We start from the raw sequence: 49,568 nt of genomic DNA, 5'->3' as shown, positions 1-49,568 counted from the left end.
TCGCGGCCACCGCCGCGGCGGCTTCGTCGGCCGATTCGATCATGGCGACGATCACGGCGTCGGCGCCGGCGTCCAGCACCCGCCCGATCGGCGCGGGGTCGGCGTTGGGCAGGCGCACCACGGTGGCGATCGGCACGTGTTCCAGTCGCCTTATCGCCGAGGCGATGTCGGCGTCGCCGAGGTAGCCGTGCTGGGCGTCGAAGCCGACGTAGTCGTATCCGGCCCGGGTGAACTCCTCCGGGCCGAGCAGCGTGTGGCCGGTGATCCAGCCGCCCCATGCCGGGGACGGCTTGCTCAGCGCCCGCCGCAGCCGGCTTTCCGGGGCGGTCATAGCGCGATCGCGATCTTGACGCGGTCGGGATCGGGGCGGCAGGCCAGCTCGAAGGCGGCCTGCGGCTCGTCGACCCCGAAGGTGTGGGTGAGGTAGGTGCCCAGCAGCCGGGGGTGTTCGGCGGCGAATTTCCCCGCGAGTTCGAGCATCCGCCGGCGGTCTTGCGTCACACCGGATTTCAGCGTGAGGTTCTTGCGCAGCATGCTGCGCATGTCGATCGGGTAGGCCTCGTCGTCGGCGACGCCGAAATAGAAGACGGTGCCGCCCGGGGCCGCCGCGGCGATGGCGTGGCCCAGCGTCGCCACCTGGTGCCCGACCGCCTCGATGACGACGTCGGCGCGGTCGGCGGGCGCCAATTGGCTCACCCACCGGTCGCTGGTGGCGCGCACCGGGTCGTCGATCCCGAATTCCGTTGCGACAGTGTGGCGGTCGACCGGGTCGATCCCGGTCACGCGGCGGGCGCCGGCGGCCTTGGCGACATAGGAGAACAGCAGCCCGATCGAGCCCTGCCCGATGATCGCGACGTGCCTGCCGGCCAGGTCGGGCAATTGCTCGCAGGCGTAGAGAACGCAGGCCAGGGGTTGCAGGCCGACCGCCTGGGCCGGGGTCAGCGCCGGGTCGTGGGGCGCCAGGCCGTCGCCGTCGCTGACGACGCGTTCCATCAGGCCGTCGAACCCCGACGCCCAGCCCACCACGCGGTCTCCCGGGCGGTGGTCGGGATGCCGGCTGGCGATCACCTCGCCGGCCACCTCGTGGATCGGGAACCCGTCCTTCTCGGCGGCGCTCGGCCCGTCGTCGCCGGGGATCCTGCCCCGGGCGCCGCGGAAGGCGGGCAGGTCGCTGCCGCAGACGCCGGCGGCCAGGAACCGCAGCAGCACGTGACCGTCGGTCAGGTCCTCGGGTGTCTTGTCGGGAATCGAGCGGCGCTCAAAGAGATACGGCGCGACGATCCGGTGCGACCACACGTCACACCTCCACCGGTATCGTGTTCCATCCCCACTGGAAGCTGGACGGCAGCCGGGTGGCATCCTCGTCACGGATCGCGTAGTCGGGCACCCGACGCAGCCATTCTTGCAGCAGGACAGCGATTTCCAGCCTCGCCAGATGGTAGCCGATGCAGAAGTGCTGCCCGCGCCCGAACGCCAGCGAGCGCCGGATGGGCCGGTCCCAGACGAACTCGTCGGGCTGAGGGTATTCGCGTTCGTCGCGGTTGGCCGAGGCGAGCAGGGTGATGACGCGCTGGCCCGGCCGGATGGTCTGGCCGTGGATGGTGAAGGGCTTACGCGCCGTGCGGGCGAACCACTGCGCCGGGGCGCAGTACCGGATCATCTCCTCCCGGGCCACCGGCGCGGTGTGCCCGGGATCGGCCCGCACCGCGGACAGCTGCTCGGGCCGGCGGCTGAGTTCCCACAGCCCGTGGGCGACGATCTTGGGCACCGTCTCCGTCCCGCCGATGAAGATGCACAGCATCTGCGTCGCGACCTCGACATCGTCCGGCGCGCTGCCGTCGGGCAGGCGGTAGCCGAGCAGGCCGTCCACAACGGGGAGGCCGCCGAGCGGCGCACCGGACGGGTCGGCGCGGCGGCGCTGCACCACCGGCGTCAGGTACTGCAGGTAGTTCGGCCGGGCCTGCGCGGTGTCGACGCCCTCACCCGGCTGGGCGAGGCTGCCCGCGTTGACGGCGGCCAACACCTGCGGCGCGAGATCCGATGAAATGCCGAGCAATTCGCACACGACCAAGGCCGCCACGATGCCGCCGTAGTCCTGGGTGAGGTCGAACGAGCCGCGGGGCAGCAACGCGTCGAGCCGTTCGTTGGCCAGAGCCCTGATCCGGGCTTCCAGCCCGGAGACCGCCCGGGGCCGCAGCGGTGACGAGTGGGCGCTGCGGATCTGGTTGTAGAGGCCGGCGTCGAACACCGCGTAAAACGGCAACGGGTGCAGCGGCGGGTCGTCGACCGGTCCGGCGTTGTGCCGGGCGAGCACCGACGCCGGCGGCAAGGTTCCCTCCGAGGCGACGAAGGTTCCGTCGTTGACCTCCAGCACGCTCCAGATGTCGTCGAAGCGAGAGAGCGCGTAGGTGTCCCATCGCGGCAGGTAGTACACGGGATATCGGTCGCGCAGAATCCGGTAGTACGGCAACGGGTTTGCCATCACGTCGGCGTCGAAGGGGTCGTAGGCGAAGTCCCCGTGTTCGGCGCTCACCGCAGTGGCGACGGCGGTAGGGCCTGCAGGATCGAGTCCTCCCATCCGTCGCGCAGCGCCGGCGCCACGCTCATCCATGTGACGATCTCGGCCGGCGGGCTCTCCTTCCACGACGGGTAGTGGTTGGCGAAGCACTCCCAGCCGCCGTCCAGCGCCCAGTAGTGGATGACCTCGTTGTAGCGGAACGTGGTGATGAACGAACCGAGCCAGCGCTTGCCCGTGCGTTCCGACCACGGCACGTAGAGGCGTTCCAGTTCGCGGATGTAGTCGTCCTGGCGGCCGGGCTTGGTCTGCATGATCTCCTGAATCACCAGTGGGGCAGTGAAATTCGCTTCCCGCAACTGCGCCAGGGTCTTGTTGTAGGAGCCGGCGTACATGATGCGCCCCTCCCCGCTGGCGCCGACGCCGGCCAGGTATTCCGCCCACTCGGCCGCCGCCCGGTGCTGGCTGCCGCCGCGGGTTTGGGCGGCGCCGATCCGCGAGTAGTCGGCGAACCCGTCGATCTCCCAGATGATGGTCGCCTGCGGCCAGTGCCCGTTGTAGGCCGTGCATTCCCAGATGGCGAAGAGGCGGGCGCCGAGCGCCTCCATCATCGGTTGATAGGTGGTGGTGAAAGCCTCGGTGAAGCCGACGCTGCGCGCGGAGCCCAACGAGATCGTCTCGTGCAGGTAGAGCAGGGTGTGGCGGTGGTACTTCTTCATCAGCCGCTCCGCGAGTTCATCAGCCGATCCGCGAGTGGGCGTCGCGGAGCAGCGTCTCGGTCGGAGCAATCAGCGCGTCGGGGATCCCGGCCGCCGCGAGCGCGTGGCGCTTGAACCGGCGCGCCGCGGCGCTGAGCAGGTGCTGCGCCTCGGCCGTCGCGCGATGGACGCCCAGCGGCCAGCCGTCACCCCACAGGGCGACCTCGGTCAGCCGGTCCTCCAGGCAGGCCAGCACGCGCCGGCGGACCTCCTCGTCGGCGGTGAACGCCTCGGCGCTGACGGCCAGGCTCTGGCTCGCCGCGCTCGCCTCGCCGAGCCCGGAGCGTTGGTCGCAGACCGTCACCCCGAGTATGCGCAGCGGCCGGGTGTCCGCGCCGGGCGGGAGCAGTGCGGTCACCTCCCAGCCGGCCATCACCCGGTCGTACAGCCATCCCCCGGCGGATTCCACGATGTCCGCGGCGCCGGCCGCGACGACCTGCAGTCGGTAGCGCAGGCGTTCGCCGCTGGGCCGGCTGCTGTGCGCCGCGGCAACCCGGTTGCCTGCGCTGACATCGAACGTTGGAGCGACCATCGATCCATTCCTCACCGCCACCCGCCGGCCGCGCGTCGGCGGGTCCGGCGGGGCTGCCACGGGTTTGTCTTGGGCTTGTCAGGGCAAGGGACAGCGTGACACTTTGAGGTTAATTTGTAAAGTTCCGGTCTCGGGGTCAGGGCGTGCGGCGCGCCTCGAGTTCGGCCAGCACCTCGTCGGTGTGCTGACCGAGTTCCGGTGCCGCAGAACGCGGCGCCCAGGGCGTGCCGTGAAAATCCGCCGGTGTGGCCACCATCGACACGCTGGACGCGCCGTCCGGAACTTCGACGATGCCGCCCGCCGCGTGGAACTGCTCGTCGGCCACCACGTCCTCGAGCGTGTTGACCGGTGACCAGAAGAAGTCGGGTTCGCCGGCGAAGACGTCGGCCCACTCGTCGAGCGGGCGGGTGGCGAAGATTTCGTCGAGTTCCGCGATGAGCTGCACCGCGTTGGCCGCGCGGGCGCGCGCGCTGTCGAAGCGGGGATCGGTCAGCCATTCCGGGCGGTCCACCGCTCGGCACAACGCGGGCCAGTGCCGCTCGGCCTCCAGGCCGACGATCCAGAACCGCCGGCCGTCACCGGCGGCGTAGTTGTTCATGCACGGGTTCCCCATCGATTCGCGCTGCCCCACCGCGATCGGCTGGCCGGTCAGCAGATAGGTGTTGAGGTCGAAGCTGACGGTGTAGGCGCCCTGGCGGTAGAGCGAGGTAGTCACCAGCTGGCCGGCGCCGGTGCGCTGCCGGGCGATCAGCGCGGCACAGACGGCGGCGGCCAGGCTCATGCCGGCCGAGTGGTCACCCATGCCGCCGCGCTGGAACGGCGGCGTGTCGCCGGGCCGCGTCAGCAGGTGCGCAACCCCGGCGCGCGACCAGAACGCCGCGACGTCGTAGGCGGCCCGGTCGGCGTCCGGGCCGGTCTCGCCGTACCCGGTGATCAGCCCGTAGACGAGGCGAGGGTTGCGCCCCGACACCGACTCGAAGTCCAGGCCGAGGCGCCGCAACGCGCCCGGACGCACGTTCGTGACGAAAATGTCTGCCTCGTCGAGCAATTGGAACGCGATGTCGCGGCCCGACTCTTCGGACAGGTCCAGCACCACGCTGCGCTTGGAGCGGTTGTCCATTTCGAACGGCGGGTTGACGCCGAGATCGCATCCCAGCATCCGGCCGAACAGGCGGCCCGGATCGCCCGACGGCGGCTCGATCTTGACAACGTCGGCGCCCCAGTCGGCCATGATGCCGCCCGTGGCCGGCCCGGCCACCCACACCCCGAGCTCCACGACTTTGATGCCTTCCAGCGGTCCAGCCATGACTGGCACACTAACCAGCCGCTAGAAGGGCGGATCGTCGGGCAAGGGATCGGGCGCCGGATCGTCCGGCCGCCAATCGTCGGGCAACTCCTCCGGCTCGCGCGGATCGTTCACCCAGCGGCAGAACGGGCTCGTGCTCGGCGCCCCCTTGAAGAGAAACAGCATGCTCCGCATGTGGTTTCGGAACTCGCGCGCCTCGATCTCTCGTTTTCTGGCTTCCTGCAGCCGGATCCGGGCCTCGTTGACGGGCCGCTGCTCCCGGTTGTGCTTGCGCGCGCGAGCCACCCGGTTGGCGCGCCGCCGTGATCTGGTTTGCCTGTTCGGCTCGGGCCGCCCGCAGGCCGGACGGCCCGTCTGCGGGAACAGGTCGGCACCCGCGGGTGAGGTCCGGTAGGTGCGCCCGGCGGGCGACGTCCAGACGATCGTCCCGTCGGCCAACTGGGTGTCCCGCCATCCACCGAACGTTTTCAGCCTATGGTGTTGGCGGCAAAGGCATTTCAGGTTCTGGTACACCGTCAGCCCGCCGGCTTCCGGATTCTGATGGTTGAACGGAACCGTGTGGTCCAGGTCGCAGGCGGCGGCCGGTCGGCTGCACCCCGGGAAGCGGCAGGTCAAGTCCCGGCAGCGCACCGCGCGCTCCAGGGAGGCCGTCGGCTGATAGCGCAAGGCGTCCACCGGGCTCGTGACCGGGTCGACGACGTGCAGCCGCGGCGGCCAGCAGCTCGCGGACCTCGTCGGCGTCGATCAGCCCGTGCCCCTCCAGATACCCCGGCGCGGCGCCATCCCCGTGCACGGTGTCGTCGGCGGCCACCACGTTGATCACGACGCGCGTCGCGCCCGCAGCCCGCGCGGGCTCGTCGCCGGTTCTCGCGGGGCAGTCGGCTCGCCCGCAGCCGCACGCCAGGGCGATCCCCTGACTCAGCGCGGTCAACGCGTCGGCGCGGCGCTGGTCCATCGTTCGCGGATCCGCCGGGCACACCTGGTTGGCGAGCTGGGAAAGCCGGCCGTCAAACGCCTTGGCGGCCGTCGCCGCGACCGCGCCGTGCACCTCGGCCATCCCGTTGTTCCCAGCGGTGACCGCGATGTAGCGGTCTTTGTCCGCGGCTTCCCGTCGCTCGCGGGCGGCATCGGGGTCGACGGCGCGCACCGCGGCGTCCACGGCGTTGACAATCCGCTGCCGCGACCAGTTGGACCAGTTCCCGATGCGTGCGGCCAGCGAGGCATCGAGCTCGGCCATCGGACGCTCGTCGGTGATCAGGTCGGTCCGGCTGATGATCAGGCGCACCGTGCGCCAGTCGGTCTTGCCCTCGGCAAGCAGGGCCGCCATCTTCGGCAGCCTGGTGTCCAACGCCTGCGCATACGACACGACGTAGCCGGCCGCCGACGCCGACAGGTTCATGGCCGCGGCCACCTCCGCGGCGGTCCGCTCGAACGCGTCGATCGCCGCGTACTCCGGGCACTCCCCGGAACGCTCGGCCGCGGCGGCCCGATGCCTCAGCAGCGCCGCAACCGCCGCCAACCGCCGGGCCACCAGCCTCGACTCCTGGCGCTGCATCGACTCGACCGCCTCCACCAGGGCGGCCGGGCCCAGTTGACGCAATTCTTCGAACATGTGTGCGAGTATGCCACCGGGGTACGACGGATCAAGCCGTCAATCGCGGCCTGTGGATAGCCCGGTCTGGAAGGGTTGACGGCATGACTCTGGTTGCCGGCCGCGGTCCGCTCAGCGGCGATCCGGCGGGGCGGTTCTGCCCTCCCCTGCCCGCCGACATCGGGACCTACATCGAACCGCACCCGCGGCGCGTCCAGGCCGTCAAGGACGGGCGCCTCGTCATCGACACGGAAAGCGCGCTGATGGTGCACCGGCGCGGCCACCCGCTCGGCTACGCCTTCCCCGCTGACGATGTCGGCGACCTTCCGGCAGAACCCGAGCCCGAGGCGCCCGGCTTCGTCCGGGTGCGCTGGGACGCGGTCGACAGCTGGCTGGAGGAGGGCCGCCGGCTCGTCCACTACCCGCCGAACCCCTATCACCGCGTCGACTGCCGCCCGACGCGACGACTCCTGCGGGTCACGGTCGGCGGCACGACGCTGGTCGACACGCACGACACGGTGATCCTCTTCGAAACCGCGCTCGAGCCAAGGCTTTACGTCGATCCCGCCCATGTGCGCACGGAACTACTGCAACGCTCGGACACCGAAAGCTACTGCAACTACAAGGGCTACGCCACCTACTGGTCGGCCGCCATCGACGGCAGCGTCGTCGACGACATCGCCTGGAGCTACGCGGATCCGCCCCCGGAAAGCCTTCCGATCAAAGGGTTTCTGAGCTTCGACCCGGCCTGCGCCGACGTCGTGGCCGAACTTCCTCAGCCGTAACTGGGGCGGCCGAGCCCGAGCTCGTGCTGGGCGATCATGTTGCGGAAGACCTCCAGCGTGCCGCCGTAGATCCCCATCGGGACGGCCAGCCGGAAAAGGTATTCCGCGGCCCCGCCGTCGGCGCGGTCGGCCGAACCGCGGGTGTCGGTCGGCAGCGCCGACGCGGCGCCCTGCAGGTCCATCAGGTCCGGCGAGATGTCGCGCATCGTCTGTGCCAGCGCGACGCGCCCGTACATGCCGGGCGTCGACAGCGCCGCCTCCATCCGCGCGACGTCGCGCCCGAGGCGGTAGTTGACCGACTCGTCGCCGGTTTCGCCGACGACGGCCGCCACCTTGTCCACCGCCTCGGCCATCAACGCGGCATGGCCGGACATCGTCGAAATATTCTGCAGGCCATGGTCTTCGGGGTCGACGATGCCGTGCTCGGCGTCCAGGGCGAACCGCATGACCGTCCAGCCGCCGTTGACCTCGCCGATCCGGTAGCAGTCGTCGACCCGCACGTCGCTGTAGTAGACGATGTTGGTGCGGTCGCCGTCCACCGTGCGGATGCCCTGAATCTCGACGCCGGGCGAGTCGAGCGGAACGAGGAACATCGTCAGGTTCCTGTGCTTGGCGCCCTGCGGGTCGGTGTTGGTGAGCAGGAAGACGTACCTGGCGTTCTGCGCGTTCGAGGTGAACATCTTGGCGCCGTTGATGACCCAGCTGGATCCGTCGCCGTCGCGCACCGCGCGCGTCTTGCAGGTGGCGACGTCTGAGCCGCCCTCGGGTTCGGTATAGCCCAGGCAGAGCCGGATCTCGCCGGACAGCACACCGGGCAGCACCCGCTCGGTGAGTTCGGGCGCACCGAACTGCGCCACCAGTCGGGCGACGGCCGACGTGGTGCCCCAGTGGTACCACGGCGTGTGCGCCCGCGCGATCTCCAGTTCGAAGATGCGCCGCCGCAGCGCGTTGAACCCGCCCTCGGACTCGAGCTTCCAGTCCGCGGCCAGGTATCCGGCCTCGCCCAGCGCCAGATGCACGCCCTCGTCGAAGTTTTCGCCGAACTCCCGGTCGCGCCGCAGCACGTCCTCGGTGACGTGCTCGGCGAGGAAGGCCCGGGTCCGGTCCCGAAACGCAGCGTCGTCGGCGGAGAGCGCGACCCGTGAGAAGTCCATTCAGGCCGCGCCGATGACGAGTTTTCCGAAGCGGTCGATGATTTCCACCGCGTGGCCGAGGCTGTCGCCGGGCAGACCCACCTGAACCCAGGTGACCCCAAGCGCCGCAAGCTTTTCCAGACCGGCCAGGTACGCGTCGGCGTCGAACCCGTCGTCGGCGGGGCTGCCGCCGGCGAAGTTGGTGAACGTGATGTCGACCGTCGAGGGGTCCCTGCCCGCCTCCTCGCAGCGGCGCCGAAGATCGTCGATCGCGGCCGCGAGCCGGTCCTCGGATTCGAGCGACGCGGTGCCCGCCGTCTTCGCCAGCATCGCGGGCGCGGGGAACGGGCACCAGCCGTCGCCGTACTGCGCCACCCGCCGGCGCGCCGACGTCGTGTTTCCGCCGATCCAGATCGGCGGGTGGGGGGGGCTGACCGGCCGCGGGTGCGCGGTGATGCCGCGGGCACTGAAGTGCTTGCCCTCGAACGAAATATCGTCGGTGGTCCAGATTGCCCGAATCACCTGCAGGGCTTCCTCGAACAGCTCGAGCCGCTCGTCGTAGTCGACCCCGAGCGCCGCGAATTCCCGCTTGAGATAACCGACGCCGACCGCCAGCGTGAACCGTCCGCCGGAAAGCAGGTCGAGCGTCGCACCGGACTTGGCCACCACGAACGGGTTTCGGTACGGCAGCACCACGATGTTGGGGATCAGCCGCAGCGTCGTCGTCCGCGCCGCCGCAAACCCCAGGGCGACAAAGGGATCCAGCGCGTCGTGGCCGCCGGCTTCCAGCCACCGCTGCGACGGCGCCGGGTGGTCGGTGAAACCGAACCCGTCGAAGCCGGCCGCCTCGGCCGCCGCCGCGATCGTCGCGATGCCCTCGCCCGCCGCCAACTCCGGGTTGTAGGGATGGCTGTGCATGGGGTGGGTGATCGCGAAACGCATGCGCGCCAGGCCTTAGAAACGCGACCGGGCGTCGATGCTGGTGTCGCTGGTGCGCAGCGGCCGGATCAGCGCCTCCTGCCCGAAGGAGGCCAGCAACTCCCCCTCCTCGGAGTGCACCGCGCCCCGCACGTAGGACATTCCCGACCCCACCTGAGTGCTCTCGTGGGTGTAGAGCAGCCAGCCGTCCCAGCGCACCGGCTCGTGGAAGGCGACCGAGATGCTCATCGGGGCGGTGGACACGGTCAGGTGAGCCTGGCTGGTCCCGATGCCCGGGTGGGCGCGCATGGTGGTGGAGATCCCCAGATGGCCGGTGAAGTAGGCGATGAGGGCCTTGGCGAGGTCGTCGCGCGCCGGGATCGGCTCGTAGTACACCCAGGCGTAGAGCTCGGGCGGGCCCACCTCGTCGGGGCTGTTGACGTCCACGACGTCGACGATGCGCACTTCGCGCCCCGCCATCGGCATCTCGCACGGGTTGGCGTCGGCGGGCGCCACCACGTCCGGCCGCGGCAGGTGGTGGCGGATGACGTCGTCGGTCGGGACGTCGGCCAGCACCGTCACGCTCAGGCAGCGCCGGCCGTTCTGGTGCACCGCGACGATCGCGGTGGCCGTCGACCGGCCCTCGGATATCACGTCGAGGACCAGCTCCACGGGCGGGCCCACGGCCACCGCGCGGGAGAACACCGCGTGGGCCGAGCGCACCGACTTGTCCGGGAATCGCTTGGCCACAGCCACAATCGCCTGCGCGACCACCTGGGTGCCCTCGACCACGTGCCGGCCGTCCTGGCCGGCGATCCCGGTCTCGGCGACGAACCGGTCGGCGCCGTCGCCCTGCACGTCGAACAGGTCGAGCAGGCTGTCCACCGACCACTGCGTCTGATCAGAATCCGTGGTCAAATCCACCTCGCCTCGGGTAGGAGCAGCTGACGGCTCAGCGTGACATTCTGAGCAAGAATTGTAAAGCGGTTACGTATTGCGCAGAGGGGCAACGCAAGACCCGCTGACCGGCCATCGGCGCACGCCGCGCGACGGTGGGCCCCGAGATTGACACCGGCCGCGGCGGTGCGTGACACTTTGCCGATGCTTTGTAAAGGCGAGAGCGGATGATCCCCAAGCCTCTTGCCAACGGATTCTGCTTCGGCGAGGGACCACGCTGGTTCGAAGGGCTGCTGTGGTTCTCCGACATGCTGGGCGAGGCCGTCCACACCGCGGACATGCGCGGCACGCTGACCACGGTTCCGCTGCCCGGCCACCGCCCCGCCGGCCTGGGGTTCAGCCCCGACGGCTCGCTGCTGATCGCCTCGACCGAAAGCCGGCAGGTCCTGCGGTACGACGGCGACACCGTGACGACCATCGCCGACCTCAGCGACCTGGCCCCCGCCAGCCTCGGCGACATGGTCGTCGATCAGACCGGCCGCGCCTACATCGGCTGCCAGGCCTTCTCCGGCGGCGTGATCATCCGGCTCGATCCCGACGGCAGCGCCCGCATCGTCGCCGACGAACTGGACTTCCCCAACGGCATGGTGATCACGCCCGACGGGCAGCTCATCGTCGCCGAGTCCACCGGCCGGCGGCTCACCGCCTTCACCATCGACGGCGGGCTGACCGACCGCCGGGTGTTCGCCGACGGGCTCGACGGGCCGCCCGACGGCATCGCCCTGGACGCCGAGGGCGGGGTCTGGACTTCGATGACGCTGGCCCACCAGTTCGAGCGCGTCGTCGCGGGCGGCGCGGTGACCGACCGCATCGACATGGGTGACCGGGTGGCCATCGCGTGCGCCCTCGGCGGCCCGCAGCGCCGAACGTTGTTCCTGCTGACAAGTACCGACGCCTACCCCGAGCGCCTGGCCGGCACCCGGGCGTCCCAGCTGGACGCCGTGACCGTTGCCGTCCCCGGCGCCGGACTGCCCTGAGTCGTAAGGCCACCCGTGACGGACTCCTACTACGAGCTGATCGACGCCGACGACCCACTCGGCGAGAAGTTCGCGGCCACCGATCTGGTGCGCAGCACCTGGACCGCGGCGATCCAGCACGCCGCACCGGTGTCCGCTCTGCTGGTGCGGGCGCTCGAGCGGTGCGCCCGGCGCGACGACACCCGGCTCAGCCGGGTCGTCATCGACCTGCTGGGCCCGGTGCCGGCCGAGGGCGACATGTGGGTCCGCGCTTGTGTGCACCGCGGCGGGAAGCAGATCGAGCTGGTCGGCGCCGAGATGCTGGGGCCGGGTCCCGACGGTCAGCCCCGGCCCGTCGCCCGGGCCAGCGGGTGGCGGCTGCAGCAGCTCGACACGTCCTCCCTGGCCCACGCGGCGCCGCCGCCGCCGCGCTCGTTGTCCGAGGGCCGCAGCCGCAACCTGGAGCGGGACTGGGACCGCAACTACGTGCACAGCCTGGATTGGCGGTGGCTGACCGAGCCGCTCAACGAAGGCCCGGGCGAATCCTGGATCAAGCCGACGGTGGACCTGGTCAACGGCGAAACCATGACGCCGCTGGAACGCCTGTTCGCGGTGGCCGACTGCGCAAACGGCATCGGCAGCAAACTGGACATCACCAAGTGGACCTTCCTCAACACCGACCTGGCCGTGCACGTGTTCCGGATCCCGGACGGGGAGTGGACGGGCATTCGCGCGGAGACCAACTACGGGCCGGACGGCATCGGGACGACCGTCGGGACGCTCTTCGACGAGCGGGGCGCGGTCGGCGCCATCCAGCAGTCGGTGCTGGTGCGCAGGCGGCCGACGTGACCGCCGCGGGATACTTCGTAGAGTCTCAGTTATGAGTCAGCCGGCGAACGCGACCGGAGTCGACGCCTCGACCCGTCAGCGCATCCTCGCCGCCACCGCCGAGGTGCTCGGCCGGAACGGCAAGACCAAGCTCAGCTTGTCCGAGGTCGCCGCCCAGGCCGGGGTGTCACGGCCCACGCTCTACCGCTGGTTCGCCTCGAAAGAGGAACTGATGGCGGCGTTTTCGCGTTACGAGCGGCAGGCCTTCGAGAGCGGGCTGGCCGAGGCGACGAAAGGCCTCAAGGGGGTCGACCGGCTCGACGCCGTGCTGCGCTTCATCGTCGAGTACCAGGACTCGTACTCCGGTGTGCGCATGGTCGACGTCGAACCCGAGTACACCATCGCCCAGGTGTCGCGGGTCATCCCCCAGATGCGCGCCGGGCTGGAACGCCACCTGTCGGGGCCCAACGCCGCGGTGAAGGCGGCGACGGTGATCCGAATTGCGATCTCGCACTACATCGTCCGCAGCGACGACGCCGACCAGTTCCTGGCGCAGCTGCGGCACGCGGTCGGGATCAAGGGCGTCGACTAGTCGAATCGCCGACCCGCTTCGCCCGGTCCCCCGCGCTCGCGATCGTCGACTAGTCGAATCGCCGACCCGCTTCGCCCGGTCCCCCGCGCTCGCGATCGTCGACTAGTCGAACAGCACCGCGGCGTTCAGGTATCCGGTCGGGTCGAACGCCGCCTTGACGGTCCGCATCGCGGCGATGTCGGCGGGCTCGCGCGACATGCCGAGGTAGGGGCGCTTGCGGGTGCCGACGCCGTGCTCGGAGCTGACGTTGCCGCCACACCGCGCGATCAGCTCCATCACCGGCGCGTACACCTGCGGCTCCCGGTCGGCCGGGCACCGCAGCACGTTGAGATGCAGGTTGCCCTCGCCGACGTGACCGAACAGCACCGGCACCGCGTCGGGCACCCGTGCTACGATCAAAGCCGTTGCCGCCCTGGCGAACTCGCCGACCGCCGCCAACGGCAGCGAGACGTCGAACTTCAGCGGCGGCCCGTACACGCCGAGCACGTCGGCCAGCGATTCGCGCAGCTGCCACAGCCGCTGCTGCGCCGAAACATCCACGCCCACGGCGGGTTCGCCGCGCAGCCGGGCCCCGGCGAGCAGGGCGGCGAGCGCATCTGTCTGGTCGTGGTCGGCGGCCAGTTCGACCAGCAACAACCAGTCGCCATCGACGGGCGCGCCGACTCCCAGGTGCTCGCGGGTCAGCGCGGCCGCGCGCCCGTCGATCAGTTCCAGCGCCGCGATGCCGTCCACCTCCCGGAACCTCCGGCCGGCCTCCACCAGGGCCTCGAGGTCATCGAAGCCGCAGACCGCGGTCACCCGGTGTGCCGGCGACGGGTGCAGCCGCAGGTCGAGCGACGTGATCACCCCGAGGGTGCCCTCGGCGCCGACGAACAGCGCCGGCAGGTCGTAGCCGGTGTTGTCCCGGCGGACGCGGCTGTGGCGGTGCACCAGGGAGCCGTCGGGCAACGCCACCTGCAAGCCGATCACCTGCTCGCCCATGTTCCCGTAGCGAACGGTGCGCAGGCCGCCGGCGTTCGTCGACGCCATGCCGCCGACGGTCGCCGTGTCCCGCGCGGCCAGGTCCACCCCGAACACCAGGCCTTGTCCATCTCCTTGCTGACGACCGCGGTCGGCGCGTCGTCGGGGAAGGGCTTGGGTGGGTGCTTGGCGGCGGTGGCCGCCCGCTGCACCCGGGCCAGCGTGGCGCCGGCCCCGGCCTCCAGCCGTCGTTCCAGGGTGTCGGCGTCGCCGACGAAGTTCAGCCGCTCGGTGGACAGCAGCACGTCGTCGTGCTCGGGGACCGTGCCGGCCACCAGCGACGTGCGGCCACCCTGCACGGTCACGTGGGTCCCGGCGTCCCGGCACACCCGCAGCACCTCGGCCACCTGCTGGGCCGACGCCGGTCGCACCAGGGCGCCGGCCCGTCCGCGATACCGGCCGGTGTAGTCGACGCTGCGGCCGGCCAGCACGTCCGGGTCGGTGACGACGTGGCTCGATCCCACAATCTTTTTCAGGTCGTCCAGGCCGGGGGGCATGCTCGCGGTTATAGCACCGCCGGATCTTGCCCGGGGCGCAGCCCATGTTGGCGGGCGCGATCAACCGGCGCTGCGGTTACCGCCCGTGCGAAAAAAGTTCGACCACGACACCACCTCGGGGTGCCGCTGGATGAGGGCCCGCCTTTCGCGCTCGGTCATGCCGCCCCACACGCCGTGCGCCACCCTGTTGTCCAGCGCCTCGGCCGCACATTCCTGCATGACCACGCAGTGCCGGCAGATCACCGCGGCCTTGCGCTGCTCCGCGCCGGTCACGAAGAGTCTGTCGGGATCGGTGTCGCGGCACAATGCCCTCGCCGCCCACCCCCCGTCCTCGTCGGCGTCCACGCTGCGGACAACTCCCCACACCCCCACACCATGCGGTCCCTGACCGGCGGGCTTCGACCCTGACATGAGCTGTCCCCTTCTGAAGGCCCGCTTTCCCACCGCGGACGACACCGTGCGGAAATTCCCCGCGTTCGCCACTCCTAAACAACGCAAGTCCAATAGCGGGCCGGGAGGCCTCAGAACTCCTTGTGCGGCACGTCGCAGACCAGCCCGCCGTCCATGACGAACTCGGTGCCGGTCGCGTAGGACGACTCGTCGCTGGCCAGAAACACCACGAACGACGACACCTCGCTCGACTCACCGGGGCGGCCGAGCGGGACGGTGACCATGTCCTCGGGCAGTTTCGCGGTCATCGGGGTGCGGATGAAGCCGGGATGGATCGAGTTGACGCGGATGTTCAACGGCGCCAACTCCAGGGCCGCCGACTTGGCCAGGCCGCGCACCGCCCATTTCGACGCGACGTACGGATGCACCGCCGGGGCGCCACGCAGGCCCTCGATCGACGACACGTTGATGATCGACCCGCCGCCGGCCTCGGTCATGGGATCCACGGCCACCCGCATGCCCAGGAACGTGCCCGTCAGGTTGACGTCGATCACCTTCTGCCACTTGGCGAGGTCGAAATTGCGCAGCTGCCCGAGCGCGACGATGCCGGCGTTGTTGACGAGCACGTTCAACCTGCCGAATTCGCCGGTGGCGGTCGCGACCGCCGCGTCCCACTGGTCGGGCTGCGTGACGTCGAGGTGGACGTAGCGGGCGGACTCGCCGATCTCGTCCGCGAGCGCCTTGCCCTCGTCGTCGAGGACGTCGCCGATCACCACCTTGGCGCCCTCCTCCACGAGGTGGCGGGCGTGGGAGGCCCCCATCCCGCGGGCGCCGCCACTGATGAGCGCGACCTTCCCCGCTACGCGGCCCTCTGTTCGTCCCATTGAGGTTGGGCTCCTTCCGGTTACGTGGACACCAGGTTGCTCGGTGCGTACAGGCCCCTGCCCGTGACCAGGGGCAGGTCCAGCGTGGTGCGGATGCCGGGTGGCGCCGCGACGACCGCGGGGATGGCGTTGACGATGCGCCCGGCGGCGCCGGCGATCGCCGCGTGGTTGTGGTCGCCCTTGCGGCTGCTCGGGACGATGTCGACGGCGTACGACGGCTCACCGGTGATCTCGACGCGGTAGGACCCGCCGCCCGACGCGGGCTGGGGCAGGTCCGGCCGCAGGTCGGGCCGCAGGCGGGTGACGTGCTCGATCACGATCGCCGGGTGGCCGCCCACCATGCCGCGGATCTCGAACTGCAGCACCGCCAGGGTGCCCTTGGCCACCCTGCCGACCGCGATGTCGAAGTCCTCGGGCGCGGGCTCGCGCTGATACGACTCGGTGATCTGGTCGACCTCGATGCCCAGGCCGGCCGCCAGCTGCCGGATCGCCGTCCCCCAGGCGATGCTGAGCACGCCGGGTTGCAGCAGCATCGGGATCTCGTCCAGCGGACGGCCGAACCCCATGTAGTGCATGACCTCCACGCCGTCGTAGCTCGCGTAGTCGTGGATCTCCATGCAGCGGACCTGCTCGATGCGCTGGCACGTTCCCGCGAGGGCGAACGGAATGAGGTCGTTGGCGAAGCCGGGGTCGACGCCGCTGACGAAGATGCTCGAATTGCCTTGGCGGGCCGCGTCTTCGACGCGCGCGATGTATTTGTCGGGCAGCACGCCCCACGGGTATTGCAGCAGCCCGGGTGACGATCCCACCACGTTGACGCCCGCGGCGAGGATGCGCATGACGTCGGCCATGGCGTCGGGCAGGCGGGTGTCGCCCATGGCGCAGTACACGACGCACTCGGGGCCGGTGGCCAGCAGCGCGTCGAGGTCCGACACCGCGGTGACGCCCGTGACGGTCCCGGGGTCCAGTCCCACCCCGCAGAGCGCGCCGGCGTCCTTGCCGACCTTCTCCGGCGACGACACGCACACAGCGGTCAGCTCGAACGCCGGATTCGTGATCAGTTCGGCCAGGGCCAGGCCGCCGACGTTTCCGGTGCCGACGTGCGCGACGCGGATCGCCATGGGTTTCTCCGTCCGTCCGAACCGTTTCGAAACTTTCTAGACAGTAGTCCACCGTCCGCGGTGGGCCTACCGGCCCCGACCGACGCCCCGGCAGAATGGGATCACCGATGACCGAGCGCCAAGACGTCCACTTCACCTCCGGTTCCGACCGGGTCAGCGCGTGGCTCTACCGGCCCGCCGACGACCCCGGCCGACCGGCGCCGCTGCTGGTGATGGCGCACGGCCTCGGGGCGGTGCGCACCATGCGACTCGACGCCTATGCGCAACGATTCAGCGCGGCCGGATACGCCTGCCTGGTGTTCGACTACCGCAACTTCGGCGACAGCGGGGGGCGCCCGCGCCAGGTGCTCGACGTCGGCATGCAGCTGGCGGACTGGGCTGCCGCGGTCGCGTACGCCAGGACGCTGGAGGGCATCGACCGCGGCCGAATCGCATTGTGGGGCACGTCCTTCGGGGGTGGTCACGTGATCGCCACGGCCGCGCGGGTGCCCGGCATCGCCGCGGCCGTCGCCCAATGCCCCTTCACCGACGGCATCGCCTCGGCGCGAACGCTGAACCCGTTGACCACCGCGCGCGTCACCGCGCTGGCGGTGCGCGACATCGCCGCGGCCCGGCTGGGCAAACCGCCGGTGCTGGTGCCGACGGCGGGCAGACCGGGCGAGGTCGCGCTGATGAATGCGCCCGACGCCTATGCGGGCTATCTGCGGCTGGTCCCCGACGGCGTCGAGGTGCCCAACGAGGTGGCGGCGCGGATCGGGGTGAAGATCCTCACCTACCGGCCGGGCCGCCTGGCCGCGAAGGTGCCTTGCCCGATCTTGTTCTGCGTGTGCGAAACGGACTCGGTGGCCCCGCCCCGCCCGACGCTGCGGTACGCGGCCAAGGCGCCGCGCGGCGAGGTCAAGACGTACCCGGAGGGCCACTTCGCGATCTATGTCGACGCCGCGTTCGACCGGGCGGTCGCCGACCAACTCGAATTCCTCGACCGGCACCTCAAGGACGTGCCCACGTAGCCGAGCAAACCCGTCTGAGTTTGCGTGAAATGCCGGATCTGCCGCCGCGATCGCCTTACCCTCCTCAACAGCGGGGTCGCCGTCGAGGGAAGGAGCGGCGATATGTCGTCCATGATCAGCAGGCCCGAGTTACTGGCGACCGCGGCAGCCGACGTGGAGACGATCGGCTCGGCGATCGGCGCGGCGGGCTCGAACGCGGCGGCCCCGACGACCGGCCTGGTGGCCGCGGCCCAGGACGAGGTCTCGGCCGCCATCGCGCGGTTGTTCGGGCTTTACGGTCAGCAATACCAGGCGCTCATCGGCGAGGCGGCGGGCTTTCACAACCAGTTCAGCCAGGCGCTCGCCGCGGCGGCGGGCGCCTACGCGCAGGCCGAAGCCGCGAACGCGGGTGCGCTGTCCGGGCTTTGGAATGCCGCCCGGTTGCCGATGCCGGCGCCGTCCGGCCAGCCGCAGACCGCCGGTGGCGGGCTGGCGGTGGCGTTGCAGTCGGCGCCGGGGGATCCGCTATACGCCCTGATCATGGGCGGCACCGGCAACCCCCTGCCCGACCCGCTGTATGTGAACGGCGTCTACACCGCCTACATCCTGCCCAAATTCCCCTCGGTTGCGTTCCCGCCGATCGGCGTGTTCACGCCCGAGCAGTTCTGGCCGATCACGCCCCAATTCGGCAACATGACGTTCGCCCAGTCGGTGGCCAAGGGCGTCAGCCTGCTCAACGCCCAGATCACGTCGCTGCTGCTCAACCAGACAAACAACCACGCCGTCGTGTTCGGCTACTCGCAGAGCGCGACGATCGCCACCGACGAGATCAACGCCCTGATCGCGGCGGGCTCGCCCTATCCGAATCAGTTGTCGTTCATGCTGATTGGCAATCCCAACAACCCCGTCGGCGGGCTGCTCGAGCGATTCCCCGGGTTCTACATTCCGTTCCTGGACGTGCCGTTCAACGGCGCGACCCCGTCCGGGCCTTACCCCACAACGACGTACACGATCCAATACGACGGGATCGCCGACGCCCCGCAATACCCGCTCAACCTCGTCGCGGACCTCAACGCCTTCATGGGGTACTTCGTGGTGCACAGCACGTATCCGGATTTGACGGCCACCCAGGTTGCCAACGCGGTTCCGTTGCCGACCAACGGCGGCAACAGCGACTACTACATGATCATGACGCAGAACCTGCCGCTGCTCGCGCCGATCCGCGCCATCCCGTACGCCGGCCCGCCGATCGCCGACATCTTCCAGCCCGATCTACGGGTGCTCGTGGACCTGGGGTACGGCGACTTCGGACCCGGCCTCGACTACGCCAACGTCCCCACCCCGGCCGGCTTCTTCGACATCCCCAACCCGTTCACCGTCATCCCGGACCTGGCCTTGGGGGCGGTGCAGGGTCCCTACGGCGCCGCGGTGGAGATCGGGGTGGAATCCGGCCTGCTGTCGCCGTCGTACTTCCCCAGCACCTATCCGTGGGTGCCGTCGGTCGACCCACACCTGAATTTCTTCCTCGGCCAGCCGAGCACCACGCTGATGTCCACGCTGAGCGGCGCCCTCGGGGACGTCCTGCGCGTTATTCCGCCGATCCTGAACTGATTCGCGCCTGCGCGCGGACGTCGCCGGTCTGCGGTCCGAGCGGGCAGTTCTCGCGGACCGACTCGTCGCGGATCAGCCCGCGCAGCAGCGCGGTGCTGAACTCGGCCGCGATCTCCTTGGCCGAGCGTCGTCCGCTCGGGCGCAGCCAGCGGTAGCTGCCCAGCGTCATGCCGATGTAGCCCAGCGCCACCACGTGCGAGTCGCATTCGAAGAACTCGCCGCTGGCGATCCCGCGGTCGATGAGGCCGTGCACATGCTCGTAGACCTGAGCTTCCTTTTCGCGGACCTCGGCGACCTGTTCGGTGGTGAACCACTCGGTGATGTAGGGCTGCTCCTGGAAGTAGACGGCGGCCCGCTCGGGGTTTTCCGCGATCCCGGCGAGCAGCCGGACGGTGTACTGGTAGAGCGCTTCGCGGGCGGTCCAGGACGGGTCGTCGTGCACGGCGGCCAGCGTGCCCTCGGCGGCCTGGCGGTAGATGTCGAACAGGATCAGCGACTTGCTGGCGTAATAGTGGTAGACCGTCGCCTTGTTCAGCCCGATCACGTCGGCGACGTCGTCCATCCGGGTGCCGTGGTAACCGCGGGCAGCGAAGAGCTTGGTGGCGACGGCCAGCAACTCCTCGCGTCGCGTCAACCCGTTGTCGGATGCCATTTCTATCTGGGTGCTCTCTGTCGTTCACCGCCGGCGGGGGTGGCCGGATTCCCGGTAAGGCTAATTGTCAATCAACTGGTTGGCCAGTTTAGGCAGAGTGCGGGTGTCGGGCCGCGCCCGATCGGACTACACTCGCGCCAGAAGCAGGTAGTCGCGACTCGAAGGGGTGGACCATGGATCCAAGTCCGGACTACGACGCGAGCGACGAGATCGAGTTCTTCCTCCGGTACGTGCCCTGGGGCCTTCGCGGCGTCGTCGACGGCAACGGCTACCCGCCGCCCGCGTACCCGCCGGTCTAAGACCTCACCACCGCGCTACAGCGCCTTCAATTCCTCGGCGACCGCCGTCACCGACTTCTTGGCATCGCCGAACAGCATGGTCGTCCCGTCGGCGTAAAACAGCGGGTTGTCGATGCCCGCGAACCCCGAGTTCATCGACCGCTTAAGCACGATCACCGACTTGGCCTTGTCCACGTTGAGGATCGGCATGCCGTAGATGGGGCTTGACGCGTCGTTGCGGGCCGCCGGGTTGGTGACGTCGTTGGCCCCGATGACGATCGCGACGTCGGTGCGGCCGAACTCGTCGTTGATGTCGTCCATGTCCTTCATCGCGTCGTAGTCGACCTCGGCCTCGGCCAGCAGCACGTTCATGTGGCCGGGCATGCGGCCGGCCACCGGGTGGATCGCGTACTTCACCGGAACGCCGCGCTCTTCGAGCATGCGCGCCATGTCCTTGACGGCGTGCTGGGCCTGCGCGACGGCCAGGCCGTAGCCGGGGACGACGATCACCTGGTTGGCGTAGGCCATCTGGATCGCGGCGTCGGCGGCCGACGTGGACCGGGCGGTCTTCTGCGCCCCGCCCTCGGCCGTGGGCGCCACCCCGCCGCCGCCGAAGCCGCCCGCGACGATCGCGGGGATGGAGCGGTTCATGGCCTTGGCCATGAGGTTGGTCAGGATCGAACCCGACGCGCCGACGATCATGCCCGCGACGATCATCGCGGTGTTGTTCAGCGCCAGGCCCGCCGCCGCGGCCGACAGCCCCGTCATCGCGTTCAGCAGCGAGATGACCACCGGCATGTCGGCGCCGCCGATCGGCAGCACGACCATCAGGCCCAGCACCCCGGCCGCGGCCAGCAGGCCGATCATCCACCACAGCGACGCCCCACCTGTGCCGGGATGCGCGTGCACGCCGACGACCAGCGCCGCGGCCACCGCCCCGGCCAGCAACAGCAGGTTGATCGGCTGCTGGGCCTTGCCGAACCCGATCGGCGCCCCGGAGATGATCTCCTGCAGCTTGCCGAACGCGATGATCGATCCCCAGAACGAGATCGACCCGATGATCGCGGCGAACAGGGACGCCACCACGATGTGCACGGTCGGCGACTCGCCGTGCCGGAAGGCTGAAAAGCCGTCCGTCTCAAGGAATTCCGACAGCGCGATGAGCGCGACCGTGCCGCCGCCGACGCCGTTGAAGAACGCGACCAGCTGCGGCATCGCGGTCATCTTCGTCAGCCGCGCCGGCGGGACGCCGAGCACCACACCCACCACCAGGCCGGCGATGATCAGCGGCCACTGGGTGGTGTGCCGGATCGCGATCAGCGTGGCCGTCACCGCGATGGCCATGCCCACCGCGGCGATCAGGTTGCCGCGCACCGCGGTCTTGGGGCCCGTCAGGCCCATCAAGCCGTAGATGAAGAGCGAGAAAGCGATGATGTAGAGGACGGTGACCAAGTAGTTCATTTCGCCGCCAGATCGTCGGTCTTCACGGGAACGGCCGCCTTCTTCTTGCCCTTGAACATGCCCAGCATCCGGTCGGTCACGATGAACCCGCCGATGACGTTCAGCGTGCCGAACACCACCGCGACGAACAGGATGATCTGGATGGCCAGCGACGGGTGCGCGACCTGCCCGAACACCACCAGCGCGCCCAGGACCACGATGCCGTGGATCGCGTTGGTGCCCGACATCAGCGGCGTGTGCAGCGTGTTGGGCACCTTGGAGATCACCGCGAACCCGACGAACCCGGACAGCACCAGGATCGCCAGGTTGGCGAGCAGGTCGTCGTACATCTAGGAGTCCTTACTGTCTTTGTTCTCGCGGGTCACGCAGGACGCCGCGATCACTTCGTCGTCGAAATCGGGGGCCAGCTTGCCGTCCTTGATCAGCAGGTCCAGCAGGGCCGTGATGTTCTTGCTGTAGAGCTCGCTGGCGTGCTCGGGCATGGTCGACGGCAGGTTCAGCGGCGAGGCGATCGTCACGCCGTGCTTGACCACCGTCTGCCCGGGCTCGGTGAGCTCGCAGTTGCCGCCGGTCTCGCCGGCCATGTCCACCACCACGCTGCCGGGCTTCATCGATTCCACGGCCGCGGCGGTCACCAGCCGCGGCGCGGGCCGGCCCGGGACCAGCGCCGTCGTGATCACCACGTCGAAGCCGGCGATCGCCTTTTCCAGGGCCTTCTGTTGCTGGGCCCGCTCGTCCTCGGTGAGCTCGCGGGCGTACCCGCCCTCGCCCGCGGCGTCGATGCCCAAGTCCAGCCACTGCGCCCCGACCGAGCGCACCTGGTCGGCCACCTCGGGGCGCACGTCGTACCCCGACGTCCGCGCGCCCAGCCGCCGGGCGGTGGCCAGCGCCTGCAGCCCGGCCACTCCCACCCCGAGCACCAGCACGCTGGCCGGCTTCACGGTGCCGGCCGCCGTCGTGAGCATCGGGAAGAACCGCGTCGCCTCGGAGGCCGCCAACAGCACGGATTTATAGCCGGCCACGTTGGCCTGCGACGACAGCGCGTCCATCACCTGCGCACGCGAGATGCGGGGGATGGCCTCGAGCGCGAACGCCTGCACGCCGGCCTCGGTCAGCGCGCCGATGGAGTTGTCGGCGTTGCGGGGCGCCAGGAAACCGATCAGCGTCTGCCCCCGGCGCAGCCTGCCGACCTCCGCCGCCGTGGGCGGCGCGACCTTGACGACGACGTCGGCGCCCCACGCGTCGCCGATCGTGGCGCCGGCCTCGGTGTAGAGCGCGTCGGGCAGCAGCGCCCGCTCGCCCGCCCCGGTCTCGACCACCACCGCCACACCGCTGCCGACCAGCGACGCGACCGCCTTCGGCACCAGCGCGACCCGTCGCTCGTCGGTCCCCGACTCCGCGACCACGCCTACGGTCGTCTGCGCATCTGTCATGGCGCGTACATCTGCTTCCCGCACTTTCCTGCCGTTTGGATGTGCTGCCGCTGGCGGGCCGCACGCTTCGCTACCTTAACGCCTGCCGGATTCCGCCCCGGACGTGCGATCGACCGGGGCGGGATCCCCCGGCGCGGCCGACCGACTCCAGTCGATGGTTCGTTACCCCGCCCGCACGCGGTAGGGGGCACCAGGTTGTGGAGTCACACGCCGGGGTTGTGGCCCGGCGCCTACCAGAGGGGGATGTCTCGGCCGTGCTCCGCCTGCGGCCGGGGGCCAAAATACCGCCGCTGCGACTCGTCGATCGGCACGTCGTTGATGCTCGCCTCACGGCGCGCCATCAGCCCCGACGGGCTGAATTCCCACAGCTCGTTGCCGTAGCAGCGATACCACTGGCCGCTGCGATCGCGGCACTCGTACTGGAATCGCACGGCGATGCGGTTGTCGTGGAAGTCCCACAGGCTCTTGCGCAGCGAGTAGTCGAGTTCGGATTGCCACTTGCGGGTGAGGAACGCCACGATCTCGGTCCTGCCGACGATGTATTCGCCGCGGTTGCGCCACCGCGAGTCGGGCGTGTAGGCCAGGCTGACGCGTTCCGGGTCGCGGGTGTTCCAGGCGTCTTCGGCGGCCTGCACCTTCTGCAACGCGCTCTCGCGGGTGAACGGCGGGAGAGGCGGGCGGGATTCGGTCATGGCGTCCATCGTGCGCCTCGGCGATCGCCGCGCTTCGCCCCGTCGCCGTTTCCCCGAGACTGAAGCCACGCACACCCCCGGCGGCGTGTCGTGTGCGTGGTGTCAGTGTCGCGACGGCGGCGGGGCCCGTCAGCAGACGCGCGCCTCACCGCGCCAGCGACGCGTGTCATATCGTGACCGTTATGGATTTCGCGATGTCGGCCAAGGCCAGCGACTACCACGCCCGGCTGTCCGACTTCATGACCGAGTTCGTCTTCCCGGCCGAGGCCGAATACGACAAATACCGCCAGCAAGCCGGACCGGACGACCACACGGTGCCGCCCGTCATCGAGGACCTCAAGGCGAGGGCCAAGGAGCGGGGCCTGTGGAACCTCTTCCTCCCGGCGGAGTCGGGCCTGACCAACCTCGAATACGCCCCGCTGGCCGAGATCACCGGCTGGAGCCTGGAGATCGCTCCCGAGGCGCTCAACTGCGCGGCGCCCGACACCGGCAACATGGAGACCCTGCACCTGTTCGCGACCGAGGAACAGCGCAAGCAGTGGCTGGAGCCGTTGCTCAACGGCGAGATCCGCAGCGCGTTCTCGATGACGGAGCCGGCCGTCGCGAGCAGCGACGCCCGCAACATCGAGACCTCGATCGTGCGCGACGGCGGCGACTACGTGATCAACGGCCGCAAGTGGTGGACCTCGGGGGCTTCGGACCCGCGATGCAAGATCCTGATCGTGATGGGCCGCACCAATCCCGAAGCGGCAAGCCACCAGCAACAGTCGATGGTGCTGGTGCCGGTCGACACCCCCGGCGTGACGATCGTCCGTTCCACCACGGTCTTCGGCTACCAGGACCAGCCCGGGCACTGCGAGATCATCTACGACAACGTCCGGGTGCCGGTCACCAACCTCCTCGGCGAGGAAGGTGGCGGCTTCGCGATCGCCCAGGCCCGGCTGGGCCCCGGCCGCATCCACCACTGCATGCGTGCGCTCGGCGGCGCGGAACGCGCCCTGGCCCTCATGGTGGACCGGGTCCAAAAGCGGGTGGCCTTCGGCCGCCCGCTGGCCGAGCAGGGTGTGGTGCGGGAGGCAATTGCCAAGTCGCGCAACGAGATCGATCAGGCGCGGTTGTTGTGCCACAAGGCGGCGTGGACGATCGACCAGCACGGCAACAAGGCCGCCCACACATTGGTCTCGCAGATCAAGGCGGTGGCGCCGCAGGTGGCCTGCAACGTGATCGACCGCGCCATCCAGGTGCACGGCGCCGCCGGCGTCAGCGAGGACACCGTACTGGCCCGGTCGTACGGCTGGCATCGGGCGATGCGCCTGTTCGACGGCCCCGACGAGGTGCACATGCGGACCATCGCTCGCGCCGAGCTCGGCCGGGAGAAGTCTCCGCTGTCCGCGGCGGTCACCTCGCATGGGTAAGGCCGCCCTCCGGGACCTGCCCGGCGCGTGGAACTTCCGCGACGTCGGGGAGAGCACCGGCGCACTGCCGCCCGGCCGCCTGTTCCGTTCCAGCGAGCTGAGCCGGCTCGACGACGACGGCCGGGCAATTCTGCACCGGCTGGGCATCACCGACGTCGCCGACCTTCGGGCCGCCCGGGAGGTAGCCCGCCGCGGGCCCGGACGCGTTCCCGACGGCGTCGCCGTGCACCTGCTCCCGGTGCCCGATCTCGCCGACGACGAGCCCACCGACGGCGAGGCACCGCACGAGCATGCGTTCACCCAACTGCTGACCAACGGTGAGTCGCAGCAGTCGGCGGACTCCATCAACGAATCAGCCGCCCGCTTCATGACCGACGAATATCGGCAATTCCCAACGCGAAACGGGGCGCAACGAGCCCTGCGCCAGGTCATCGGGCTGCTGGCCGCCGGTCGCCCAGTGCTCACCCACTGCTTCGCGGGCAAGGACCGCACCGGCTTCGTGGTCGCGACGGTGCTGGAGGCCGCGGGTGTCGACCGCGACGCCATCGTCGCCGACTTCCTGCGCAGCAACGACGCCGTGCCGGAGCTGCGCGCCCGCATCTCGGAGATGATCCAGCAGCGGTCGGAGACCGAGCTGACCCCCGAGGTCATGACCTTCACCGAGGCCCGGCTGTCCGACGGCGTCCTCGGCGTCCGCGAGGAGTACCTGGCCGCCGCGCGGCAGACCATCGAGGACGAATTCGGTTCACTGGACGCCTATCTGCGCGACGCGGGTATCACCGAGGCCGATCTCGACGGGCTGCGCCGCGCGCTGCTGGCTTGAACCGGCCTTGACGCACCCGACCGAGCGGTTCGGGTGAACGCCCGACAGGCGGGCGAGTTCCCCCTACGCTTGGTGGGCACCCCGGTCGAGAGGGATGAGCCGATGACGTATGTGATCACCGATCCGCGTGTGGCGGTCCCGGTTGTCTCGCGCCTGACTTCAAATTCCTCGATCACCACGAGGTTTCACGCGAGAACGATCGATGGAAACCGGTGGGGTCACTAGCCGCGGAGCCACAGTCGATGGCTGCGGCGGCCGTGGACGTGGCGGAAATCCGCACGACGATCAGCGACGCCACCGCCGCGGCCGCGGCACAGACGACCGCCCTTGAGGCGGCCGGCGCCGACCAGGTGTCGGTCGCGGCGACCGCAGTGTTCAACGCGTACGCCCGCGCGTATCAAGCGCTCGCCCACCAGGCGGCGACCTTCCACAGCGAGTTCGCCCAGGCGCTGGGCGCCGCGGCCAACGCCTACGCGGAAGCCGAGGCCGCCGCCGCCGCCCTGACCTCGGGGATGTCCGGCACGGCGCCCGCGTACGCAACGACCTCGATGGCCCAGGCCGCCACGCCGCAGAACGTCACGCTGATCATGGGCGGCACCGGCAACCCGACACCTGGGGCAAGTTTCATCACCAGTGTCTTCACCAAGTACGTCGCCCCTGACTTCGCCGGCTTCAGCCTCGCCGATGCGCAAGCCCTGTTCACCCCCGAGGACCTCTATCCGTTTACCGGTGTCAAAACCCTGCCACTGAACCAATCGATCAATCAGGGCGTGGCGAATCTGAATTACGCAGTTCTGCAACAGATCTCCGCGGGAAACAACGTGGTCGTCGTGGGCTACTCACAAAGCGCGGTAATCTCCTCGCTCGAGATGCAGGCGCTGGTGGCCATGCCCAATCCGCCGTCACCCAGCCAGCTGAGCTTCGTGCTTCTCGGTGATCCCATGAATCCCAACGGCGGCATGATGGAGCGCTTCGTCGGACTGAAGTTGGCGAGCCTCGGCGTGGACTTCTACGGCGCGACACCGACCAACACCCCCTACCCGACCCACATCTACACGATCGAATACGACGGTTTTGCCGACTTCCCGCGGTACCCCCTCGATGTCTTGGCCGACCTGAACGCGCTCGCCGGCATTCCCGCGGCGCACGCCCAATACCAGTACGTGCCGGTCGGAAGCGTGGCCACCGCGATCACGCTGCCAACCGATCCGGCTTACGGCACCGCGACCACGTACACGTTGATTCCCACCACCAACCTGCCGCTGCTGGACCCGGTGCGGGCCATTCCGGTGATCGGCAATCCGATCGCGGACCTGCTCCAGCCGGATCTGACCTATCTGGTCAACTGGGGCTACGGTGATCCGGCGTATGGCTATTCGACCGGCCCGGCGAACGTACCCACCCCCTTCGGGCTCTTCCCGCCGCTCAGCGCCACCATCGCCCTGGGTGGGGACCTGGTCACCGGCACGCAGCAGGGAATCGCCGCTTGCGTGCGCGACATCGGCGCGACGAGCCTGCCCACGTTGCCGGATATCGCCCACGCGCTCACGTCGACCCCTGCGCTGACGGTGCATGTCCCTTCGGGACCGAGTCTGTTCAGCGCCCTTACCCAAGCCACCTCGGCGGGTTACGCGACTCTGCTTCCCACCGCGGACATCACCGCGGCCCTCGTGACCTCCGTCCCCGTCTATGACGCCGGCCTCGTCTTCGGCGGGGTCGCGCAAGCCCTGGGCGGCGACCCGGTCGGGCTGCTCAACGCCATCGGCAATCCGATCGCGGCCGACGCCGCGCTGCTGACGCTCGCGGGCTGGCTCGAAACCGTCGCCATCGCGAATTCCGCCCAATCGATCGCGGTGGTCTTGGCCCAGCTCTAGTGGGGCTCGTCGCGCCACCGCCGCGGAGCCGTTCGCCCACGGTTCGGACCGATTAGGCCAATTGTCCCCACATGCAACGCAAATACCTCTACGCTGAGTCCGCTGGGGGCCCTTGTTGACGACGTCGGAAGGACCTCCGATGACCTACCTGGTAAACGAACCGCAGATGCTGGCCGCGGTAGCCGCGGACGTCGACGGGATCGGCTCGGCCATGAGCGCGGCGAATGCGGCTGCGGCAGGCCCGACTTCCGGCTTGCTGGCGCCCGCCGCCGACGAGGTGTCGGCCACCATCTCCGAACTGTTCGGCGCATACGGCCAGGAGTACCGCGCCCTCGTCGCACAGGCGGCCGCTTTCAACACCGAATTCAGCCGGGCGCTGGCCGCTGCCGGCGGGGCATACGCGGCGGCGGAGGCGGCGGCGTCGAACGCGCTCGGCACGCTGCAGACAGACGCGCAGTCCCTGGTTTCCGGTGGCGCCGCAGCCTCGGGCGGAACGCCGTTCGTCGATCCGCCCAACCCACTGACGGCACCGACCGTTGCGTTGGTCATGGGCGGCAGCGGCAACCCGATACCCAACGCGACGTTCGTCAACGGCGTCCTCAATTGGGCCAACCTGACCGGCTATTCGTGGAACTCCGCGCAGGCCATCTTCACGCCGGAGAACCTGTATCCCCTCACCGGCGTCAAGAGCCTGCCGCTCAACATATCCGTGAACGAGGGGGTCCAGATTCTGGACGCCTCGATCAAGTCCACCCTTCAGGGCGGCAACAGCGTTCTGGTCCAGGGCTATTCGCAGAGTTCCATCATCGCCTCGCTGGAGATGCAGAACCTGATGAACCCGGCGCTCAACCCTAACCCGCCCGGCCCCACCCAGCTCGCGTTCAACCTGTTGGGCGATCCGATGAACCCCAACGGCGGCCTCCTGGCGCGGTTCCCCGGCCTGTCCCTGCCGAGCATCGGCCTGGACTTCTACGGCGCCACCCCCCCGAACGCGCCCTGGCACACCGCCATCTATTCGCTCGAGTACGACGGGTTCGCCGACTTCCCGCGGTACCCGATCGATGTCCTGGCCGACCTCAACGCCGTCGCCGGCATCGTGTTCGTGCATCCGATGTACCCGCACCTGGACCCGTCGACGCTGCCGGCCGGCGACATCGTCACCCTGCCCGTGCAATCGACGTACACCGGCAACACCACCTACTACATGGTGCTCACCCAGAACCTGCCGCTGCTGGACCCGTTGCGCGCCATCCCGGTCATCGGCAACCCGATCGCCGACCTCCTCCAGCCGGACCTGCGGGTGCTGGTCAACGTCGGCTACGGCGACCCCAACTACGGTTATTCGACCGCACCGGCGAACGTGCCCACCACCTTCGGGCTGTTCCCGCACGTCAACCCCGGGGTTCTCGGCGCCGATCTCGTTACGGGCGCGCAGCAGGGAATCACCGCCGCCACAAGCGATCTGATGTCCGAAGGACTGCTGTCGCCACCGAGCGTCTCACTGACGAGCACGTTGCTCGCGCCGAACACGTTGCTGTCCCCGGCGCCGATCGGAGGGTTCGGCCCGGCGCTGCAGACCGCGGTGACCAATATCCCCAACGCGTTGAGCAGCGCGGCCTCCGACGCGTACTCGGTGCTGCTGCCCACGGCGGACATCGCCAACGCCGCCATCATCTCCATCCCGGCCTACGACGCCGGCCTCTTCGCGCAGGGAATCGGGCAGGCGGTCGCCGGCGATCCGCTGGGACTCATCCGCGCGATCGGGGATCCCATCGCCGCAAGCACCGGGATACTCACGGTGGCCGGCGGCGTCGAAGGGCTGGTCGTCCTCGAGGCGGTCGTCAACGTCGCCAAGGACCTTGCCAGCATCTAGCGGTGCCGGGCCGCGATCGCCCGCCAGAACAGCGGCCCTCGCAACGGTTCTGACACTCGGCGGCGACCGCCCGCCCGGGAGCCAAGAACAACGTGTAAATGCCGGACAAACCGGCGTGATCGCTCTAGGCTGACGCTGCCGGCTCCGCAATAACCGGGGGCATCGGTTCCACGCGCCGTCGGTACCGCTATCGCAGCCGTCGAGAAGGGAAAGCCGATGACGAGCCTGATTACCCAGCCCCAACTACTGGCGTCGGCGGCGGCGGATGCCTCATCGATCGGCTCGGCGCTCGACCAGGCCAGGTCGGCGGCCGCGGCGTCCACGACCAACGTCGTGGCCGCGGCCGAGGACGAAATCTCCTCGGTCACGGCGCAATTGTTCGGCGCCTACGGGCAGGAGTACCAAGCGCTGCTGCAACAGGCGACCACCTTCCACGAAGACTTCGTGGCGGCGCTGTCGGCGGCCGGAAGCGCGTACACCCAGGCCGAGGCTGAGATCGCGAGCTCGCTGGGGCTCACCGGCGCGGCTACCACGAACCCGGTTTTTGCGGCGGTGACGCAGGCGAAGGATCCGACCGTCGACGCCATCCTCATCATGACGGGCAGCGGCACCGCGACGCCGTCGACGGCCTACCTGAACAGCGTCTACAACCTCTACCTGACGAACTTCAACACACTGCCCACCACCGTCCTGACCGCGGTGTCCACCGCCGAGGGCCTGTACCCGTACACCGGAGTCAAGGACCTGGTGCTCAACATCTCCCTGGCCCGGGACGTCACCGAGCTGGACAACGCGATCGTCAGCGTTCTCGGCCCGGCTCCCAGCGCCAAAGTCGTGTCCGTCCTGGGGTATTCGCAAAGCGCCATCGCCGCCTCGATGGAGATGCCGAAACTGCTCGCCGAGGGCTACAACTCGTCGAACGCATACTTCACACTGCTCGGCGACCCCAGCAATCCCAACGGCGGCCTGATCTCGCGCTTCCCGGGTCTCGACCTCCCGAGCCTGGGGATCACGTTCGGTTTTGCGACGCCGAGCAACGATTTCCCGACCACCATCTACACGCTGGAGTACGACGGCTTCGCCGACTTCCCGCGCTACCCGATCGACTTCCTTGCCGACCTCAACGCGCTCGCGGGCATCGTGTTCATCCACGGCACCTACCCGCACCTGACCAACGCGATCGTCGCTACCGCCATCCCGCTGGCGCAGTCCGGTGCGCCGTCCATGACGACGTACAACATCATCCCCACCGAGAACCTGCCGCTGCTGACGCCGCTGCGCGCGATCCCATTCATCGGAAACCCGCTCGCCGACCTCGTGCAGCCGGACCTGAAGGCCCTGATCAACTGGGGTTACGGCGACCCCAACTACGGTTGGTCCACCTCGCCGGCCGACGTGCCCACACCGTTCGGGTTCCTGCCGCCGCTCAGCGCGACCACCGAACTGGGACCCCTGTTGGTCAGCGGAACCCAGCAGGGAATCCAGGCTTTCGCGAGCGACCTGTCCACCATGGTGCCGCCGTCGCTGCCGAACCTCTCGCTGTCCAGCCTGACGAACCTCCTGGGGTCCGGTGCCTCGACCGGCGGTGCCCCGGTGGCCCTCCCGTCGCTCACCGGGATCATCTCTGGCATCGAGACGGCGAACACCAACATCGTCGGCACGCTGACGACCGATGTCTCAACGGCTTACGCGACGCTGCTCCCGACGGCGGACATCACCACCGCCGTGGTGGTCTCCATTCCGTCCTACGACGTCAACCTGTTCCTGAACGGGATCACCGAAGCGATCAACGGCGACCCGGTTCAGGGCCTCATCGACGCGTTCGGCGACCCGATCTCCGCCGACGTCGGGCTCGTCACGCTGGCGGGTGGTTTCGAAGCACTCACCTTCGTCAACGCCGCCGAGACGATCTTCACCGGAGTACCGAACCCGGGTCCGAACTGATCGAGATGCCTTAGGCCCGAGCACGAATCGGCCGGACGTAGCGCGGCATAGCCGTCGCCCGAAGGGCGCACGCCAAAAGACCCAACCATCGGACAAAACCGGTCCCAGCCCTTACGCTGACCAGGTGCCGTCGCGGCGGAAGACACGGTGGGAAGGAAGGCATCTATGACCAACGTCCTCGCTCAGACGCCGACGCTCGCGGCGGCGGCCGCCGACGTGGCGACAATCGGTTCGGCGATCGGCGAGGCCAACGCCAACGCGGCGGGTGCGACGACGGGCGTCATGGCCGCCGCGGGCGACGAGGTGTCCGCCGCGGCCGCGGAACTGTTCGGCGCGTATGGCCAGGCCTATCGGTTGGTGCTCACCCAGGCCGGGGCGTTCCACGACCAGTTCGCCGCGGCGCTGGCCGCGGCCGGCAGCGCCTACGCGGAGGCCGAAGTCGCGGCGTCGAATGCCCTTGGGGCGCTTGATGCCCCGGCGCAGGCGCTACTCGCCCCGCTGACCGGCGGCGCCCCGTCACCCAACCCCGCGGCGCCGACACCCGTCAATGTCGCCTTGATCCTCGGCGCCAGCGGCGTGCCGATACCCAGCCCCCAGTACATCGCCGCGGCCTACGCCAAATACATCTCGCCGTTCTTCACCACCAACAACCTGCAGTCCGTGTTCACCCCCGAGGGGTTGTACCCGATCACCGGCATCAAGGACCTCCAGCTGAACGTCTCGGTGGACCGGGGCCTGACGATCCTCAACAACTCAATCATGGGTCAGCTCGCCACCCCCGGCACCAAAGTCACCGTCTTCGGCTACTCGCAGGGCGCCATCCTGGCGGCGCTGGAGTTACCGATCCTGCAGGCCGCCGGCGTGCCGACCACCGATGTGAGTTTCGTGCTCGTCGGCAACGAGATGACGCCAAACGGCGGCATGCTGGCCCGCTTCCCCGGCCTGGACATCCCCAGCCTGGGTCTGCCGTTCTACGGCGGCATGAATGCGAACACGGGCTACACGGTCATCAACAACACCCTCGAATACGACGGCTTCGCCGACTTCCCGCAATACCCGATCGACTTTCTCGCCGACCTGAACGCCGTCATGGGCATCGTGTACGTCCACGGCACCTACCTGCAGATCCCGGCCTCGCAGCTCGCCCAGACGGTCACGCTGTCCACTTCACCGGGCTACAGCGGCGGCACGACCTACAACATGATCCCGACCCAGGACCTGCCGCTGTTGGACCCGGTTCGGGCGATTCCCTATGTCGGCAACCCGATCGCCGACCTGCTCCAGCCGGACCTGAGGTACCTGGTCAACTGGGGCTACGGCGACCCCAACTACGGCTGGTCCACCGGGCCGGCCAACGTGACCACCCCATTCGGGCTCTTCCCCCCGCTGAGCGCGACCGCCGCCCTGCCCGGCGACCTGCTCAGCGGCGCCCAGCAAGGAATCATCAACGCCACGGCCGATTTCCAAGCCGAGGGCCCACCGACGCTGCCGGCCCTCGCGCTGCCCGACCTCTCGGGGGCGCTCACGCCGGCCCCCATGCCGTCGCCGGGCACCCTGCTGTCCCCCGCAACACTCGACGGCTTCATCGCGGGCCTGCAGTCGGCGAACACCAACCTGGCCGGCGGCTTCGCCGCCAACCTGTCGACGGCCTACGCCACGCTGCTTCCGACCGCCGACATCGCCACCGCCGTCGTCGTGACCCTGCCCTCCTACGACGCCAACCTGTTCCTCAACGGCATTTCGCAGGCGCTCAATGGCCAGCCCGTCGAAGGCCTGATCAACGCGTTCGGCGATCCGATCGTCGCGGACGTCGGACTCGGGACGGTCGCCGGGGGTGTCGAATTCCTCGTCGACGTGGCCGCGCTCGACACGATCTTCACCGGCACGCCGTTCCCGTCACCGTAGCCCGGCTCTAAGGCTCGAGCACGACCTTGCCCAGCACCCCGCCGTCGGCCAGGCTCTGTAGGGCGGCCTGCCCCTCCGACAGTGGATAGCGTTGCGGCGGAGGCGGTTTGAGCCCGAGGAAGACCAATTGGCTGAGGCCCCACGAGAACAGGGCCGCCGACCCGGGAACCTTGTTGAGGTACTCGCCCCACGCGACGCCCACCACGCTGACGTTGCGCAGCAGCAACCGGTTGACCTTGACCGTCGGAATGCTGCCCGCGGCGAAGCCGATCACCAACAGCTTGCCGTCGATCGCCAGCACCCGGATCGCGTCGTCGAACGCGGGCCCGCCGATGGGGTCCACGACGATGTCCACACCGCGACCCGAGGTGTACTCGCGCACCTGCTCGGCCCAGTTCTCCGACAGCGGCACCACCAGGTCGGCCCCGACCGAGGAGACGAAGTCGACCGCGGCCTCACGGTGCACCACCCCGATCACCTTGCGCGCACCCATCGCCTTGGCGACCTGGATGGCCGCGGTGCCCACACCGCCGGCGGCCCCGAGCACCAGCACCGTGTCGCCCGGCCGCATGGCGGCCCGGCGCGCCAGCGCGAAATACATGGTGTTGTAGTTCACCAGGAGGGACACCGCCTCGGCGTCGTCGAGCTCCGCGGGGCTGCGGATGACGTTGGGCACCGGGACGGCGACCTGCTCCGCGTACGCGCCCAGGATACCGAAGGCCGAAACCCGCTCTCCCTCTTTGAAACCCGAGTCCGGCGGCGCCGACAGCACCACACCGGCGGCCTCCATCCCCGGGACGAACGGCGGCGGGAGCTTCAGCTGATACTCACCCTTGCTCAGCAGCAGGTCGGGAAAGCACACCCCGGCGGCCCGGACGTCGATGACGACGTTGCCACCGTCGCCGGTGACGTCGTCGATGTCGGTGTACACCATGCCGTCCGGACCGGACAGCCGTTGCACCACACAGGCTTTCATGGCCTCTACAGCTTGAACGCGGCTCGCTGTGCGTTAGACAAGTCGCTGATCTCGCCCCAGTGCGATGCGATGTCCTCCACCGAGGGCGGATTGTCGAAGGTCGTCCCCTCGTTCTGGAACAGCGCGACGCGCTGCACCTTGCCGCCGCCGGCGACGTAAACCGCTGCGGTGTCCGGGCATTCCTCGGTGCACAGGTAGGCGACGACGGGGGCGACGAACTCCGGGGTGAGCTTCTCCAGCACCTCCTTGGGCAGGATGTCCTCGGTCATGCGGGTGGCCGCGATCGGGGCGATGGCGTTGGTGTGGATGTTGTACTTCGCCCCCTCCTGCGCCAGCGTGTTGATCATGCCGACCAGGCCGAGCTTGGCCGCGCCGTAGTTGGCCTGCCCGAAGTTGCCGAACAACCCGCTGGTGGAGGTGGCGACGACGACCCGGCCGTAGCTCTGCTCGCGGAAGTGCGGCCAGGCCGCGCGGATAACGTTGTAACCGCCGTAGAGGTGGACCTTGAGCACGGCGTCCCAGTTCTCGAAGGACATCTTGTGGAACGTGCCGTCGCGCAGGATCCCGGCGTTGCTCACCACCCCGTGCACCGCACCGAACTCGTCGAGCGCCGTCTTGATGATGTTGGCGGCGCCCTCGGGTTCGGCGACGCTGTCGTAGTTGGCCGCCGCCCGGCCGCCGGCCTCCTTGATCTCGGCGACGACGTGGTCGGCCATCGCCGATCCGGCGCCCGTTCCGTCGCGCGACCCACCGAGGTCGTTGACGACGACGCTCGCGCCCTCCCGCGCGAGGGTCAGAGCGTACTCACGCCCGAGTCCCCCACCGGCTCCGGTGACGACGATGACGCGATCCTGCACTCCGGGCATCAGATTCCTCTCTCATTGGAGTCTCATACGACAATTACGGTGAAAATACGGGCTAGCGAACGGGATCGGGCACCGGCACGGTCTTGAGCCGGTATTTGCTCAGAACATTCTGCGCGCCATCGCGAAGGCGCGCTTGGTGTACGGCGGGTAGATGAAGCTCGACAGGTCGGGGCGCGTCGGCTTGGTCAGCACCGACTTGCGATGGCTGAACTCCTCGAATCCGTACTTGCCGTGGTAGGCGCCCATCCCCGACGGGCCCACCCCGCCGAACGGCAGCTTGGCCGTCGACACCTGAAAGGCGATGTGGTTGACCAGCATGCCGCCCGCCGGCACCTCCTTGATCACCCGCTCGCGGGTCTCACGCGCCTTGGTGAACAGGTAGGCGGCCAACGGTTTTGCCCGCGAGTTGACGAAACGTATTGCGTCGTCGAGGGATCGGGCGGTGATCACCGGTAGGACCGGGCCGAAGATCTCGTTCTGCATCAGCGGGCCGTCCGGGTCGGGGTCGACGACCACGGCCGGTTCGATGCGCAGGCTCGACGCATCACAACGACCGCCTACGGCGACCTTGCCGTCGGCGCCGGAGAGGTAACCGCTGATCCGGTCGAATTGGCGCTGATTGACGATGCGCACACCGTTGGGCCGGTCGGAGGTGAACTTGGTGATGGCCGCACCGATTTTGTCCACGAGTTCGTCGCGGATCTTCGCGTCCGCAATCACGTAGTCGGGCGCCACACACGTCTGCCCGTTGTTGAGAAGTTTCATCCAGGCGATGCGCTTGGCGGCGACGTCGATGTCGGCGTCGGCGGCGACGATCACCGGGCTCTTGCCGCCGAGTTCCAGGGTGCAGGGGGTCAGGTGCGGCGCCGCGCCCTCGTAGACCTTGCGGCCGATCTCGGTCCCACCGGTGAACATGACGCGGTCCAGGCCCTGCGCGATGAGCTCCTGGCTCACCGATCCGTCGCCCTCGACCACCGCGATGGCGTCGTTGTCGAGGTAGCGCGGCACCAGCTCGGCCATGAGGTGTGACGACGCCGCCGCGATCTCCGACGGCTTAAGGATGACGGCGTTGCCGGCGGCGATCGCCCCGACGGCCGGGCCCAGCGTCAGGTAATACGGGTAATTCCAGGCGCCGATGATCAGCACCGTGCCGTACGGCTCGTACTCCACCCAGCCGCGGCCGGGAAGCTGCGGCAACTCCAGCAGCTTGTAGCGCCGACGGGTCCACCGGCGCACGTGCTTCGCCGCGTACTTCGCCTCCCCGGCGGTGGTCGCGACGTCGGCGATGTACGCCTCGAACGGGTGGCGGTCCAGGTCCTCGACCAGCGAGGCGGCGATCGCGTCCTCGTTGTCTTCCATCAACTTGGCCAGCTGCAGCAACTGCCGCTTGCGCCACTCGATGTCGCGGGTGCGCCCGCCGGCGAACGTCGTGCGCAGCCGGGCCACCGTCGCGGGGATGTCGACCGGCGCCGGTGTCGGCGCTCCGTTGGTGGATTCGGATGTTTTGGGGGCAACCGATTCGGTGGTCATCATTGGCCCTTCCTTACTCGGGTCATCCCGGAGCTCGCCTTGTGCGCGGGCACTCAAAGGGTGATAACCGCGATCCTAACCATCTGGTTGGGAGAGCAGTAGGAAGGATGCGGCCGGGCCCCTGGATCGCCGGTCCGCATCGCCCCGGCCGCCGGGCTTGTACCGACGCGGGTTACTTGACGCAGGGAATGCCTGCCGCGGTCATCTGGCTCAGGTCGGTCGGTGCCGGAGCGTCGGCACCGGCCCCGCTGGCGGCGACCGCGGTGACCTTTCCGGATGCCGACGTGTCGAGCGAGGCACCGGGATGCGAAAAGTAGTCGTCCGCGGGGAACCGCCGGCCCACGGTCAGCCGAACCGTTCCGGACGGCAATGTGTCGCTTCCCGTTGCGGGCACGTGCAACTGGTCGGCCAAGATCTGCGCGCCTTCGGAGGCGCCGGCGCCGTACTCGACGGTGCTGTCGTCTTGTGGGGCCGCCGCGGTCGTGGCGCTGCCTCGGGTAAAACCACGGCCGGCGAACTCACTCTCGATTGCCGCGGCCAATCCGTCTCGTGAGGTGGCGTTGACGACGTCAAGGACGACCGGCTTAGCCAACGCCGGTGTTCTTTGGGAGTTTGGCGGCGCGGCGTCCGGCGCGGCCGGGGTATCCGAAGTGAAGCGCTCCTGAACGATCCGCCGGATCGTCGGCACGTCGATCAGGTTGACGTCGGACCCGTTCGCATCGCGGCCGAACTCCGAGATGGGCAGGGTGTACAAGGACAGGGGCCTGTCGATCAATGTTGCGGCGTGCGCCACCAGATCGACGAGGTCCAAGCCGGCGTCGACGGCGACGCTGTCGCGAGCCACCTGAAGAAGGGTACGCAGCGCGCCGGCGCTCGACAGGGCGCCGCCCTTCCGGGCCGCTTTCACCAACGACACCAGGAACGCCTGTTGTCTGCGAGTCCGATCGAAGTCGGTGAAGGAACCGTCGTTTGCGGCGCGCCGCTGGCGCACGAAAGCCATTGCCTGCGCGGCATCGATTTGCTGCACTCCCTGGTGGAAGTCCGCACCCGAATAGGTGTCGGCCGTGTCCGCGTTGACGCACACCGTGATTGGCTCCACGACCCGGGCGATTTCAAAGAAAGCGCCCAGTGTGACTTCGATGAAGTGGTCCACCGAGATGCCCAACAGATCCCTGACGGTGCCGATTTCGGCCTTGCGGCCCTCCTCGCGAGCGGCCTGCTCTCGAGCGGCCAGGTCGGTTGCTCCCGCACCGTTCGAACCACCGGCGACCTGGTCCTCCAACGACTGTTGATAGGCCAACCCGTAGGCCTGCTTGATTTTGCCCATGCACACCGACCCCGGACAGCCGGACAGTTGCACGTAGTCGTCACGGGGAATCGAAACCGCGGTGATCGGGCCGGCGTCACCCGAAAGGTGCACGACGATAAGCACATTCGCGTTGTAGCCGCCCGACGTTTCGTCGCCGGCGTGCAAGGCCTCATACATCTCTTGCGGCAGCGGATGACCATTCTGATCCAAACGGCTGTCCAACCCCATCAGGAGAATGTTTTGATCGGCGCCAAACGTTGTCGGTGCGTCCGGTAACGCGTGGGAGGTGATGATTCGGCCCACCGCCGTGTGGATGGCCGTCCAGCCGACGCCTGTGATGGCCATCACGAAAGCCGAAGCAAGGCTGGCCATCAGGCGCCCTTTCAACAGCACCAAACGGCCCGATCCCTCTGATTCACCGCTGCCCATAAGACTCACAATTGTCGCGGAGAGCCAGACAAATTCCCGGTATCTATGGCCGCGAGCCGACGGCGAATGCAGTGCTGCGGGTCCTCATTGGACGCAACCCACACCCGGTCAGGGTTTGGTGGCGGTGACGAATCTGTTGACGAACGGCCCGTCCTCGGACTGCGGGGCGCGGCCCAGCCGCAGCGCCTCCTCACGCGCGTCGACGGTGCGCGTCGTCCAGCCGTGTGCACCGAACCAGTCGGCGCAGTCCGGGCGTCCCTCGTCGTCGAACCAGAGGTCGAACGGGTTGAACGAGGTGTCCTCGCCGCGCGCCGCGCGCTTGGCTTTGAGCGCGAGCCACCGCTCCTGGGCTTGCCTGCGCCGCTCGGGGTCGACACCGAAGATTTCGACCGCAACCCGGCTGCCCGGCCCGCTCAGGTCGTCGACCGCGGCGAACATCGCTTCCTGGGCCGCTGCCGGCAGGAACGGCAGCAGCCCCTCGGCCAGCCAGGCCGTGGCACCGCCCGCGTCGAATCCCGCGTCGCGCAACGCCTGCGGCCAGTCGTGGCGCAGGTCGACGGGAACCGGCCGCCGGTCGGCGATCGGTGTGGCGCCGTGGCCGGCGAGCGTCGCCGCCTTGTATTCGAGCACCTTGGGCAGATCGATCTCGTAGACGACGGTGCCGGGCGGCCACGCCAGCCGGTAGGCGCGGGAATCGAGCCCGGCTGCCAGGATGACGACCTGCCGGACACCGGCCTGGGCGGCGTCGGCGAAGTACGCGTCGAAGAAGTGGGTGCGCACCGCCTGGTAGTCGATCATCTGCTGGGCGTCGACCGCGACGTCGCCGTCTTCGTCGTCCCCGTCGGGCCCGGACCACCAGGCGCCCACCTGCTCGCGAACACCCTCGAGTTCGGGCGTGGACACCAGCAGTTCGGCGAACTCGTCGCGGATGAGCGGGTCGGTGGCGGCAGTCTCGCGGGCCCGCGCCAGCGCGACCATCACCGCGGTCGCCCCGACGCTGGTGGCGATGTCCCAGGAGTCGTCGAGGCTGCGCGCCATTACAGCCGCTCGGCGATCACGAAGTCGGAGAACGCGTCCTTGTCGTCGGACAGCGGGGCGTTCTCGACCCAGCGGCCCATCCGGCGCATCTCGTCGGTCGAGTGTTGTGCGCTGGCGCGCCAGCCGTGGCTGTTCAACCAGTCCGCGACGTTCGCCCGGTCGTCGTCGCGATACATCAGCTCCCCGACGTCGACCGTCTCCTCCAGCCCGAGTTCGTCGGCGACCTTCCGGAACCGTTCACGCATCTGCTGCCGCCGCTCGTCGGCATGATTCGGCGCGGTCTCCGCGGACACCCTGCTCCCGGGCGGGCTGAGCTCGCCGATCAGGGTGAACAACCGGTCCTGCGCGTCGGCGGGCAGGTACATCAACAGCCCCTCGGCCAGCCACGCGGTGCGGGCCGCGGGGTCGAAGCCGGCGGCGATCAGCGCCGCCGGCCAGTCCTGGCGCAGGTCGATGGCGACCTCCCGGCGGTCGGCCGAGGGCGTCACCCCGTTCTCCGCCAGCGTCGACGACTTGTAGTCCAGCACCTGCGGCTGGTCGATCTCGTACACGGTGGTGCCGGCGGGCCAATCGAGCCGGTAGGCCCGCGAATCCAGGCCGGAGGCGAGGATGACCACCTGCCGGATCCCGGCGGCCACGGCGTCCCTGAAGTATGTGTCGAAGAAGTGCGTCCGCACGGCCTGGTAGCCGCGCATGTGCTCGAGCTGGGTGACGTACTCCTCGTCGAGGGCCTCGACCTTGGCGGCGATCTCCGGGTCGAGCATGGCTTCCCACAGGACGCCGGCGCCGGCGTTGGTGACCAGCAGTTTGGCGTAGGGGTCGCGGATCAGCGGATCCTCCCGCTCGGTTTCCACGGCCCTGGCCGCGGCCACCATCACCGCGGTGGTGCCGACGCTGGTCTTGATGTCCCAGGTGTCGTCGTGGGTGCGTAGCGAGCTCATCGCGTACTCCTTGCTAGACGGACGGATCGTGGTCCAGACGCGCGCGCAGCAGCGTGCTGCGGACCGCGTCGTCGGAAAGTTCGTCGAGTACCGGCCGGCCGAGGCGGGCCATCTCGTCGCGGTTGTTCACGACGCTGACCCGCCAGCCGTGGTCGGCCAGCCACTGGGCGGCGTCGGACCTGTCGGGCTCGTGATAGGTCAGCGCCTCGACGTTGACGTCGAGGCCCAGCCGCTCGCGCATGCGCCGCCACCGCGCCGTGTTGCCATTGGTGTTCATCCCGAACACCTCGATGGCCACCTGGCTACCGGGCGCGCTGAGCGCGGTGAACATCTCGAACAGGCGGTCCTGGGCGTCGCTGGGCAGGTAGGGCAGCAGGCCTTCGGCGAGCCAGGCGGTCGGCCGGGTCCGATCGAAGCCCGCGGCCGAGAGCGCGGCCGGCCAATCGTCGCGCAGGTCCACCGGCACCGGGCACCGCCGGGCCGCGGGCACCGCACCGTGCGAGTTCAGGATTCCGGTCTTGTATTCGAGCACCTGGGGCTGGTCGATCTCGTAGACCGCGGTGTCGGCGGGCCAGTCCAGCCGGTAGGCCCGCGAGTCCAGCCCGGCGGCCAGGATCACCACCTGCCGGATCCCGTCGGCCACGGCGTCTTTGAAGTAGGAGTCGAAATAGTGCGTCCGCACGGCCTGGTAGTCGACGCCGAGGCGATGCACCCGCCGCCCGTGCTCGTCGCCGTCGAGCCAGCTCAGCTCCGGGTCCGCCAGCCGCTCCCACGCGGGCCCCGCCGCCGACACCAGGACGCGCGCGAACTCGTCGCGGATGAGGGGAGCGGTCCCGCCGGTCTCCACGGCGCGCGCCGCGGCGACCCCCAAGGCGGTGGCGCCGACGAGCTCGGTGATGGTCCAGGAGTCACCCGCGGTCCGCAACGACGTCGGCGGGGCGGGGTGGGGCGGGGGGGGGTCATCGAGATCGGTCATGACCCCACTCATGCTACCGGAGTAAGTTAGGCAAACTATACGCTTTGTGCGCCACGTCACTCGGGCGCCGAGCGGTCAGCCTTCGGGCCGCCAGAGCGCGCCCTCGAGCAGACGCCGCAGCATGTCGCTGACGCCCAGCATGGCCTCGGAGCTGCGAAGGTATCCGGCGTAAAACCCCACTCCGGAGAGCACCACGAGCAGGGTCTCAACCAAGATGGCGGGTTCGACGTCCGAGGCGACCTCGCCGTGTTCGATCGCGTCATTGACCACCGACGTCAGGAAGCCTCGGGCCATTGATACGGAATCGTTCTCCGTCAGGCTCAATTCGGGATGTCGCTGCGACTCCAGCACGGCGGTGACCAAAAAGGCCGACACGGCCGGATTGTCGGCATTCGCGCGCACCGCGACGGAGATGAATGCCGTCAGGCGCCCCACCAGTGTGGTCTCGTGCGCCGCCTGCCGAATGCCGGCGTTGATGACCACGTCGTTGGTTTGCTCCAATACCTCCCGGTACAACGCCTTCTTGCTGGAGAAGTAGTGATTGATCGCCGGCCTGGTCAGGTCGGCACCCACGGCGATCGCCTGGAAAGTGGCGCCGTCGTAACCGCGTTCGCTGAATATCAGGCGGGCGGCCTGCACGATGCGCTGACGGGTCTCATCGGAACTCGCGGCCGGCGGGCGCCCCGGCCCGCGGCGCGCCGACGACATCTTTAAAGTGTGCCACCGCCGCGGTGCGGCATTAATGCATTTGGCGGAATACTGCCGAGTTTGCCGGCCTGATAGTCCTCGACTGCCTGGATCAATTCGGCCCGCGAGCTCATCACGAATGGTCCGTAGTGGAATACCGGCTCGCGAATCGGTTGACCGCCCAGGAGGAGCACGTCGATTGCGTTTGCCGACGATGACTGCCGTACCGGATGCGCGCCGACGGTGATCCGCTCGCCGCGTCCGAGCACCGCCAACTGACCCTGCCGAATCGGGTGGGCGGCCGGGCCCACATATCCGCTGCCGGACAGCACATAAACCAGCGCATTGAAATCCCGCCGCCAGGCAATGCTGAGCCGGGCCCCGCTCTCGATGGTGGCGTGCGCGAGCGTGATCGGAGTGTGGGTGATGCCGGGCCCGCGATGATCGTCGACATCGCCGGCGATGATCCGGACCAGGGCGCCGCCGTCGTCGGACGCCAGCAACCGCACATCGGCGCCCTCGATGGCCTGGTACCGGGGCGGGGCGAACTTGTCCCGCTTCGGCAGGTTCACCCACAGCTGGACGCCGTGGAAGAGGCCGCCGCTGTCCACCAATTCGGCGGGCGGGGTTTCGATGTGCAGGATGCCCGAACCGGCCGTCATCCACTGCGTGCCCCCGTCGGTGATGAGGCCGCCACCCCCGTGCGAATCCTGGTGGGCGAACTTCCCGTCGATCATGTAGGTGACCGTCTCGAAGCCGCGGTGGGGATGCCAGTCGGTGCCGCGCGGCTCCCCGGGCTGGTATTCGACCTCGCCCATCTGGTCCATGTGCACGAATGGGTCCAGTGCCGCGGCGGGAACCCCGGCGAAGGCCCGGACGACGGGGAAACCCTCGCCCTCGTAGCCGCGCGGACCGGTGGTGATCGACCGCACCGGGCGCTCCGTGTCCGTGGGACCGGCCGGGCGCAGGCGCGGCAACGCCAGGGTGTTTGCGGTGACGGCGGGCATGTCTACCTCCAAGATCGGGACGCCCGATATAACCGGACTGGAGTCCGTTTATTCCCCCGCCCGGATCCGACCCCGGTGAAGTGGCCTCCGGCGCGACGAAAACGTGTGATAGTGCAATATTTGCTGGGGAGAGGGCGCCGCGGCATTCGCGATCCCGAGATTGTCAGGAGATCCGTCGATTTTCGACGGCGGGGAGGGTGAGGGAATGGGGAAAGGGAAGGCGCCCGCTGATCGGGCACCGGCTGCGCGACGGGGTACCAGCGCATGGTGGGCCATGGCCGGCTGGCTACGCGGCAACCGCCTCGGGCTCTTCTTCGTCGCGATCGTGGTGGGAATCGGCGCCGGGCTCGGCGCGGCGGCCTTTCGCTACCTGATCTACGGTTTCACCTGGCTCGCGACCGGACACAACGAGTTCGGTCAGGACGGCTGGGTCGGCAGCGACCACCTGCCGTGGCTGGGCATCGGATTCTTCGTCGTCATTCCCGTCGTCGGTGGCCTGATCTACGGGCCGCTGATCTCCAAGTTCGCCCGGGAGGCCCGCGGCCACGGCGTTCCCGAAGTGATGATCGCGGTGGCGGAGAACGGCGGCCGCATCCGTCCGCAGGTAACCGTGGTGAAGGCGTTGGCCTCGGCGCTCTGCATCGGAACCGGCGGGTCCGTCGGACGGGAAGGGCCGATCGTCCAGATCGGTGCCGCGCTCGCGTCCAGCCTCGGTCAGTGGGTGCGGATGCCGGAGAACCGGCTGCGCGTACTGGTGGCATGCGGCGCGGCGGGCGGCATCTCGGCCACCTTCAACGCCCCGATCACCGGTGTGTTCTTCGCCGTCGAACTGATTCTGCGCGAACTGTCGGTCGAGGCGATCTTCACCATCATGCTCTCGTCGATGATTGCCGACGTCATCGCGCGGGTCTTCTTCGGCTCGGCCCCGTTCCTCACCCAGCTTCCCGCCGGAATCGAACTGGACCACATCGCCAACTACCTCCTGATCGCCGTCCTCGCCGCGTTCGCCGGTCTGCTGGGCATCCTCTTCAAGACCGTTCTGTACAAGACGGAGGACGTGTGCGATCGCCTCTGGGGGAACCGCCCGGAATGGGCGCGTCCGGCGGTCGGCGGAATCGTGCTCGGCCTGCTACTCCTCGCGGTGCCGCAGCTGTACGGGGTGGGCTACCCGGTGATGTACGCCGCCTTCGCCGGTCACTACGCGCTGTGGTTCCTGCTCGTCCTCGCGGCGGGCAAGATGCTGGCCTGCAGCCTGACCATCGGAATAGGCGGCTCGGGCGGTGTGTTCGCCCCCTCGCTGTTCGTGGGGGCCACGTCGGGCATGGCATTCGGGCTGATCGTGCAGCAGGCCATCGGCACCGGCGTCGGACATCCCGCCCTCTACGCGATCGTCGGCATGGGTGCGGTGTTCGCATCCGCCGCGCGTGCCCCCCTGACCTCGCTGGCCAGCACGGTCGAGATGACCGGAGATTTCAGCCTCACGCTGCCGGTCATGTTGGCCGTGGCCGTGGCCACCACCGTGTCGCGCGCGATTTCCTACGGCACCATCTACACCACCAAACTGCTGCGCCGCGGCATCGACATCGACCGCCCGAAGGCCACCCACGCGTTCGCCGCCCTGACCGCGGCCGACGCCATGCACCGGTTTGCCGGCCCGCTGGAGCTTGCCCCCTCCGACGGCGCGGCGGCGACCGGCGACCAGGACTGGACGACCCTGCTCGGCCCGGTCACGCGGGTCCGCGAACCGCAGGCGCTGTTCGCCAACGACAGCCTCGCCCAGGCGCTGCGCCAGCTGGTTCTGTACGGCCGCGACGGGTTGCCGGTGATCGACACCGAGGCCCGGCGCGTGCAGGGCTGGCTGACCAACCAGGACGTGCTGCGTGCGGTCGACGCCTACCTCCTTCAGGCCGAACCGGAGATCGCCGCCAGCCACCGGGCCGCCCAATGGGCAAACCCGCAATCCGAGGCGGCCGAGCACGATCCACGCAGCCAACTGGCCGGATACCAGATCGTCGAACACACCCTGACCCCGGACTCGGCGGCCGTCGGCCGGGTGGTCCGCGACATCGACTGGCCGGCCGGGCACCTGCCCGTCTCCGTCCTGCACAACCGGCAGCTCATCGACGCCGACGCCACGGTGCGGCTGTCAGCCGGAGACAGGGTGAACGTCCTGGCTCCCAAAAATGGCTTCGGGACAGCGTCCTCCGGGACGCCCGAGTCGGGGCCCAGGTGAGGGCGCCGACTCGGATCCCGGGGATCGGGAAGACTACGAAGCGCTGCGCGCGCTGCTGGCGGCGTCCTCTTCGGTGGTCGAGCCCTGGTGCTTCAGCTGCCCGCCCGCGCTCTCCAGGTGGGCCCGGACGAACCACTGGAACTTCTCCAGCCGGGCCGCCTGGCCGATCAGCATGTCCTGGGTGACGGGGTCGATCTCCTCGGTCTCCTCGATGCCTTTGCGGATGTCCTCGATGACGCCGGTGTAGACCAGATCGAGCGCCGCGAGGTGCGCCTGCACACAGTCGCGGCCGACCGAGTAGTCGTCCCAGGTGCGGTCCTTGATGATCGCGCCGGGCGTGCCCTGCGGCGACGCGCCCAGCGCGGCGATCCGCTCGGCGACGTCGTCGGCGAATCCACGCACGGCCTCGACTTGCGGGTCGACCATCTCGTGCACGCCAATGAAGTTCGGCCCCACCACATTCCAGTGGATGTGCTTGAGGGTCAGGTGCAGGTCGTTGTAGGTGCTCAATTGCTTTTGCAGAAGTTCGGCGAGCCGAGCCCCCTGTTTGTCGGTCAATCCCGGAATGGTGAACTGCGTCATCTTCTCACTCCTGCGTTCGCGTCAAATTTCTTCCCGCGCCGAATACCCGGGGCCGGCGGCCGGTAATCGCCGGGCGTTCACATCGAATCGATGTGCTGCACCGGCAGCCGGGGCCCACGCCGCGGCTCGTAGGCCAGGCCGCTGGCCTCGAGCAGGCGGACCACCCGATGGCGGTGCGGTCGCATCGGTTCGAGCAACTCGAGCATCCCCGCGTCGTCGACGGGGCGGCCCAGCAGCGTCCACCCGATCATCTTGGGGATGTGGTAGTCGCCCACGGAGACGGCGTCGGCGTCTCCGAACGCGCGCTGCGCCGTCTCGGCGGCCGTCCAGACCCCGACCCCCGGCAGTGACATCAGCGCCTCGCGCGCCTGCGCGGAGGTGCGCGTGACCAGCCGCTCCAGCGACGCCGCCCGCTGGGCGCACGTCACCACGGTGCGGGCGCGCCCCGGGTCGACGTTGGCGCGGTGGAATTCCCAGGACGGGATGCACCGCCACGCGTCGGCCGACGGCGGCACCCGCATCCCGGCGGGCGCGGGTCCCGGCGCCGGTGTGCCGTACTTCGACACGAGCAGGCGCCAGGCGCGGAACGCGTCGGCCCCGGGCACCCGTTGCTCGATGATCGCCGGGATGAGGGCTTCCAGCACGAGCCCGGTCCGTCCCAGGCGCAGGTGCGGGACGCGGCGGCGACGATCGGGTCGCGCGGCGCGAAGCCGGCCGCGTCGTCGTCGGCCCCCAGCAGCGCGGGCAGCGTCTCGATGAATTCGGTTGCGCCGCCGCCCCACGCCGCGCAGTGGGCGGCGTCGGCGGCCACGCGGCTGATCCGGGCCGTCACCGGGCCGCTCGGCAACAGGGTGGTCCGCCAGATGGTGCCGTCACCGGGAAGCCGGAAGCACGGATCGCGCGGCCCGCGGCGAAGCGGCGCCAGGGTGTGCCCGAAGCTGGCCGGCCCGGCGAAGGTGACAGTGCGCTCGAGGTTCACTGCTCACTCTCCGGCTGCCGCGATTGACCGTTAACGATGTCCCAAGACAATATTGCGGTGTGGCGACGCCGTTCGATGACCCGCAAGGCGAACTGGCGTGGATGTTCCTGGAAAGCATCAGTGACGGCGGGGACCTGGACGAGGGCTTCGCGCTGCTGAGCGAGGACTTCACGTACTGGAGCCTGTACACCCGGTCCTCGTGCGACAAGGCGACCCTGCGGCGGGCGATCGAGCAACGCAAGCAGGTCCTCGAAGTCACCATCGATCTCGTCTGCTGCGTCAACGAGGGCGAAACGGTGGTCGTCGAGGCACAGGCCAACGGCACCACGGCCGGCGGCGTGGCCTACGACAACCCCTTCGTGTGCATCTTCGAAACCCGGGACGGGGTGATTAATTCGATGCGCCTCTACAGCGACACCCGGGCGCAGGAGGCCGCGATGCCGGGCTGGATCCCTTACTGAGACGCGACGCTGATTTCGGCCTTGTTGGGGTAGAAGGCGACGTGCCCGGCGATGGCCGCGACGGCCGGGTAGGGCTGTTCGTAGGTCCAGATCACGTCGTCGACGGTGTCGCCGCCCGCGGTGGTCACGCTGTAGTAGCTGGCTTCGCCCTTGAACGGGCAGTACGTGCCGGTGTCGGTGCGGACCAGCTTGTCCTGCGCGACGTCGCTCATCGGAATGTATTGCACCGCAGGCAAAGTCGCTTCGCGAAGCTCCAGCGCGGCCGTGGTGTCCGCGATCAGCTCGCCGTTGACGCGGACCTGCACCCGTCCCCTGGTCGGTTCGATGGCGATCGGGTGACCGGCGTTGGGTTCCTTGATTTCCGGATGGCTCATGGTGGATTCCTCCTGGGGCGCGAACACCGCGATTGCCGCGAATACGTGGTGCAACGCCGGCGCGCGCCCAACGCTTCCCGGTTATTCGGCGGGCGCGGGGCTGCCGGTCTTCTTCGGGGCGCGCATCGCGGCCCAGAACCGGGCCGCCTCGCGGATGGACTCCTCGACGGGGCGCGGCTGCCAGCCCAGCTCGCGCACCGCCTTGCCGTGGTCGACGGGGGCCTCGGCGCGCATCATGCGCACCGACGCCAGGCTCAGCTCGGCGTCCTTGTCGGACAGGCGGGCCCGCAGGCTGCCCAGCGCGCCGAGGGCGTACAGCGTCGGCACCGAGATCGAGCGCCGCGGCGGCGGCACGCCGGCCTCGTCGGCCGCGATCGCCACCACCTCCTTCAGCGGGATCATCCGTTCGCTGATGAGGTAGCGCTCGCCGACGCGCCCGCGTTCGGCCGCCAGGATCATGGCGCGGGCGGCGTCGTCGACGCCGACGACTTCCAGCTCGATGCCCTCCATCAGGAAGGGCAGCTTGCCGAAGACCGCCCCGGCGATGAACGCGCCGTGCGGGGTGCGGCCCCAGTCGCCGCTGCCATAGGTCGTCGACACGCACATCGCGACCGCGGGCAGGCCCGCCTCGGCGACGTAGCGCATCACCAGGTTCTCGGCCTGGACCCGCGAGCGCACGTAGTCGCTGAGCCCGCGGGTACCGATGACGTCGTCCTCGGTCGCCACGTGCCCGTGCCGGCGCCCCACCGTCGCGTAGGTGCTGGTGAAGACGAACCGATGCAGGTCGGCGTTGACGGCGACGTCGAGGACGTTGCGCGACCCCTCGACGTTGGTGCGGAACAACGGCGACGTGTCGCGCAGCCACGCGCGCGTGTCCACGACGCAGTAGTAGACGTCGTCGACGCCGTCCATCGCCTCACCCACGGTGTCGGTGTCGAACACGTCGCCGTGAAATCGGGTGAGCGCCAGGTCGTCGATCGCGCGGGTGTTGGCGCCTGCGCGCACCATCGCCCGCACCTCGAAGCCCTCCGCCGCGCCCTTGGCGACCAACTGGCGGGTCACGTGCGAACCCAGAAATCCGTTGGCGCCGATGACGAGTTTGGCTTTGGCGCTCATCGCTGCCCACCGCCGTTCTGGCTCAGCCACCGCGCGGCGTCGTCGTCGAGCGTGCCCAGTTCCTGTGCCTTGCGGCACCACTTCAGGCTCGCCCGCAAGAAGCGCAGCGGGTTGTAGATGTCCTCCTGCCGGCACCACTGACCGTCTCCGGCGTAGGTGACGATGGAGATGTTCGTCGCGCTGATGACGGATCCGTCGCCGGGGTCTCGCATCGGGTTGTCCAGTTCGCAGATGATCCGCCCGGTCGATTCGTCGATGACCGACCACAGCGTCGGGAACGACACCATGTGGCTGCCGGGAAACGTGGTCATGGTCGCGTGGATCCAGGCCC

Annotated in this window: 45 protein-coding genes and 3 pseudogenes (1 of these 48 running past the window's edge); 15 read left to right on the top strand and 33 right to left on the bottom strand. The window is 69.1% G+C overall.

From position 1 onward, the window contains the following. From BN971_RS21485 to BN971_RS21455, 7 genes and pseudogenes are all read right to left on the bottom strand, one after another. Positions 1 to 331: aldolase/citrate lyase family protein (locus tag BN971_RS21485; protein ID WP_249262755.1), on the bottom strand; the 331-nt coding region annotated here is incomplete at its 3' end. Continuing rightward, positions 328 to 1,296 carry a zinc-binding dehydrogenase gene (locus BN971_RS21480; RefSeq protein WP_085179550.1) on the bottom strand — a complete coding sequence of 323 codons (969 nt, stop codon included), beginning with the start codon at positions 1,294 to 1,296 and terminating at the stop codon, positions 328 to 330. The genes BN971_RS21480 and BN971_RS21485, both read right to left, overlap by 4 nt. Position 1,297: 1 nt before the next feature. Then, entirely contained in the window at positions 1,298 to 2,482 is a 1,185-nt protein-coding gene (locus BN971_RS21475) for a cytochrome P450 (RefSeq protein ID WP_245836578.1), read from the bottom strand. A gap of 47 nt (positions 2,483 to 2,529) precedes the next feature. Next, positions 2,530 to 3,234, bottom strand: a complete 705-nt coding sequence (locus BN971_RS21470; RefSeq protein WP_085179552.1) for an NIPSNAP family protein — start codon at positions 3,232 to 3,234, stop codon at positions 2,530 to 2,532. A 19-nt stretch (positions 3,235 to 3,253) separates the two neighbouring features. Further along, complete coding sequence (locus BN971_RS21465; protein WP_085179553.1) at positions 3,254 to 3,805, bottom strand: hypothetical protein; 552 nt, start codon at positions 3,803 to 3,805, stop codon at positions 3,254 to 3,256. A gap of 136 nt (positions 3,806 to 3,941) precedes the next feature. After that, positions 3,942 to 5,111, bottom strand: a complete 1,170-nt coding sequence (locus BN971_RS21460) for a CaiB/BaiF CoA transferase family protein (protein WP_085179554.1) — start codon at positions 5,109 to 5,111, stop codon at positions 3,942 to 3,944. Positions 5,112 to 5,132: 21 nt separating this feature from the next. After that, positions 5,133 to 6,723, bottom strand: a pseudogene (locus BN971_RS21455) (HNH endonuclease signature motif containing protein). Positions 6,724 to 6,806: 83 nt separating this feature from the next. On the opposite strand from BN971_RS21455, the gene BN971_RS21450 reads away from it, so the two are divergent. Further along, the gene (locus tag BN971_RS21450; protein WP_085179555.1) at positions 6,807 to 7,487 is read left to right on the top strand and encodes a DUF427 domain-containing protein; all 681 of its coding nucleotides are present in this window, start codon (positions 6,807 to 6,809) and stop codon (positions 7,485 to 7,487) included. Here BN971_RS21450 and BN971_RS21445 read toward each other — a convergent pair. The 3 genes from BN971_RS21445 to BN971_RS21435 are packed head-to-tail and all read right to left on the bottom strand — an operon-like array spanning position 7,478 to position 10,456. Next, on the bottom strand, positions 7,478 to 8,641 hold the full coding sequence (locus tag BN971_RS21445) for an acyl-CoA dehydrogenase family protein (protein WP_085179556.1): 1,164 nt from the start codon (positions 8,639 to 8,641) through the stop codon (positions 7,478 to 7,480). The two genes, BN971_RS21450 and BN971_RS21445, sit on opposite strands and share 10 nt — an antisense overlap. Then, positions 8,642 to 9,562 (bottom strand): LLM class F420-dependent oxidoreductase, encoded by a 921-nt coding sequence (locus tag BN971_RS21440; RefSeq protein ID WP_090350546.1) that lies wholly within the window; start codon positions 9,560 to 9,562, stop codon positions 8,642 to 8,644. Positions 9,563 to 9,574: 12 nt separating this feature from the next. Further along, the gene (locus BN971_RS21435; protein ID WP_085179834.1) at positions 9,575 to 10,456 is read right to left on the bottom strand and encodes an acyl-CoA thioesterase; all 882 of its coding nucleotides are present in this window, start codon (positions 10,454 to 10,456) and stop codon (positions 9,575 to 9,577) included. Positions 10,457 to 10,662: 206 nt separating this feature from the next. Between BN971_RS21435 and BN971_RS21430 the strand changes: the two genes are divergently transcribed. Genes BN971_RS21430 through BN971_RS21420 form a run of 3 tightly spaced genes read left to right on the top strand, consistent with a single transcriptional unit; the run spans position 10,663 to position 12,871 of the window. Further along, a complete protein-coding gene (locus BN971_RS21430; protein WP_085179558.1) occupies positions 10,663 to 11,472 on the top strand; it encodes an SMP-30/gluconolactonase/LRE family protein in 810 nt (269 codons plus the stop codon). 15 nt (positions 11,473 to 11,487) lie between these two features. Further along, complete coding sequence (locus BN971_RS21425; RefSeq protein ID WP_085179559.1) at positions 11,488 to 12,300, top strand: thioesterase family protein; 813 nt, start codon at positions 11,488 to 11,490, stop codon at positions 12,298 to 12,300. 31 nt (positions 12,301 to 12,331) lie between these two features. Continuing rightward, complete coding sequence (locus BN971_RS21420; protein ID WP_085179560.1) at positions 12,332 to 12,871, top strand: TetR/AcrR family transcriptional regulator; 540 nt, start codon at positions 12,332 to 12,334, stop codon at positions 12,869 to 12,871. A gap of 102 nt (positions 12,872 to 12,973) precedes the next feature. On the opposite strand, the pseudogene BN971_RS21415 reads toward BN971_RS21420, so the two are convergent. From BN971_RS21415 to BN971_RS21400, 4 genes and pseudogenes are all read right to left on the bottom strand, one after another. After that, a pseudogene (locus tag BN971_RS21415) lies at positions 12,974 to 14,388 on the bottom strand (FAD-binding oxidoreductase). 60 nt (positions 14,389 to 14,448) lie between these two features. Further along, complete coding sequence (locus BN971_RS21410; RefSeq protein ID WP_085179835.1) at positions 14,449 to 14,799, bottom strand: WhiB family transcriptional regulator; 351 nt, start codon at positions 14,797 to 14,799, stop codon at positions 14,449 to 14,451. A gap of 110 nt (positions 14,800 to 14,909) precedes the next feature. Further along, entirely contained in the window at positions 14,910 to 15,662 is a 753-nt protein-coding gene (locus tag BN971_RS21405; RefSeq protein WP_085179562.1) for a glucose 1-dehydrogenase, read from the bottom strand. A 20-nt stretch (positions 15,663 to 15,682) separates the two neighbouring features. Then, on the bottom strand, positions 15,683 to 16,783 hold the full coding sequence (locus BN971_RS21400; protein WP_085179563.1) for an NAD(P)H-dependent amine dehydrogenase family protein: 1,101 nt from the start codon (positions 16,781 to 16,783) through the stop codon (positions 15,683 to 15,685). A 107-nt stretch (positions 16,784 to 16,890) separates the two neighbouring features. On the opposite strand from BN971_RS21400, the gene BN971_RS21395 reads away from it, so the two are divergent. Together BN971_RS21395 and BN971_RS21390 are read left to right on the top strand one after the other, a co-directional pair. Next, a complete protein-coding gene (locus BN971_RS21395) occupies positions 16,891 to 17,793 on the top strand; it encodes an alpha/beta hydrolase (protein WP_085179564.1) in 903 nt (300 codons plus the stop codon). Between the two features lie 102 nt (positions 17,794 to 17,895). Then, complete coding sequence (locus tag BN971_RS21390; protein ID WP_085179565.1) at positions 17,896 to 19,383, top strand: PE family protein; 1,488 nt, start codon at positions 17,896 to 17,898, stop codon at positions 19,381 to 19,383. Here the strand turns inward: BN971_RS21390 and BN971_RS21385 are convergent. Beyond that, a complete protein-coding gene (locus tag BN971_RS21385) occupies positions 19,361 to 20,035 on the bottom strand; it encodes a TetR/AcrR family transcriptional regulator (RefSeq protein ID WP_085179566.1) in 675 nt (224 codons plus the stop codon). The two genes, BN971_RS21390 and BN971_RS21385, sit on opposite strands and share 23 nt — an antisense overlap. Positions 20,036 to 20,208: 173 nt before the next feature. On the opposite strand from BN971_RS21385, the gene BN971_RS21380 reads away from it, so the two are divergent. Continuing rightward, a complete protein-coding gene (locus tag BN971_RS21380) occupies positions 20,209 to 20,334 on the top strand; it encodes a hypothetical protein (protein WP_090350544.1) in 126 nt (41 codons plus the stop codon). Positions 20,335 to 20,349: 15 nt separating this feature from the next. On the opposite strand, the gene BN971_RS21375 is transcribed toward BN971_RS21380, so the two are convergent. The 4 genes from BN971_RS21375 to BN971_RS21360 all read right to left on the bottom strand — a co-directional run bounded on the left by BN971_RS21375 (position 20,350) and on the right by BN971_RS21360 (position 23,899). After that, the gene (locus tag BN971_RS21375) at positions 20,350 to 21,774 is read right to left on the bottom strand and encodes an NAD(P)(+) transhydrogenase (Re/Si-specific) subunit beta (RefSeq protein WP_085179567.1); all 1,425 of its coding nucleotides are present in this window, start codon (positions 21,772 to 21,774) and stop codon (positions 20,350 to 20,352) included. Beyond that, positions 21,771 to 22,103, bottom strand: coding sequence for an NAD(P) transhydrogenase subunit alpha part 2 (locus BN971_RS21370; protein ID WP_085179568.1), 333 nt, complete (start codon positions 22,101 to 22,103; stop codon positions 21,771 to 21,773). Before BN971_RS21370 ends, BN971_RS21375 begins: the two co-directional genes overlap by 4 nt. Then, positions 22,104 to 23,207: a Re/Si-specific NAD(P)(+) transhydrogenase subunit alpha gene (locus tag BN971_RS21365; protein ID WP_085179569.1), complete on the bottom strand. Its 1,104-nt coding sequence runs from the start codon at positions 23,205 to 23,207 to the stop codon at positions 22,104 to 22,106. A 230-nt stretch (positions 23,208 to 23,437) separates the two neighbouring features. Next, entirely contained in the window at positions 23,438 to 23,899 is a 462-nt protein-coding gene (locus BN971_RS21360) for a nuclear transport factor 2 family protein (protein ID WP_085179836.1), read from the bottom strand. A 194-nt stretch (positions 23,900 to 24,093) separates the two neighbouring features. On the opposite strand from BN971_RS21360, the gene BN971_RS21355 reads away from it, so the two are divergent. From BN971_RS21355 to BN971_RS21330, 6 genes are all read left to right on the top strand, one after another. Further along, the gene (locus tag BN971_RS21355; protein ID WP_169718561.1) at positions 24,094 to 25,314 is read left to right on the top strand and encodes an acyl-CoA dehydrogenase family protein; all 1,221 of its coding nucleotides are present in this window, start codon (positions 24,094 to 24,096) and stop codon (positions 25,312 to 25,314) included. After that, positions 25,307 to 26,137: a tyrosine-protein phosphatase gene (locus BN971_RS21350; RefSeq protein WP_085179571.1), complete on the top strand. Its 831-nt coding sequence runs from the start codon at positions 25,307 to 25,309 to the stop codon at positions 26,135 to 26,137. Before BN971_RS21355 ends, BN971_RS21350 begins: the two co-directional genes overlap by 8 nt. Positions 26,138 to 26,349: 212 nt before the next feature. Beyond that, complete coding sequence (locus BN971_RS21345) at positions 26,350 to 28,011, top strand: PE family protein (protein WP_090350543.1); 1,662 nt, start codon at positions 26,350 to 26,352, stop codon at positions 28,009 to 28,011. Between the two features lie 139 nt (positions 28,012 to 28,150). Further along, a complete protein-coding gene (locus BN971_RS21340; RefSeq protein ID WP_085179573.1) occupies positions 28,151 to 29,884 on the top strand; it encodes a PE family protein in 1,734 nt (577 codons plus the stop codon). Between the two features lie 216 nt (positions 29,885 to 30,100). Further along, positions 30,101 to 31,828 (top strand): PE-PPE domain-containing protein, encoded by a 1,728-nt coding sequence (locus BN971_RS21335; RefSeq protein ID WP_085179574.1) that lies wholly within the window; start codon positions 30,101 to 30,103, stop codon positions 31,826 to 31,828. 165 nt (positions 31,829 to 31,993) lie between these two features. Then, a complete protein-coding gene (locus BN971_RS21330; protein ID WP_085179575.1) occupies positions 31,994 to 33,733 on the top strand; it encodes a PE family protein in 1,740 nt (579 codons plus the stop codon). 7 nt (positions 33,734 to 33,740) lie between these two features. Here BN971_RS21330 and BN971_RS21325 read toward each other — a convergent pair whose 3' ends face one another. From BN971_RS21325 to BN971_RS21285, 9 genes are all read right to left on the bottom strand, one after another. Then, positions 33,741 to 34,709 (bottom strand): NADPH:quinone oxidoreductase family protein, encoded by a 969-nt coding sequence (locus tag BN971_RS21325; protein ID WP_085179576.1) that lies wholly within the window; start codon positions 34,707 to 34,709, stop codon positions 33,741 to 33,743. Positions 34,710 to 34,714: 5 nt separating this feature from the next. After that, the gene (locus BN971_RS21320) at positions 34,715 to 35,575 is read right to left on the bottom strand and encodes an SDR family oxidoreductase (protein ID WP_085179577.1); all 861 of its coding nucleotides are present in this window, start codon (positions 35,573 to 35,575) and stop codon (positions 34,715 to 34,717) included. 99 nt (positions 35,576 to 35,674) lie between these two features. Then, positions 35,675 to 37,108 (bottom strand): aldehyde dehydrogenase family protein, encoded by a 1,434-nt coding sequence (locus tag BN971_RS21315; RefSeq protein ID WP_085179578.1) that lies wholly within the window; start codon positions 37,106 to 37,108, stop codon positions 35,675 to 35,677. A gap of 169 nt (positions 37,109 to 37,277) precedes the next feature. Next, complete coding sequence (locus BN971_RS21310; RefSeq protein WP_085179579.1) at positions 37,278 to 38,843, bottom strand: LCP family protein; 1,566 nt, start codon at positions 38,841 to 38,843, stop codon at positions 37,278 to 37,280. Between the two features lie 108 nt (positions 38,844 to 38,951). Beyond that, positions 38,952 to 39,881, bottom strand: a complete 930-nt coding sequence (locus BN971_RS21305) for an SAM-dependent methyltransferase (protein ID WP_085179580.1) — start codon at positions 39,879 to 39,881, stop codon at positions 38,952 to 38,954. After that, positions 39,881 to 40,822, bottom strand: a complete 942-nt coding sequence (locus BN971_RS21300; protein ID WP_085179581.1) for a class I SAM-dependent methyltransferase — start codon at positions 40,820 to 40,822, stop codon at positions 39,881 to 39,883. Before BN971_RS21300 ends, BN971_RS21305 begins: the two co-directional genes overlap by 1 nt. 13 nt (positions 40,823 to 40,835) lie before the next feature. Beyond that, positions 40,836 to 41,798 carry a class I SAM-dependent methyltransferase gene (locus BN971_RS21295; RefSeq protein ID WP_090350541.1) on the bottom strand — a complete coding sequence of 321 codons (963 nt, stop codon included), beginning with the start codon at positions 41,796 to 41,798 and terminating at the stop codon, positions 40,836 to 40,838. A 75-nt stretch (positions 41,799 to 41,873) separates the two neighbouring features. Next, positions 41,874 to 42,506 (bottom strand): TetR/AcrR family transcriptional regulator, encoded by a 633-nt coding sequence (locus BN971_RS21290; protein ID WP_085179583.1) that lies wholly within the window; start codon positions 42,504 to 42,506, stop codon positions 41,874 to 41,876. A 2-nt stretch (positions 42,507 to 42,508) separates the two neighbouring features. Beyond that, on the bottom strand, positions 42,509 to 43,492 hold the full coding sequence (locus BN971_RS21285; protein ID WP_085179584.1) for a pirin family protein: 984 nt from the start codon (positions 43,490 to 43,492) through the stop codon (positions 42,509 to 42,511). Between the two features lie 274 nt (positions 43,493 to 43,766). Between BN971_RS21285 and BN971_RS21280 the strand changes: the two genes are divergently transcribed. After that, positions 43,767 to 45,725, top strand: a complete 1,959-nt coding sequence (locus BN971_RS21280) for a chloride channel protein (protein ID WP_085179585.1) — start codon at positions 43,767 to 43,769, stop codon at positions 45,723 to 45,725. Positions 45,726 to 45,758: 33 nt separating this feature from the next. Here the strand turns inward: BN971_RS21280 and BN971_RS21275 are convergent, their stop codons facing one another. Next, positions 45,759 to 46,307 carry a Dps family protein gene (locus tag BN971_RS21275; protein WP_085179586.1) on the bottom strand — a complete coding sequence of 183 codons (549 nt, stop codon included), beginning with the start codon at positions 46,305 to 46,307 and terminating at the stop codon, positions 45,759 to 45,761. A gap of 77 nt (positions 46,308 to 46,384) precedes the next feature. Further along, a pseudogene (locus BN971_RS21270) lies at positions 46,385 to 47,286 on the bottom strand (DNA-3-methyladenine glycosylase family protein). Between the two features lie 59 nt (positions 47,287 to 47,345). Here BN971_RS21270 and BN971_RS21265 point away from each other — a divergent pair. Beyond that, positions 47,346 to 47,747, top strand: coding sequence for a nuclear transport factor 2 family protein (locus BN971_RS21265; protein ID WP_085179588.1), 402 nt, complete (start codon positions 47,346 to 47,348; stop codon positions 47,745 to 47,747). Here BN971_RS21265 and BN971_RS21260 read toward each other — a convergent pair. The 3 genes from BN971_RS21260 to BN971_RS21250 form a co-directional block, all read right to left on the bottom strand. Beyond that, positions 47,741 to 48,121 carry a DUF427 domain-containing protein gene (locus tag BN971_RS21260; protein ID WP_085179837.1) on the bottom strand — a complete coding sequence of 127 codons (381 nt, stop codon included), beginning with the start codon at positions 48,119 to 48,121 and terminating at the stop codon, positions 47,741 to 47,743. The genes BN971_RS21265 and BN971_RS21260 overlap by 7 nt on opposite strands. An 81-nt stretch (positions 48,122 to 48,202) precedes the next feature. Further along, entirely contained in the window at positions 48,203 to 49,237 is a 1,035-nt protein-coding gene (locus BN971_RS21255; RefSeq protein WP_085179589.1) for an NAD-dependent epimerase/dehydratase family protein, read from the bottom strand. Continuing rightward, positions 49,234 to 49,568, bottom strand: the 3' portion of a protein-coding gene (locus tag BN971_RS21250; protein WP_085179590.1) for a nuclear transport factor 2 family protein. The gene runs 175 nt beyond the window's last position; the window shows 335 of its 510 coding nt (coding positions 176-510); its start codon lies beyond the right edge, outside the window; the stop codon is at positions 49,234 to 49,236. The genes BN971_RS21255 and BN971_RS21250 overlap by 4 nt, the downstream gene beginning before the upstream one ends.

Origin of the sequence: Mycobacterium bohemicum DSM 44277, assembly GCF_001053185.1 — a bacterium.
GTDB lineage: Bacteria > Actinomycetota > Actinomycetes > Mycobacteriales > Mycobacteriaceae > Mycobacterium > Mycobacterium bohemicum.
The sequence above is the reverse complement of the archived record's forward strand: the minus strand, read 5'-3'. Positions and strand labels throughout refer to the sequence as shown.

Bases quoted from the DNA above. Each gene is read 5' to 3' on its own strand.
- BN971_RS21420 (WP_085179560.1), top strand. From the start codon at position 12,332: ATGAGTCAGCCGGCGAACGCGACCGGAGTCGACGCCTCGACCCGTCAG.
- BN971_RS21320 (WP_085179577.1), bottom strand. From the start codon at position 35,575: ATGCCCGGAGTGCAGGATCGCGTCATCGTCGTCACCGGAGCCGGTGGG.
- BN971_RS21370 (WP_085179568.1), bottom strand. From the start codon at position 22,103: ATGTACGACGACCTGCTCGCCAACCTGGCGATCCTGGTGCTGTCCGGG.
- BN971_RS21350 (WP_085179571.1), top strand. From the start codon at position 25,307: ATGGGTAAGGCCGCCCTCCGGGACCTGCCCGGCGCGTGGAACTTCCGC.
- BN971_RS21410 (WP_085179835.1), bottom strand. From the start codon at position 14,799: ATGTCAGGGTCGAAGCCCGCCGGTCAGGGACCGCATGGTGTGGGGGTG.
- BN971_RS21460 (WP_085179554.1), bottom strand. From the start codon at position 5,111: ATGGCTGGACCGCTGGAAGGCATCAAAGTCGTGGAGCTCGGGGTGTGG.
- BN971_RS21400 (WP_085179563.1), bottom strand. From the start codon at position 16,783: ATGGCGATCCGCGTCGCGCACGTCGGCACCGGAAACGTCGGCGGCCTG.
- BN971_RS21340 (WP_085179573.1), top strand. From the start codon at position 28,151: ATGACCTACCTGGTAAACGAACCGCAGATGCTGGCCGCGGTAGCCGCG.
- BN971_RS21315 (WP_085179578.1), bottom strand. From the start codon at position 37,108: ATGATGACCACCGAATCGGTTGCCCCCAAAACATCCGAATCCACCAAC.
- BN971_RS21310 (WP_085179579.1), bottom strand. From the start codon at position 38,843: ATGGGCAGCGGTGAATCAGAGGGATCGGGCCGTTTGGTGCTGTTGAAA.
- BN971_RS21395 (WP_085179564.1), top strand. From the start codon at position 16,891: ATGACCGAGCGCCAAGACGTCCACTTCACCTCCGGTTCCGACCGGGTC.
- BN971_RS21430 (WP_085179558.1), top strand. From the start codon at position 10,663: ATGATCCCCAAGCCTCTTGCCAACGGATTCTGCTTCGGCGAGGGACCA.
- BN971_RS21440 (WP_090350546.1), bottom strand. From the start codon at position 9,562: ATGCGTTTCGCGATCACCCACCCCATGCACAGCCATCCCTACAACCCG.
- BN971_RS21360 (WP_085179836.1), bottom strand. From the start codon at position 23,899: ATGACCGAATCCCGCCCGCCTCTCCCGCCGTTCACCCGCGAGAGCGCG.
- BN971_RS21290 (WP_085179583.1), bottom strand. From the start codon at position 42,506: ATGTCGTCGGCGCGCCGCGGGCCGGGGCGCCCGCCGGCCGCGAGTTCC.
- BN971_RS21255 (WP_085179589.1), bottom strand. From the start codon at position 49,237: ATGAGCGCCAAAGCCAAACTCGTCATCGGCGCCAACGGATTTCTGGGT.
- BN971_RS21260 (WP_085179837.1), bottom strand. From the start codon at position 48,121: ATGAGCCATCCGGAAATCAAGGAACCCAACGCCGGTCACCCGATCGCC.
- BN971_RS21285 (WP_085179584.1), bottom strand. From the start codon at position 43,492: ATGCCCGCCGTCACCGCAAACACCCTGGCGTTGCCGCGCCTGCGCCCG.
- BN971_RS21305 (WP_085179580.1), bottom strand. From the start codon at position 39,881: ATGGCGCGCAGCCTCGACGACTCCTGGGACATCGCCACCAGCGTCGGG.
- BN971_RS21330 (WP_085179575.1), top strand. From the start codon at position 31,994: ATGACCAACGTCCTCGCTCAGACGCCGACGCTCGCGGCGGCGGCCGCC.
- BN971_RS21385 (WP_085179566.1), bottom strand. From the start codon at position 20,035: ATGGCATCCGACAACGGGTTGACGCGACGCGAGGAGTTGCTGGCCGTC.
- BN971_RS21390 (WP_085179565.1), top strand. From the start codon at position 17,896: ATGTCGTCCATGATCAGCAGGCCCGAGTTACTGGCGACCGCGGCAGCC.
- BN971_RS21445 (WP_085179556.1), bottom strand. From the start codon at position 8,641: ATGGACTTCTCACGGGTCGCGCTCTCCGCCGACGACGCTGCGTTTCGG.
- BN971_RS21295 (WP_090350541.1), bottom strand. From the start codon at position 41,798: ATGACCGATCTCGATGACCCCCCCCCGCCCCACCCCGCCCCGCCGACG.
- BN971_RS21325 (WP_085179576.1), bottom strand. From the start codon at position 34,709: ATGAAAGCCTGTGTGGTGCAACGGCTGTCCGGTCCGGACGGCATGGTG.
- BN971_RS21475 (WP_245836578.1), bottom strand. From the start codon at position 2,482: ATGGCAAACCCGTTGCCGTACTACCGGATTCTGCGCGACCGATATCCC.
- BN971_RS21450 (WP_085179555.1), top strand. From the start codon at position 6,807: ATGACTCTGGTTGCCGGCCGCGGTCCGCTCAGCGGCGATCCGGCGGGG.
- BN971_RS21380 (WP_090350544.1), top strand. From the start codon at position 20,209: ATGGATCCAAGTCCGGACTACGACGCGAGCGACGAGATCGAGTTCTTC.
- BN971_RS21470 (WP_085179552.1), bottom strand. From the start codon at position 3,234: ATGAAGAAGTACCACCGCCACACCCTGCTCTACCTGCACGAGACGATC.
- BN971_RS21300 (WP_085179581.1), bottom strand. From the start codon at position 40,822: ATGAGCTCGCTACGCACCCACGACGACACCTGGGACATCAAGACCAGC.
- BN971_RS21465 (WP_085179553.1), bottom strand. From the start codon at position 3,805: ATGGTCGCTCCAACGTTCGATGTCAGCGCAGGCAACCGGGTTGCCGCG.
- BN971_RS21375 (WP_085179567.1), bottom strand. From the start codon at position 21,774: ATGAACTACTTGGTCACCGTCCTCTACATCATCGCTTTCTCGCTCTTC.
- BN971_RS21335 (WP_085179574.1), top strand. From the start codon at position 30,101: ATGACGAGCCTGATTACCCAGCCCCAACTACTGGCGTCGGCGGCGGCG.
- BN971_RS21365 (WP_085179569.1), bottom strand. From the start codon at position 23,207: ATGACAGATGCGCAGACGACCGTAGGCGTGGTCGCGGAGTCGGGGACC.
- BN971_RS21355 (WP_169718561.1), top strand. From the start codon at position 24,094: ATGTCGGCCAAGGCCAGCGACTACCACGCCCGGCTGTCCGACTTCATG.
- BN971_RS21275 (WP_085179586.1), bottom strand. From the start codon at position 46,307: ATGACGCAGTTCACCATTCCGGGATTGACCGACAAACAGGGGGCTCGG.
- BN971_RS21280 (WP_085179585.1), top strand. From the start codon at position 43,767: ATGGCCGGCTGGCTACGCGGCAACCGCCTCGGGCTCTTCTTCGTCGCG.
- BN971_RS21405 (WP_085179562.1), bottom strand. From the start codon at position 15,662: ATGGGACGAACAGAGGGCCGCGTAGCGGGGAAGGTCGCGCTCATCAGT.